48 protein-coding genes (2 of these 48 cut by a window edge) are annotated in these 57671 nt (G+C 38.9%); 22 read left to right on the forward strand and 26 right to left on the reverse strand.

Annotated elements, in window-relative coordinates; translation table 11 throughout:
* From RM541_RS12810 to miaA, 7 genes are all read left to right on the forward strand, one after another.
* Nucleotides 1-332, forward strand: the 3' portion of a protein-coding gene (locus RM541_RS12810) for a Gfo/Idh/MocA family protein (protein ID WP_311500539.1). 628 nt of this gene lie to the left of the window's left edge; the window shows 332 of its 960 coding nt (coding positions 629-960); its start codon lies beyond the left edge, outside the window; it ends in the stop codon at nucleotides 330-332.
* Between the two features lie 147 nt (nucleotides 333-479).
* Entirely contained in the window at nucleotides 480-1370 is an 891-nt protein-coding gene (locus tag RM541_RS12815) for a 3-hydroxyacyl-CoA dehydrogenase family protein (RefSeq protein ID WP_311500540.1), read from the forward strand.
* Between the two features lie 296 nt (nucleotides 1371-1666).
* A complete protein-coding gene (locus RM541_RS12820; protein WP_311500541.1) occupies nucleotides 1667-2902 on the forward strand; it encodes a DUF1015 domain-containing protein in 1236 nt (411 codons plus the stop codon).
* Between the two features lie 2 nt (nucleotides 2903-2904).
* Complete coding sequence (locus RM541_RS12825) at nucleotides 2905-3564, forward strand: YggS family pyridoxal phosphate-dependent enzyme (protein WP_311500542.1); 660 nt, start codon at nucleotides 2905-2907, stop codon at nucleotides 3562-3564.
* A gap of 14 nt (nucleotides 3565-3578) precedes the next feature.
* Complete coding sequence (locus RM541_RS12830; RefSeq protein ID WP_311500543.1) at nucleotides 3579-4949, forward strand: exonuclease domain-containing protein; 1371 nt, start codon at nucleotides 3579-3581, stop codon at nucleotides 4947-4949.
* Nucleotides 4950-5668: 719 nt separating this feature from the next.
* Nucleotides 5669-6505: an ion transporter gene (locus tag RM541_RS12835; protein WP_311500544.1), complete on the forward strand. Its 837-nt coding sequence runs from the start codon at nucleotides 5669-5671 to the stop codon at nucleotides 6503-6505.
* A complete protein-coding gene (gene miaA / locus RM541_RS12840; protein ID WP_311500545.1) occupies nucleotides 6498-7406 on the forward strand; it encodes a tRNA (adenosine(37)-N6)-dimethylallyltransferase MiaA in 909 nt (302 codons plus the stop codon). The genes RM541_RS12835 and miaA overlap by 8 nt, the downstream gene beginning before the upstream one ends.
* On the opposite strand, the gene RM541_RS12845 is transcribed toward miaA, so the two are convergent.
* The 14 genes from RM541_RS12845 to RM541_RS12910 form a co-directional block, all read right to left on the reverse strand.
* On the reverse strand, nucleotides 7387-14115 hold the full coding sequence (locus RM541_RS12845) for an Ig-like domain-containing protein (protein ID WP_311500546.1): 6729 nt from the start codon (nucleotides 14113-14115) through the stop codon (nucleotides 7387-7389). The two genes, miaA and RM541_RS12845, sit on opposite strands and share 20 nt — an antisense overlap.
* Before the next feature lie 262 nt (nucleotides 14116-14377).
* A complete protein-coding gene (locus RM541_RS12850; RefSeq protein WP_311494238.1) occupies nucleotides 14378-15100 on the reverse strand; it encodes a response regulator transcription factor in 723 nt (240 codons plus the stop codon).
* A gap of 3 nt (nucleotides 15101-15103) precedes the next feature.
* A complete protein-coding gene (locus tag RM541_RS12855; protein WP_311500547.1) occupies nucleotides 15104-16669 on the reverse strand; it encodes a sensor histidine kinase in 1566 nt (521 codons plus the stop codon).
* Nucleotides 16670-16735: 66 nt separating this feature from the next.
* The gene (coaE, locus tag RM541_RS12860; protein ID WP_311500548.1) at nucleotides 16736-17326 is read right to left on the reverse strand and encodes a dephospho-CoA kinase; all 591 of its coding nucleotides are present in this window, start codon (nucleotides 17324-17326) and stop codon (nucleotides 16736-16738) included.
* 902 nt (nucleotides 17327-18228) lie between these two features.
* Nucleotides 18229-19101, reverse strand: a complete 873-nt coding sequence (locus RM541_RS12865) for a YbbR-like domain-containing protein (protein WP_311500549.1) — start codon at nucleotides 19099-19101, stop codon at nucleotides 18229-18231.
* Nucleotides 19102-19159: 58 nt separating this feature from the next.
* Nucleotides 19160-20182, reverse strand: a complete 1023-nt coding sequence (locus RM541_RS12870; protein WP_311500550.1) for a glycosyltransferase family 2 protein — start codon at nucleotides 20180-20182, stop codon at nucleotides 19160-19162.
* A 99-nt stretch (nucleotides 20183-20281) separates the two neighbouring features.
* Nucleotides 20282-21106: an enoyl-ACP reductase FabI gene (locus tag RM541_RS12875; protein WP_311500551.1), complete on the reverse strand. Its 825-nt coding sequence runs from the start codon at nucleotides 21104-21106 to the stop codon at nucleotides 20282-20284.
* A 421-nt stretch (nucleotides 21107-21527) separates the two neighbouring features.
* Nucleotides 21528-23183 (reverse strand): DNA repair protein RecN, encoded by a 1656-nt coding sequence (recN, locus tag RM541_RS12880; protein ID WP_311500552.1) that lies wholly within the window; start codon nucleotides 23181-23183, stop codon nucleotides 21528-21530.
* Nucleotides 23184-23243: 60 nt separating this feature from the next.
* The gene (gene porD, locus RM541_RS12885; RefSeq protein WP_311500553.1) at nucleotides 23244-24131 is read right to left on the reverse strand and encodes a type IX secretion system protein PorD; all 888 of its coding nucleotides are present in this window, start codon (nucleotides 24129-24131) and stop codon (nucleotides 23244-23246) included.
* Nucleotides 24124-25332, reverse strand: coding sequence for a bifunctional phosphopantothenoylcysteine decarboxylase/phosphopantothenate--cysteine ligase CoaBC (gene coaBC, locus RM541_RS12890; RefSeq protein WP_311500554.1), 1209 nt, complete (start codon nucleotides 25330-25332; stop codon nucleotides 24124-24126). The genes porD and coaBC overlap by 8 nt, the downstream gene beginning before the upstream one ends.
* 12 nt (nucleotides 25333-25344) lie before the next feature.
* Entirely contained in the window at nucleotides 25345-25671 is a 327-nt protein-coding gene (locus RM541_RS12895) for a DNA-directed RNA polymerase subunit omega (RefSeq protein ID WP_311494247.1), read from the reverse strand.
* Between the two features lie 13 nt (nucleotides 25672-25684).
* Nucleotides 25685-26494, reverse strand: coding sequence for an outer membrane protein assembly factor BamD (locus tag RM541_RS12900; RefSeq protein ID WP_311500555.1), 810 nt, complete (start codon nucleotides 26492-26494; stop codon nucleotides 25685-25687).
* Nucleotides 26495-26640: 146 nt separating this feature from the next.
* Entirely contained in the window at nucleotides 26641-27516 is an 876-nt protein-coding gene (gene dapA / locus RM541_RS12905) for a 4-hydroxy-tetrahydrodipicolinate synthase (protein ID WP_311500590.1), read from the reverse strand.
* 425 nt (nucleotides 27517-27941) lie between these two features.
* Nucleotides 27942-28640: a hypothetical protein gene (locus RM541_RS12910; protein WP_311500556.1), complete on the reverse strand. Its 699-nt coding sequence runs from the start codon at nucleotides 28638-28640 to the stop codon at nucleotides 27942-27944.
* Between the two features lie 143 nt (nucleotides 28641-28783).
* Here RM541_RS12910 and RM541_RS12915 point away from each other — a divergent pair, with 143 nt between their 5' ends.
* Nucleotides 28784-29545, forward strand: coding sequence for a 5'-nucleotidase C-terminal domain-containing protein (locus RM541_RS12915; protein WP_311500557.1), 762 nt, complete (start codon nucleotides 28784-28786; stop codon nucleotides 29543-29545).
* A gap of 55 nt (nucleotides 29546-29600) precedes the next feature.
* Nucleotides 29601-30509, forward strand: a complete 909-nt coding sequence (locus tag RM541_RS12920) for a bifunctional metallophosphatase/5'-nucleotidase (RefSeq protein ID WP_311500591.1) — start codon at nucleotides 29601-29603, stop codon at nucleotides 30507-30509.
* A gap of 116 nt (nucleotides 30510-30625) precedes the next feature.
* Here RM541_RS12920 and RM541_RS12925 read toward each other — a convergent pair whose 3' ends face one another.
* The 7 genes from RM541_RS12925 to RM541_RS12955 form a co-directional block, all read right to left on the reverse strand.
* Entirely contained in the window at nucleotides 30626-31063 is a 438-nt protein-coding gene (locus RM541_RS12925; protein ID WP_311500558.1) for a response regulator, read from the reverse strand.
* A gap of 18 nt (nucleotides 31064-31081) precedes the next feature.
* Nucleotides 31082-35206, reverse strand: coding sequence for a PAS domain S-box protein (locus tag RM541_RS12930; RefSeq protein WP_311500559.1), 4125 nt, complete (start codon nucleotides 35204-35206; stop codon nucleotides 31082-31084).
* 451 nt (nucleotides 35207-35657) lie between these two features.
* On the reverse strand, nucleotides 35658-37655 hold the full coding sequence (gene ligA / locus RM541_RS12935; RefSeq protein WP_311500560.1) for an NAD-dependent DNA ligase LigA: 1998 nt from the start codon (nucleotides 37653-37655) through the stop codon (nucleotides 35658-35660).
* Nucleotides 37656-37678: 23 nt separating this feature from the next.
* A complete protein-coding gene (locus RM541_RS12940) occupies nucleotides 37679-38344 on the reverse strand; it encodes a VOC family protein (RefSeq protein WP_311500561.1) in 666 nt (221 codons plus the stop codon).
* Nucleotides 38345-38354: 10 nt separating this feature from the next.
* Nucleotides 38355-38936, reverse strand: coding sequence for an LOG family protein (locus RM541_RS12945; RefSeq protein WP_311500562.1), 582 nt, complete (start codon nucleotides 38934-38936; stop codon nucleotides 38355-38357).
* 23 nt (nucleotides 38937-38959) lie between these two features.
* Entirely contained in the window at nucleotides 38960-39802 is an 843-nt protein-coding gene (gene prmC, locus RM541_RS12950; protein WP_311500563.1) for a peptide chain release factor N(5)-glutamine methyltransferase, read from the reverse strand.
* A gap of 111 nt (nucleotides 39803-39913) precedes the next feature.
* Complete coding sequence (locus tag RM541_RS12955; protein ID WP_311500564.1) at nucleotides 39914-40411, reverse strand: GNAT family N-acetyltransferase; 498 nt, start codon at nucleotides 40409-40411, stop codon at nucleotides 39914-39916.
* Nucleotides 40412-40440: 29 nt separating this feature from the next.
* Here RM541_RS12955 and ribD point away from each other — a divergent pair, with 29 nt between their 5' ends.
* Genes ribD through RM541_RS12975 form a run of 4 tightly spaced genes read left to right on the forward strand, consistent with a single transcriptional unit; the run spans nucleotide 40441 to nucleotide 43622 of the window.
* On the forward strand, nucleotides 40441-41511 hold the full coding sequence (gene ribD, locus RM541_RS12960; RefSeq protein ID WP_311500565.1) for a bifunctional diaminohydroxyphosphoribosylaminopyrimidine deaminase/5-amino-6-(5-phosphoribosylamino)uracil reductase RibD: 1071 nt from the start codon (nucleotides 40441-40443) through the stop codon (nucleotides 41509-41511).
* Nucleotides 41504-42112: an HAD family hydrolase gene (locus tag RM541_RS12965; protein WP_311500566.1), complete on the forward strand. Its 609-nt coding sequence runs from the start codon at nucleotides 41504-41506 to the stop codon at nucleotides 42110-42112. Before ribD ends, RM541_RS12965 begins: the two co-directional genes overlap by 8 nt.
* Complete coding sequence (locus tag RM541_RS12970; protein WP_311500567.1) at nucleotides 42109-42975, forward strand: EamA family transporter; 867 nt, start codon at nucleotides 42109-42111, stop codon at nucleotides 42973-42975. Before RM541_RS12965 ends, RM541_RS12970 begins: the two co-directional genes overlap by 4 nt.
* A gap of 38 nt (nucleotides 42976-43013) precedes the next feature.
* Nucleotides 43014-43622, forward strand: coding sequence for an IMPACT family protein (locus RM541_RS12975; RefSeq protein ID WP_311500568.1), 609 nt, complete (start codon nucleotides 43014-43016; stop codon nucleotides 43620-43622).
* On the opposite strand, the gene RM541_RS12980 is transcribed toward RM541_RS12975, so the two are convergent.
* Nucleotides 43619-44017, reverse strand: coding sequence for an acyl-CoA thioesterase (locus tag RM541_RS12980; protein WP_311500569.1), 399 nt, complete (start codon nucleotides 44015-44017; stop codon nucleotides 43619-43621). The genes RM541_RS12975 and RM541_RS12980 overlap by 4 nt on opposite strands.
* Before the next feature lie 208 nt (nucleotides 44018-44225).
* Here RM541_RS12980 and dnaA point away from each other — a divergent pair, with 208 nt between their 5' ends.
* From dnaA to RM541_RS12995, 3 genes are all read left to right on the forward strand, one after another.
* Entirely contained in the window at nucleotides 44226-45653 is a 1428-nt protein-coding gene (gene dnaA / locus RM541_RS12985) for a chromosomal replication initiator protein DnaA (protein WP_311500570.1), read from the forward strand.
* Nucleotides 45654-45718: 65 nt separating this feature from the next.
* Nucleotides 45719-46180, forward strand: a complete 462-nt coding sequence (locus tag RM541_RS12990; RefSeq protein ID WP_311500571.1) for a low molecular weight protein-tyrosine-phosphatase — start codon at nucleotides 45719-45721, stop codon at nucleotides 46178-46180.
* Nucleotide 46181: 1 nt separating this feature from the next.
* Nucleotides 46182-46913 (forward strand): SAM-dependent methyltransferase, encoded by a 732-nt coding sequence (locus RM541_RS12995; RefSeq protein WP_311500572.1) that lies wholly within the window; start codon nucleotides 46182-46184, stop codon nucleotides 46911-46913.
* Here the strand turns inward: RM541_RS12995 and RM541_RS13000 are convergent.
* From RM541_RS13000 to dapF, 4 genes are all read right to left on the reverse strand, one after another.
* A complete protein-coding gene (locus RM541_RS13000) occupies nucleotides 46910-47578 on the reverse strand; it encodes a peptidoglycan-binding protein LysM (RefSeq protein ID WP_311500573.1) in 669 nt (222 codons plus the stop codon). The genes RM541_RS12995 and RM541_RS13000 overlap by 4 nt on opposite strands.
* Nucleotides 47579-47790: 212 nt before the next feature.
* Nucleotides 47791-48834: an endolytic transglycosylase MltG gene (gene mltG, locus RM541_RS13005; protein ID WP_311500574.1), complete on the reverse strand. Its 1044-nt coding sequence runs from the start codon at nucleotides 48832-48834 to the stop codon at nucleotides 47791-47793.
* Nucleotides 48827-49354 carry a GNAT family N-acetyltransferase gene (locus tag RM541_RS13010; protein ID WP_311500575.1) on the reverse strand — a complete coding sequence of 176 codons (528 nt, stop codon included), beginning with the start codon at nucleotides 49352-49354 and terminating at the stop codon, nucleotides 48827-48829. The genes mltG and RM541_RS13010 overlap by 8 nt, the downstream gene beginning before the upstream one ends.
* A complete protein-coding gene (dapF, locus tag RM541_RS13015; RefSeq protein WP_311500576.1) occupies nucleotides 49348-50139 on the reverse strand; it encodes a diaminopimelate epimerase in 792 nt (263 codons plus the stop codon). The genes RM541_RS13010 and dapF overlap by 7 nt, the downstream gene beginning before the upstream one ends.
* Before the next feature lie 137 nt (nucleotides 50140-50276).
* Here dapF and RM541_RS13020 point away from each other — a divergent pair, with 137 nt between their 5' ends.
* The 6 genes from RM541_RS13020 to RM541_RS13045 form a co-directional block, all read left to right on the forward strand.
* Nucleotides 50277-51686 carry a trypsin-like peptidase domain-containing protein gene (locus tag RM541_RS13020; protein WP_311500577.1) on the forward strand — a complete coding sequence of 470 codons (1410 nt, stop codon included), beginning with the start codon at nucleotides 50277-50279 and terminating at the stop codon, nucleotides 51684-51686.
* A 483-nt stretch (nucleotides 51687-52169) separates the two neighbouring features.
* On the forward strand, nucleotides 52170-52757 hold the full coding sequence (locus tag RM541_RS13025) for a hypothetical protein (RefSeq protein ID WP_311500578.1): 588 nt from the start codon (nucleotides 52170-52172) through the stop codon (nucleotides 52755-52757).
* A 60-nt stretch (nucleotides 52758-52817) separates the two neighbouring features.
* Nucleotides 52818-53504, forward strand: a complete 687-nt coding sequence (gene trmD, locus RM541_RS13030; RefSeq protein WP_311500579.1) for a tRNA (guanosine(37)-N1)-methyltransferase TrmD — start codon at nucleotides 52818-52820, stop codon at nucleotides 53502-53504.
* 113 nt (nucleotides 53505-53617) lie between these two features.
* A complete protein-coding gene (rplS, locus tag RM541_RS13035; protein ID WP_311496234.1) occupies nucleotides 53618-53971 on the forward strand; it encodes a 50S ribosomal protein L19 in 354 nt (117 codons plus the stop codon).
* Between the two features lie 214 nt (nucleotides 53972-54185).
* Nucleotides 54186-55583 carry a S8 family peptidase gene (locus RM541_RS13040; protein ID WP_311500580.1) on the forward strand — a complete coding sequence of 466 codons (1398 nt, stop codon included), beginning with the start codon at nucleotides 54186-54188 and terminating at the stop codon, nucleotides 55581-55583.
* A gap of 595 nt (nucleotides 55584-56178) precedes the next feature.
* Nucleotides 56179-57671, forward strand: the 5' portion of a protein-coding gene (locus RM541_RS13045; protein WP_311500581.1) for an NADP-dependent isocitrate dehydrogenase. The gene runs 730 nt beyond the window's last position; the window shows 1493 of its 2223 coding nt (coding positions 1-1493); the start codon lies at nucleotides 56179-56181; its stop codon lies beyond the right edge, outside the window.

Consider the following 57671-nt stretch of genomic DNA (forward strand, 5'->3'; position numbering starts at 1 on the left):
CAAGCAGAATTTCACTTAAAAACATGCGAAAATCCAGGTTCTTTCAGCGGGACGCTTATATCTCTGTAGATTTTCTGGAGAAGAAATGTGAGGTTGTAAAAATGAAAGATGTTCCGGAAAATCCCGATGATTACGCTATGATCCTTCAAAATGCTGAAGGAGTCAAAAAACAGATTTATTTTGATAACCCCTCTGTTTCGCCAAATAACGCCATTTTACAGGAACTGGAAACTTTTGCAGACGCGATAAATAATAATACAGAACCTATAGTAACACTGGAACAGGGCGCAAGGGCTTTAAAAGTGGCTAATCAGGTGATAGCAAATTTCTAGCAGTTCGTGGTTCAGAGTGAAGAGTGAAGAGTGAAGAGTACAAGTTCAAAACTGATTTGAGCATAATGCTCCCCTCCATTTTAAGGAGGGGTGGCCGTAGGTCGGGGTGGTTTTTTTCTTGCAGTACAAATTTTTAAAATATTTAATATGAAAAACATAGCAGTTATAGGTGCAGGGACAATGGGCAACGGAATTGCTCATACTTTTGCACAATTTGGATATAAAGTTCAGTTAATAGATGTTTCCAAGGAAAACCTTCAGCGGGGAATGGATACTATTAACAAAAACCTGGACAGAATGGTGGCGAAGGAAAAAATTTCCGAAGCACAAAAAGAGGAAACGCTTAGCAATATAACTCAGCAAATCGACATTCCTTCAGGAGTAAAAAATGTAGATTTAATAGTAGAGGCAGCGACAGAAAATCAGGAACTGAAACTGAAAATTTTCAAGCAACTGGACGGTATTTGTTCAAAGGATACTATTTTGGCATCGAACACCTCCTCCATTTCCATTACGCAAATTGCTTCCGTGGTATCTAATCCGGAAAGGGTAATTGGGATGCACTTTATGAACCCGGTGCCGGTGATGAAACTGGTAGAAATTATCCGCGGCTATAATACCAGCGATAACATCACCAAACAAGTAATGGAACTGTCTGAAAAGCTGAACAAAGTTCCTGTGGAAGTGAACGATTATCCCGGTTTTGTTGCAAACAGAATTTTGATGCCCATGATTAATGAAGCTATAGAAACGCTTTACAATAGAGTCGCCGGAGTTTACGAAATCGATACGGTTATGAAACTGGGAATGGCGCACCCAATGGGTCCGCTTCAGTTAGCAGATTTCATCGGGCTCGACGTATGTTTGTCTATTCTTGAAGTGATGCATGACGGTTTTAAAAATCCGAAGTACGCTCCTTGTCCGTTGTTGGTGAATATGGTGAGAGCAGGAAAATTTGGCGTGAAGTCCGGAGAAGGTTTTTATGACTATTCAGAAAATAAAAAAGCCGAAAAAGTTTCGCCGCAGTTCAGTTCGTAACGACATGCCGAAAATTGCCATTTTCGGCATACCGTCTAACGCCGGTGCCGCGGAGTTTCATGGAAAGGAATCAGAATCAGACCTTATAGGTTTTTAAAACCTTTGAGGTCTCCCTTAAAGAAGACAGTCCCAAAATGGCAATTATCGACGTCCTGTCTAAGAACTTAAGGCCGCAGGCATGGAGGAATATTTTCCTCCAAAAACGCTCCTCCCCTTTTTTCAAGGGGAGGTGGCCGAAGGTCGGAGGGGTCTTTTTCACTTTTAACTCATTAACTTTTTAACTCTACACACAAATCTTGGCAGAAATCCTTCCTTTTAAAGCAGTGCGACCGGCAAAAGCTAAAGCAGGACTTGTTGTTTCCCGCTCTTATCAGGATTATAGCAAAGCAGAAATTGCAGCTCAGCTGAAAAATAATCCCTATTCATTTTTGCACATTGTTAATCCCGAATATAGCCTTCAGGAGGAAAATGTAGGTGAAAGTCGGTTTAAAATGATTAGAGATCGCTATTTGCAGTACAAGGAAGATGGTACGTTTATCACAGACGAGGAACCATTTTACTATGTTTACAAAATTGAAACCCCGCAGAATAGCTGCTGCGGAATTATAGCTGCCGCCAGTGCCCGGGATTATGAGAAAAACATCATTAAAAGGCACGAAGATACCATAGTTCACCGCGAAATACTTTTTAAAGAATACCTGAAAACAGCTGGCTTTAACGCCGAACCTGTTTTACTTACTTTCCCGGATAACAGGAGGATCGACAACCTGATTTCAGAAACCACAAACACCACTGCGGAATATAATTTTACCACCGGCGATGGTGAAACACATCATTTGTGGAAGATTTCAAATCCTGAAGTAGCTGAAAGTCTAAGGTCAGAATTTGCAAATATCGGCAGCCTGTACATTGCCGACGGACATCACCGGTGCGCCTCCTCTGCCCTGTTTGCCAAAGAGAGTCAAATGAATAATCCGAATCATACCGGTAAAGAACCGTACAATTATTTTTTGAGTTACATTATTTCAGAAAGTAGTTTGAAAATTAAAGGCTTCAGCAGACTTGTATCCGATCTTAATTCCCATTCTAAAGAAAAATTTCTTGTTCTTTTGAAAAAAAACTTCAGTATAGAAAATTCCGAAAAAAAAGATCTCGTACCAACAGAAAAACATCAATTCAGCATGTATCTGGATGGCAGGTTCTATTCTCTTCACCTAAAGAAAACCGGGTACAGCCTGGATGATTCCCGCAGCAACCTGGATGCTGTAATTCTGGATGAACATATCCTGAAACCAATTCTTGGTATTCACGATCTGAGAAATGATAAAAGGATTGCTTATTTCCCCGAAAGGGACAATAATGCGGAAATTAAGCGGCAGGTGGACAGCGGAAAATTTGCCGTTGGCTTTGCAATGCTCCCTCCAGATATTGCTGAAATAAAACAAATTGCAGAGGAAAATTTGACGATGCCGCCAAAAAGTACTTATATTGAACCTAAACTGCGCAGCGGTTTAACAATTTACGAGTTTTGATTATGAATATCTCAGAGAATATAAAGAAATATAAAGCCAAATTACCCGAAAATATTAAGCTAGTAGCTATTTCCAAAACCAAGCCAAACGAAGATCTTCTGGAAGCTTATGAAGCCGGTCAACGGATTTTTGGCGAAAATAAAATCCAGGAAATGACCGATAAATGGGAAAGCCTGCCCAAAGATATCGAATGGCATATGGTTGGTCATGTTCAGCGGAATAAAGTAAAATATATGGCGCCGTTTGTTGGCCTGATTCATGCTGTGGATAGTTTGAAGCTGTTGAAGGAAATTAACAAAAGGGCGAAAAACGAAGAGCGCGTTATAAAATGCCTTCTTCAGATAAAAATTGCCGAAGAAGATTCCAAATTCGGAATTTCAAAAGAAGAGGCGACAGAGATCCTAAATTCCGAAGCCTATCAAAAAATGGAAAATACAGAAGTAGTCGGTCTTATGGGAATGGCAACTTTTAGTGAAGATGAAAATCAGGTAAAATCAGAATTTCTGAAATTAAAAGCTATTTTTGACGACTTTAAAGAAAAGTATCCTTCAATGAAAGAACTTTCCATGGGAATGAGCGGCGATTATAAGATCGCGGTAGAATGCGGATCTACGATGGTAAGGATTGGAAGCAGTATTTTTGGGGAACGGAATTATAATTAAACTAAAAGAATTTTTTGTACGCAGTTTTAGACATAGAAACAACAGGCGGGAAGTATAACGAAGAAGGTGTTACCGAAATCGCAGTTTACAAATTCGATGGCCACAAAGTAGTAGACCAGTTTATTAGTCTGGTTAACCCAGAGCAGCCTATACAGCCTTTTGTAGTAAACTTAACGGGCATTAATAACGATATGCTTCGCAGTGCCCCGAAGTTTTACGAAGTAGCCAAGCGCATTGTCGAAATCACTTCAGATTGTATCCTTGTGGCGCATAATGCAAAATTCGATTACCGGATTTTAAGAACGGAATTCCGCAGGCTTGGTTTTGAATATGAGCGCAAATCACTTTGTACAGTAGAACTTTCGAAAAAACTTATTCCGGGTCTTCCCTCCTACAGCCTTGGAAAGCTGGTGAGATCTTTAGGGATTCCCCTTAGTGACCGGCATCGGGCCAGTGGTGATGCACAGGCCACAGTAAAACTTTTTAAGATGTTACTGGCTAAAGATGTAGAAAAAGACGTTCTTAAAGAGCACGTGCGGCTGGAGCCAAAGCGTAATCTGGATACGAAACTCGTTTACCTTCTGGAGGAATTACCGGCTACAACAGGTGTTTACTACCTGCACAATGAGAACGGAGAAATTATCTATATTGGTAAAAGCAAAAACATCAGGAAACGGGTAAATCAGCATTTTACAAACGACCATCCTAAGGCGAAGGAAATTCAAAAAGAAGTTTCTTCGGTTTCTTACGAATCCTGCGGAAATGAACTTATTGCACTGCTCAAGGAAAATCAGGAAATTAAGCACAACAAACCGAAATATAATAAAGCCCTGAAAAAGAACATTTTTAGCCATGCTTTGTATCATCATACCGATGAAAACGGCTATATCAATTTTAAGATTGGGAGGGCAAACGGCCGTGAAAATATTACCACTTTTACCAATTTACGGCAGGCAAAAACTTTGCTGAACAATTGGGTAGAAGAACATCAATTGTGTGAGCGGCTTTCAGGACTGGAAAATGGTACCGGAAACTGTTTTAAGTACAGTATTAAAAACTGCTGGGGAGCTTGTGTTGAAGAGGAAGCTGCATCTGAATATAATCAGCGCGCAAGGGAACTTATCAAGAAATATTCTTATGAAAGCGAGAATATGATCATTATTGACCGCGGCCGTGAAGTAGATGAAAAAACCTTTTTGTTAATTGAAGATGGTGAATTTAAAGGAATTGGATATTTTAACCTGAACCACCAGATCAATAACATCGACATTGTAAAGTCCATTATCACTCCTATGAAAAACGACCGGGACACTCAGCATATTATTCAGAACTACCTGAGGAGAAATAAGAAGCTCAAGGTTGTGCATTTTTCTGAAGCTGAGTAATGTAATGATTTGAAAATTTGAAAATGTGCTGATTCCCTCAGATTACTTTTGTCACACCACCATTGCACTGTCTCTCTAACAGAGCCCGCAACTCCGCTCGCAGCGACATCCTGATTCCTAATTCAATTTAAGATGAAGTCTCTATAATAGCAAGTATTGACCTGAAACGAGCTGATAAAGGGTATTTTCTCCCGCAGATGGCGCAGATTTCCGCAGAGTTTTTCTTCAGAACAGTGAAGGCATTACAAAAATGGCAATTTTCTACCTTTGCCTTCATAACTTAAAATCAGAAATTTTTTTTAATTATTCGTGGATTAGTGGTGGCTAGTTACAGCAAAGAAACCGGGGGTGAGAAGACGAGACTGCTTAACCTCCGAACCAAAGAATTTCTCCAAAAATGGCAATTATCGACTATAAGTTTTGCCACGAATGCACGAAAAACTTTTAAATGCTTCCGCAGAACCCCTTCCCGTGATTCTCCTGGTTCTTGCCTCCTGATTCTTGCCTCCTGGTTCCTAATTCAATTTAAGATGAAGTCTCTAATATGGCAATTATGGACCTACAGTTTTTGCTTTGTCATCCCGAACTTACTTCAGCATCTCATTTCATTTAGTAAATTAATAACCTGAACCTTTTAACAATCTTCGTATTTCTTTACTTCGTCCCTCGTACTTCGGTTAAATTCTTTAAATTTGGAAGTCTTCTAACATAAATTGGCATTGAAAGAAAACAGACCCACTCCAAACTGGAAACTAAAGCTTCATGAAGTAATTTATGAAGCCGATACGCCGGCAGGAAAATTCTTTGATATTGCCCTTCTTGTGGTAATACTCATAAGTGTTGCCCTCGTGATGCTGGAAAGTGTTCCGGAATATTTTCAGAAATATTACTGGCAATTCTATGTTGCAGAATGGATAATCACTATCATTTTTACCATAGAATATATCCTGCGTATTATAAGTATCAGAAGGCCTAAGGCCTATATTTTCAGCTTCTATGGAATTGTAGATTTACTTTCTACGTTGCCAAGCTATATAGGCTTCTTTATTGGCGGGGCAAACCTTCTATTTGCCATTAGAGCATTAAGACTGCTCAGGATTTTTAGGATTTTGAAGATCAGCCGTTATATTGGCGAATCCAATAAACTAAAAGAAGCTCTTAGAAATAGCCGGCCTAAAATTATAGTTTTTCTTTTCGCGGTACTTATTGTGTGCATCATTGCAGGAACACTAATGCATCTTGTTGAAGGGGAGACCGGTGGATTTACCAATATCCCGCTAAGCATTTACTGGTGTATTGTCACCCTCACTACCGTAGGATTTGGCGATATTGCTCCTGTAACGCCTTTAGGAAGATTTATTGCTTCTTTTATTATGATCACTGGCTACGGAATTATAGCAGTGCCTACAGGAATTGTAACTTCGGAATATGGCAGAGCAAATTCTGCTGTTAAAAATACGATCAAAAACAGCCAGGTTTGTCCTGTTTGTAACGAACAGAATCACCTGGACAAAGCCGAATTTTGCCATAACTGCGGAAACAAACTCAATGCCTGAAAATTTCCTCATTAGCATTGTCGGGCCTACTGCTATTGGTAAAACTGCACTGGGGATAAAATTAGCACAACATTTTAATACGGAAATTATTTCTGCAGACTCCCGGCAGTTCTTTAAAGAAATGCAAATTGGTACCGCAGTTCCCGAAGAACAAGAACTGGCTGCGGCTCCGCATCATTTCATCCAGCATATTTCTGTAGAAGAGGAATATTCGGTGGGGGATTTTGAACGGGATGCCATTGCTAAACTAGATGAACTCTTTCAGCGTAAAAAGGTTGTGGTAATGGTTGGCGGGAGCGGACTTTACGTTAAAAGTGTTATTGAGGGCCTGGATTATTTTCCGGAAGTAGATCCACAGATTAGAGCAAATCTCAACAACGAGAGCCTGGAATATCTACAGCGAAAATTGGCAAATTTCGACCCTGACTACTACGCAAAAGTAGATACTGAGAATCCGCACCGGCTTATCCGTGCACTGGAAATTTGTATAGGAACCGGAAAACCTTATTCTTCATTTTTAAACAGAAAAAAAGAATCCCGAAATTTCCATAGTATACAAGTAGGCCTTGTTGCTGAAAGGGAAAAAATCTATGATCGTATTAATCTTCGCGTAGATAAAATGATGGAAGCAGGTTTATTTAAAGAAGCCTCAAATCTCTTTCCAAAACGGCATCTTAACGCTCTGAACACGGTGGGTTACAAAGAACTTTTCCTGCACCTTGAAGAAAAAATTCCGCAGGAAGAAGCAGTAGCCGAAATCAAGAAAAATACCCGGCGTTTTGCGAAAAGACAATTGACCTGGTTTCGAAAAGATGATGCTATAAAATGGTTTGAAAGCACTACGCCACCTGATGATATTATAGCTTACACAGAAGAACAAATTAAAGATTCCTTACAATAACCCTTCGGATTAGTTCCTCTTCCCTGCCGTTTCTTAAAATCATAAGCCGAAGCACATAAACAGCAGTTTCCACCTCTCCAAGGCTCATCGCATATTCGGTAACTGTTTCGTCATAATTAATGTGACCTATAAACCTGCCGCGCATATCGTACGCCCGTATGTTTGTAATCACCACATTGGACGGCGTATTGATTTTAAAGCTGCCATTGTTAGGGTTTGGATATACAAAAACGTAATCATCCTCATCCAGAGGGGTGCCGCAGGTTCCCAGTGGCGTATTTACAAAAACCGTAAAACTTGTGGTCGTGGCATTGTCACTCTCGTCTGTTACTGTTAAATTTACAAGGTTAGCGCCTTTATGTGAACAATTAAATTCATCCTGACTTACCTCATACCTGAGTTCATTTGAACAGTTATCTGTAGCTGTAACTATAGATTGCAAGTCTTCTTCTGTAAGAACAGCAATACCGTTCTGGTTAATATCTATTCCAATGTTATTTACAGTTACCTGCGGCTTAAAATTTTCTGCAACGGTTACAGAAAATTCGCAAAAGGTCTCTTCCCCATTTTCGGTATAGTAGAAACGCTCGCGATTAACCCCAACATCTTCGCAGGTAAAATAAGTTCTGCTAACAGAAAGTTCTCCGGAAGGATTCCCGGTGTAGACATCATCAATATTCAAATAGGCTTCTCCATTTACGTCAAGCTCCAGGGTAACACCATTTACGCAGCTTACGGGTCCATCGTCTTCTCCAATTACAGTTACAATAGTTTCACAAGTACTTGAATTTCCGGCGGCATCAGTCACCGTTAGAGTTACCATGTTATCGCCAAGATCTTCAGTCGTAAAAATATTTTGATCGATGCTCATTTCAACAATTCCGCAGTTATCGTTAGAATTAAAGTCAAGTTCTTCCGCAGTAAGACTGGCCATACCGTCTGTAAGACTCAGTAAATATCCATCAACACAATTAGCCACCGGGGTCACATTATCTTCTAAAAACAGGTTAAATGAGCACTCGTCAGACATTCCATTTAAGGTGGCGGTAAGAGTAACTACGGTATCTTCGGAAACCATTTCACCTTCCTGCGGACTCTGGGTCACTACCGCATTGGGATTACTTACTGTCGCCATCGCTGTATAATCGGGTACCTGAAAACTGCAATTTTCGAGCAAGGCTTCAGTCTGATCTTCAGGACACGATATTTCCACCACTTCTTCAGAAGTTAATATCAGCGGAAAACTGCAGGTAGTACTATTTGCGGAATTATCTGTTGCGGTAAGTGTAATTTCAACCTCATCCCCCGCAGAAACTGAAGTTCCCGGTGCAGGATCCTGAACGACAGTCGCTAAACCACAATTATCGGTTATCATTATTTCTTCAGCATAATCGGGTAAAATAAAAGTACCATCAGCATTTTGCTGTTCATATATTTCTTCGGGACATGCTAAGAAAGGGGCAGTTTGATCCTGCATTACCACCTGGAAGTAACATATCTGTGTCTCCTCTCCCGCAGTTGCAGTTAGCTGAATCTGCTGTGTCTCATAGATCATCGTTCCCGGTGCGGGAGATTGTGCAATTTCCGCCGTTGTGAGGTTCACTTCGGCTAATGACCTATAATCCGGAAGTAAAAACTGACAGTTTTCATCAAAAGCCTCCACCTGGTCAATTGGGCAGTTAATATCCAGAGATGGCGTGGTGGCGGAAACATTAATAGTAACAGTGGCAATTTCTGAAACATTTTCACCATCGTTTAACCGGTAAGTAAAGGAATCCTCCCCAGTAAAATTATCCAGCGGACTGTAAGTAAAAGAACCATCAGGATCCCTATCTACCGCACCCTGAGGAGGGCTAATAATTTCAATTTGAGGCAAATTTGCCTGATTAAAACTGTCGTTAACCAGAATTCCATTTTGTTCAGAAACATAAAACAGCTGGGAGTTGTCTTCAACAAAATACTCGTCATCTCTTGCCACCAGCCTGTCGGTGATTGCTTCTTCCTCTAAAGTAAGCTGGAAACTGCAGGAATTATCATTTCCAGAAACATCTTCTACGGTAAAAGAAATATCCTGACTTGCATAAATTATTTCTCCCGGAGCAGGAGTTTGTATGATAATAAGGTCTTCTTCTGAAGTACAATTATCTGAAACCGCTACTTCAGCACGATAATCTGTTACTATAAAACCAACTTCAGGGTCGAAATTTGCCGTTTTAGGGTCCGGACAAGTTTCGATTTCCGGAATTTCATTATCTATTATAGTAACTGTAAACGTACAGGTGGCGGTAAGTCCGTTTTCACCTGTAGCTGTAAAAGCAACTTCTGTAGGACCAAACGGGAAGTTATCTCCAGGACCTAAATCACTCATTAGTTGCACAGCAACAGGATTTCCTTCACTATCTGTAGCTTCCGGAACGGGAAAATGTACAACAGCTTCACATAATCCCGGAGCTGCTTCCTGTGTCATACCATTTGCACTTGGGCAATCCACAAAAGTTGGAGCAACTTCATCTGTAACTTCATTAAGTGTGAGCGTAAAAGAACATTCTTCCAGATTTCCTGAAGCATCTTCTACGGTAAAGGAGATCTGCTGGTTTCCATAAATCACTTCTCCCGGTGCAGGATCCTGAACAAGATTTTGTCGCAATTCTTCTTCATCTGTACAGGCATCTGAAACCGCTACTTCACTGCGATAGTCCAGAACTGTAAAACCGACTTCCGGATCAAAATTTGCCGTTTTTGGACCGGGACATGTAATTTGAGGTGCTACATCTTCGGTAACTATTACGCGTATATCACATTCCACAAAATTTCCCGCTTCATCTGTAGCTCTATAGGTGACCCTATGTTCCCCTACCGGAAAACGGTCTTCAAATCCCAAATCGCTGGTAGGTTCTACTGAAACTTCTCCGGAATTATCTGTAGCTTCAGGCATTTCAAAAGGCGCTGCCACATCACATTGGCCTGTAGCTGTTGTTACTGTAATATTTTCTTCAGGGCAGTTGGTAAAAACTGGTGCTTCCAAATCTGCATTTGGCTGAACTTCTATAATAAAACTACAGGAAGAAAAATTCCCAAATTCATCTGTTGCGGTATAAGTTACTACTGTTTCTCCTAATGGAAAAAATTCTCCCACCTCAGGACCTTCTATATCGATTGTAAGATCCTCATCGCAATTATCTGTAAATTCGGGAGCTTCATAGATCACATTCCGTCCGGACTCTCCAAAATCAACAGTAAAAATCCTTCTGTTTTCTGCACAGTTTATTCTCTGCGGAGGCTTGTTATCTTCAACTGTGATTTCAGCAATGCATTCAGAAGACAATCCTGTTTGATTATCTATTACGCGAAGTGTAACTGAAACAGTATTTCCCACATCGGAGCAATTAAAACTTCTCTGACTAAGATTAAGACGTACATTATCAAGATCCGGGTCTGAACCGTAAACTTCTTCTGCAGTAAGTTGTGCCTGCCCATTGTCATCCAGATAAACAGTTTGATCTATACAGTTGGGTTCAGGTGGCGCAATTACAGTTATCATTACCGTCGCAGGATCAGAGACTAACTCGCCATCATTAGCAATATACGTAAAAGTATCTTCTCCAAAATAGCCGGAATCCGGTGTGTAAATGAACGAGCCATCTGAATTTAAAGTTATCGTTCCATTTTCAGGTTGAGTTGCAATGGCTGCGGTTAATTCGTCACCTTCAGGATCACTGTCGTTTCCTAAAACTCCCGGAGCAGGAATTGTAAGTGATTCATCCTGATTCGTGTCATACTCATCATCATTGGCAAAAGGAGCTGTGTTGGGTGGAGTTACTTCATTTACAGTAATAGTTACCGTGGCTTCATTGGAATCTAAATTTCCATCATTAGCGACGTACGTAAAAGTATCTTCTCCAAAATAGCCGGAATCCGGTGTGTAAATGAACGAGCCATCTGAATTTAAAGTTACCGTTCCATTTTCAGGTTGAGTTGCAATGGCTGCGGTTAGTTCGTCACCTTCAGGATCACTGTCATTTCCTAAAACACCGGGTGCTGGAATGGTAAGTGCTTCATCCTGGTTAGTACTGTATTCGTCATCATTATTCGCTAAAGGAGCTGTGTTGGGTGGAGTTATTTCATTTACAGTAATAGTTACCGTGGCTTCATTGGAATCTAAATTTCCATCATTAGCGACATAAGTAAAAGTGTCTTCCCCGAAAAACCCTGAATCCGGAGTGTAAGTAAAAGAGCCATCTGAATTTAAAGTTACCGTTCCATTTTCAGGTTGAGTTGCAATGGCTGCGGTTAATTCGTCACCTTCAGGATCACTGTCGTTTCCTAAAACTCCCGGAGCAGGAATTGTAAGTGATTCATCCTGGTTAGTACTGTATTCGTCATCATTATTCGCTAAAGGAGCTGTGTTGGGTGGAGTTACTTCATTTACAGTAATAGTCACCGTAGCTTCATTGGAATCCAGATTTCCATCATTAGCAATATACGTAAAAGTATCTTCTCCAAAATAGCCGGAATCCGGTGTGTAAATGAACGAGCCATCTGAATTTAAAGTTATCGTTCCATTTTCAGGTTGAGTTGCAATGGCTGCGGTTAATTCGTCACCTTCAGGATCACTGTCGTTTCCTAAAACTCCCGGAGCAGGAATTGTAAGTGATTCATCCTGATTCGTGTCATACTCATCATCATTGGCAAAAGGAGCTGTGTTGGGTGGAGTTACTTCATTTACAGTAATAGTTACCGTGGCTTCATTGGAATCTAAATTTCCATCATTAGCGACGTACGTAAAAGTATCTTCTCCAAAATAGCCGGAATCCGGTGTGTAAATGAACGAGCCATCTGAATTTAAAGTTACCGTTCCATTTTCAGGTTGAGTTGCAATGGCTGCGGTTAGTTCGTCACCTTCAGGATCAGTGTCGTTTCCTAAAACACCGGGTGCTGGAATAGTAAGTGCTTCATCCTGGTTAGTACTGTATTCGTCATCAATATTCGCTAAAGGAGCTGTGTTGGGTGGAGTTATTTCATTTACAGTAATAATTACCGTGGCTTCATTGGAATCTAAATTTCCATCATTAGCGACATAAGTAAAAGTGTCTTCCCCGAAAAACCCTGAATCCGGAGTGTAAGTAAAAGAGCCATCAGGATTTAAAATTACCGTTCCATTTTCAGGTTGAGTTGCAATGGCTGCTGTTAGATCATCACCTTCAGTATCAGTGTCGTTTCCTAAGACACCGGGTGCTGGAATGGTAAGTGCTTCATCCTGGTTAGTACTGTATCCGTCATCATTATTCGCTAAAGGAGCTGTGTTTTCATCTTCTTCAGAAGGCTCGACTGTTATTGTGAAGGTACAAATATCAGTAAGACCAAAATTATCTGTAGCCGTGAATTCAATGGTATGAGTTCCAACTGGAAATTCGGTTCCGGAGGGATACCCGCCTGTTTGTTCTACTTCAGCCTCGCAATTATCTGTAGCCTCTGGATCATTAAATTCTACTTCAGCAAAAGCAGTACCTGATTGTGCGGTAACCGTAATGTTTTCTGGGCACGTAGTAATTACCGGCCCCTCAAAACTGTCAAAGGAGGGAGTTCTTTCATATATCTCAAGGTCCGATTCTAATGAATTTGGAATGAACCTATGACCAAAGAAATTATCAATATGTAGTAATGGTATAACATTTGAATTAAGCAGGTACATTTTATCACAATTGTTAAAAGCTATATCAATCGGGAATTCAATTTTTTCTTGGTAAAAATCTACTAAGGATTGATTTGGATCAAATATTTTAATTCCGAAAGCATTGTCTTCTATCCCATGATAAACCTGATGGCTAAATTCAATAGCCTCAGTAAGACCAGTATTTGAAAAATCAAGTAACTCGCCAAAGTTAATCTCTCCGGCATATTCGACGACATGGAGGTAATCAAAATCATCAAATATTAAACTACCCGGAGATTGTACATTCCCAAGTCTTCCTTCATAGTTAAGGTTTCCATTAAAAATTAATACAGCTGGATCGTCATCTCCCGCCTGACTCACAAAAATTTTTCCCTGAGAATTGACAGCAATACGATAAGGCACTTTTACATCGACACTGTTCACTTCATCACGATTTTCCGTTTGCTTATCATAAACAGATATCCGGCTAAACTCACTTCCCTGATCAGGTCCCTGCTCACCGTCATAGTATTCGGCTATGTAAATATTCTCGGAATCCACATCTATACCCATTGGCCTATAAAAGCCAATATAAATTATCCTATCTGGATTTCCCTCAGGATCAAAAACCCTTATTTTTCCATGTCTGCTAAAATTCGAGTCGTTATCGGAGTAATCGGCAATATAAAGGAATCCCTCATCATCAATAGCAATATCTAATGGACTCTCCAAATAACTCGGATCAATAAAGTTATTCTCTCCAATTTGTCCATCAGCATTCCGTTTATCGACACCACTTCCAAAAGACAAGGTGTAGACATTATCCTGGGAATCAGTTGCAACAGCAATAGTTAAATTGTCTGGATTCAGATTAGATAAACCAACCGGTGGTAAACCCACTACAGCATCCCACATATATTCAGGAACTACATCAGCAGGGTCCTGCCCCACAACATCCTGAGGCACAAAAAAGAAGAAAAATATAAGCACAAAAAGTCCTAACGGAGAGATTCCAGTTAAGATTTTCTTTGTAGGGTAGAAAGAAGAACTTATCATCTAAGGCTAAGCGTCATGGTCATACTTCAGCCGCAAAGATAAGTATAGTTTAAAGAAGTCTGTAGGGCTATTTGTTAAGTTTTGCCCCTACTTTTAACACAATAAAAATTCCAGGAAAGTCTTAAATAGTTAAAGATCAGCTGTCAATAACTGCCAGTTTAAGAGACTGGCTATACCGTTTCAAGGTTTAGGAAAAACTTCCATTTCAAAAATCTGTGTTCCTGAAATGGAAGCTTCACTAAGAAACTGAAATTTTAAATATTTAATCTTCGTCCTTCTCCTCGTTCTTTACTACGAGACGGAATCCTTCCCCGTGAATGTTCAGGATCTCTACGTTTTCGTCTACTTTAAGGTATTTACGCAGTTTTGCAATGTATACGTCCATACTCCTGGAAGTAAAATAGTTGTCGTCTCTCCAGATCTTGGTAAGTGCAAGTTCCCTTGGCATCAAATCGTTTTCATGAAGTGCAAGAAGACGCAGTAACTCGTTCTCTTTAGGAGAAAGTTTTTGTGGTTCACCGTTGTCATAGGTTAAAAACCTCAGTTTTGAATTTAAGTGAAATTTCCCAATCTCAAATTCAAACTGCTTGCTATCGGCGACACTGTCGGTAGCCTTACGTTGCATAATCGCCTTAATCTTCATCAACAGTACTTCACTGTCAAATGGTTTATTAAGATAATCATCTGCCCCAACTTTATAGCCTTTAAGCACATCCTCCTTCATCGCTTTGGCGGTTAGGAAAATAATCGGGATTTCTTCGTTCTTGTCACGTATTTCTTTGGCAAGCGTGAAACCGTCTTTATAAGGCATCATCACATCCAGGATACAAAGGTCGAAATCGTCTTTTTTAAACTTTTCAAAACCTTCCATTCCGTTTTTGGCATGAGTAACTTCATAATCGTTCATGGCCAGATAATCTTTTAAGACCGTTCCGAAATTCGGATCGTCTTCTACTAATAAAATTTTCTTTTCTTCAGTTTCCATATATTAAGATATTAGTGGTAATTTAATTATAAATGTTGTTCCTTTTCCTTTTTCGCTTTCCACATAGATTTCCCCGTGATGGTCTTCAATAATCTGCTTTGCATATGCCAGACCCAAACCATGGCCTTTTACATTGTGGATATTGCCTGTGTGTTCGCGATAAAACTTATCAAATATTTTCTTCTGGACCGCTCTTGTCATCCCGGCTCCCTGGTCCCTTATTTTCAGGATGATCATATTTTTTACATTCTCTGTATAAAGGTCAATTTTAGGCTGATTTGGACTGTACTTAATTGCATTGTCGAGTATGTTGACGATCACATTAGTAAAATGGTCCTCATTAGCCAAAATTGATGATTTTAGAGCTGCAAAGTGGGTCTGGACATATCCGCCACGATCTTCCACAATTAATTCCACATGCGTGATAGCGTCTTTAATAATCTCGTGCAGCCTGTGTCTTTCTTTCTTTAGGTCGAGCTCGTTTTTTTCCAGTTTTGATATACGCAGCACGTTCTCTACCTGTGCATGCATCCTTTTATTTTCGTCTCTTATCATCCCAAGATAGCGATTCACCTTTTCCTTATCGTTTATAATCTTCGGATTTTTTATCGCATCTAAGGCCAGGTTAATAGTTGCTATAGGTGTCTTAAACTCATGCGTCATATTATTAATAAAATCGGTCTTGATCTGTGAAATCTGCCGTTGCTTTATAAGTTGCGAGAGCGCACTGGAATAAGCAATCACTATTATTAAAGTAAGTACGATTGACAATACAGCCATAAGAACAACAGACGACAGTACCACTTCCTTCTTGCCCATGAAATTCACGATAAGCCTGTAATTACTGTTTCCATTAGTATCCCCAAATAACGGAACTCCATAAGTTGCCGGGTGATCCAGGGAAAAATTATCTGAATGCAAATTCGTTGCAATAGAATTATTAAAAACAGCAAATTCAAATTCACTCTTTACATCCCGCCGCTCAAGCTCTGTTCTTAGAAGGTTCTCAATAGTCTCCTCGCTCACCCTGCTGTGCACGGGTAATTTTTCTGTAACTCCCGCAATTAGACGGCGCAGTGATTCTTTTTCCACATCCTTCATGCGTACCATTCGCTCTATCTGCTCCTGCGCACTTACATCCTGACCATCAATCTTTTTAGTGATTATATTGGTGACTCGTTTATTGATGAGCTTCGTAAATTGAATACTATCCTGATCTGCATCTAAAAACCCGGACGATATCTTATAATCTTCCTCTAAAAAAGACTCTGACTGGAAGAAATCTTCATTCCGCAATTTGTCCCTGTCCAGGCTAAAATATTCGGTAAGGGTAACGCCCTGCAGCGAACTGTTGTTTTTATCTATCGAATCAAACCTGAACCAGTAACTTTCGAGTTCTCTATTCTGAATTTCTTCAGAAACACTTAAAAGCACCTGTTTGGCATCATAAGAAAACTGCGCTTCCCTGTCGTCTATTGTTGTCTTAATCCAATATCCCTGGACGAAAATAATGCCGATAAGAGAGAGGCTCATTAGGACAACGAGAAGGAAAAAAATCTTCTTATTCATGCCTCAAAAGTAAGATTTTAACATTTAGAGGTCTGAGGGTTTAACCAAATGTTAACAGAACTTAGGCTAATTTTTACGCGCTTTTAAGAGAATCATGTGAAGACTTTCTACATCCCGGCGGGTTTGCTCCAGCTGAAGATTCTGGATCTGGAAATCGGCCAGTTTTGCCTTACGTTCATCATCCCATTGATTGTTCATTCTTGCCTCGATATCTTCTCCAGAACTATTATCGCGCGCCTTAATACGTTTAATTTTTTCTTCGTGTGGCGCAGTGACCAGGATGGTGTAATCGCATTTATTGTTTCCGCCTTTTTCAAATAAAATGGCAGCTTCGTAAATAACATAAGGCGCGTCCTGCTGTAATTTCCAGTTCTCGAAATCTGCAGCCACGGCAGGATGAATAATATTATTAAGAAGGTTCAATTTTTCCTGGTCATTAAAAACCCTGGAAGCAATAAATTTTCTGTCGGGAAGATTGTCACGGTAGGAATCTGAACCAAAAAGAGAGGTGATTTCTCTTTTTAGATTTTCAGAAGTATTCATTAGCTGTTTTGCAGCGTCGTCTGCAATGTAAACCGGAATTCCCAGTTCCTTAAAAAAATTAGCCACGGTAGTTTTTCCGCTTCCAATCCCGCCGGTAAGGCCTACAACTTTCATCTTATTATTATTTCTAATTGTTTATTTTACAGGAGACTAGAAGCAATAAACCCCTCGACTCTACTCTGAGAGACATTTGTTTTCATTGCTACTTAGTCATCCTCTTTCTTGCCTCCTGTTTCCTGTTTCAGTTTAAAGATAAAGTCTCTAAAATGACAATTATTGACCTCCTTATCTGCCACGAATCCACGAATAAAGTTTTATTCACTTTGTACTTTGAAATTCGCTCCTTGCCCTTCTGAATGCTCTGGTATAAAGGAGAAAATTTTCTGTAACCAATCGACCTCTCGACTCCGCTCGAGGTGACATCCGCCATTTCATTGCTAGTTAGCCATCCTCGTTCTTGCCTCCTGCCTCCTGTTTCCTGTTTCCTGTTTCAGTTTAAAGATGAAGTCTCTAAAATGACAATTATACCTCCTTATCTGCCACGAATCCACGAATAAAGTTTTATTCACTTCGTACTTTGAAATTCGCCACTTGCCCTTCTGAATGCTCTGGCATAAAGGAGAAAATTTTCTGTAACCAATCGACCTCTCGACTCCGCTCGAGGTGACATCCGCCTTTTCATTGCTACTTAGTCATCCTCGTTCTTGCCTCCTGTTTCCTGCTTCAGTTCAAAGATGAAGTCTCTAAAATGACAATTATACCTCTTTATCTGCCACGAATCCACGAATAAAGTTTTATTCACTTCGTACTTTAAAATTCGCCCCTTGCCCTTCTGAATGCTCTGGTATAAAGGAGAAAATTTTCTGTAAACAATCGACCTCTCGACTCCGCTCGAGGTGACATCCGCTTTTTCATTGCTACTTAGTCATCCTCGTTCTTGCCTCCTGTTTCCTGTTTCAGTTTAAAGATGATGCTCTAAAATGACAATTATTGACTTCTTTATTTCGTACTTCTATTTATTTCTTGATCACAAACTGGATCTTTCGCTCACTCAGCCTAACCTGGGTCACAAAATCCGGTTTTTCCACAACTTCAGCTATAAAGTAGTCTTCGCCCTCGTTCACCTTACTATAATCACACACCACCTTGAAATCTGAAGCCTCTACTTTATCATAATCTTCCAGGTTCACCTGGTAATACAGCAAAATCCGTTTTGGAAAATAAGAGAGGTTCAGGTTATCGGGCACGTTAATTACATCAACCAGGATCTGCACACTACCTTCAGTGAATTTCTCTACCTCGAGTGCGTATTTTACTTCAGTTTTATAAAAATTAAGCATTCCCAGGTTTGTAGTATCAATTGGAACTGTTCCAGAGATATCGCGGTTAACGTCGTTTCTTTTGAGGTTCACCGTCTGCACCCTGCTAATCGTATCGATAATATTCTCAGGCCCACTCACTGTAATTGAATCTGGCTCCAACCTCACATTTTCTCCCGCGGAATAGCCTACAGCGTAACTTACATTTATATTTGGAATAACGGCGACCCGGGTTTCCTTTTTCGGCTGAAAAGGGATTACAATTTCATCTTCAAGAAAAGTGGAATTTTCAAAATCCATCTGCAGTTCCTCTGAAATTTCATTAAGGTTACTTTCGATTTTGTAAACAAGATTTCCCTCTTGGACTTCAGCATCTACAAGATCTATATTCAGTTCCGGCTTAAAAAGCTGATAGTAAATAATAAAAAAACCCTGGTCCTGGATACGCATAGGCACGCTCTCTGGTTTCTCATTGGAAATACTTTTGTCCAGCGGAGCATTGGAATAGTGTAAAGGAATCTGAATTATCTGAGTATACTCTTTAGAAAGTTGCACCAAAAGCCAGGTCAATGCCGAAAAAAATAAAAAGACAGAGAATGTCTTGACGCTCGATCTTTTAAAACTCGGCCTACCTATTTTGAATGTGCGCATCTTTAAAAAATAATTGAGGAAACGCTTCTTCCTCGTTTCTATTTAAAATTTGAATTTGGTAATATGATTTTAGAAATCCATAGCCATAACCCGAAAATTGTATAAAAACTGCCGGCATTGCCAAAATGCCAATTTTCAGACTTCTATTTCTCACGGCAGCATCTATGCCAATGACACCGAAATATAAGATATATATCGCAACAAAAATAGTAATGCCGAAAATTGCCAAAATAAGGGATATACCTAAACCTACTATAAAAATTGAAGGAAACCAATACGTGATTTTTGCAGATCCCGGGTGCCATTTGTTCAAAATGGGCCTTACCAGTCCAAATTTCTTTACCTGGAGATAGAATTTACTCCAGTCAATTCGGCGTTTATGAAAAACTTTAGCTTCGGGAATAAGGCAGGTGCTAAAATTGGCAATTATCAACCTTAACGATAAATCTGGATCTTCGCCGGGATGGATTCTTCCGAAGCCACCGGTTTTCTCAAAAGCTTCTTTAGAAATTCCCATATTAAAGCTACGGGGCTGAAACTTATTTATCGAAGATTTCTTCCCGCGGATTCCGCCGGTGGTTAAAACCGAAGTCATGCTGTAATCTATCGCTTTTTGAAGATCGCTGAAGGATTTATGTGCTGTATCTGGCCCTCCAAAACAATCGCAGTAGTTATACTTCAGAAAAAGATCGACCTGATTTAAATAATCTGGAGGAAGTATTACATCGGAATCCAGGATCAGGAAATAATTGCCTTTTGCCCGTTCCATTCCGTAGTTTCGGGAACTTCCGGGACCGGAATTCGGTTTAAAATAATAGCTTATTTCAAGTTGATCTCGAAATTCTGAAACAACTTCTTCAGAAGAAATTGTTGAGCCATCTTCTATAATCACCACTTCAAAAGGAGCTTCAAAATTAAGCTGAAGCATACTTTGCAGCAATTCCCTGGTTTCTTCCGGACGGTTAAAAACAGGAATTATAAAAGAATAATTCAAAGTCATCTCATATACTGATAATAAAAAAGGATGTTCAAAAAGCCAATTCGTCTAATTGACGACATTACTTCCTTAACAGCCTTTCCCTATTTTATGCGGAAGTAATTACTCTTCCTGGTCTTTTACAAAAGCATCCATCACCTGCTGGCTCACTCCCATGTTTGAGAATCCGCCGTCGTTGTATAAATTCTGAAGTGTCACCCTTTTTGTCAAATCTGAAAACAGGGAAACCGTATAATCTGCGCAATCCTGGGCGGTTGCATTGCCCAGCGGCGACATTTTATCTGCATAAGCAATAAATCCGTCAAAACCTTTCACGCCCTGCCCTGCCGTAGTAGGTGTTGGCGATTGTGAAATGGTATTTACCCGAACTTTTTTCTCTTTTCCGAAGAAATATCCGAAGCTACGTGCGATAGATTCCAGATAGGCTTTGTTATCTGCCATGTCATTATAATCTGGAAAAACCTTTTGAGCAGCGATATAAGAAAGGGCAACGATACTTCCCCACTCGTTCATCGCGTCTTTTTTGTACAACGCCTGCATGGTTTTATGAAAAGAAACCGCGGAAACATCCCATCCCTTAGTGGTATAATCATAATTCATATCTGTATAATGATTGCCTTTACGCACGTTTACAGACATCCCGATAGAGTGCAGTACAAAATCCAGTTTTCCTCCTAAAATCTCCTGTGCTTTCTCCACAAGGTTTTCAAGATCTTCAACTTTAGTGGCATCTGCAGGGATAATTTCGGCACCGGTTTTCTCTCCAAGGTTCTTGATACTTCCCATCCTCATTGCTATAGGCGCATTGGTGAGTACAAACTGTCCACCTTCTTCGTGTACACGTTCAGCAGTTTTCCATGCGATAGAATTCTCATCCAGCGCACCAAATATGATCCCTTTTTTTCCTTTTAGCAGGTTATATGACATTTTTTATTCTTTTTTGGTTGATAGCGGGTAAAGATAACAAAGATGTTTGAATTCTATTCGTCGTGAGAGGTTTTTCGTTTTTTGAGTAATGAGTAGTGAGTAGTGAGTAGTGAGTAGTGAGTAGTGAGTAGTGAGTAGTGAGTAGTGAGTAGTGAGTATAAATTTCACAATTCGTCGTTGCCTCACAAATCTGAATCAAGAAATTTGTTCACAATATCTCAAAGTTTTGTCTCTCTTCTTTCTCCCCTTTTTACTGTTTAACTCCTTCACTCTATCATTTGTCATTATTACATCAGCACATTTCCACATTAGCAGATTTCCACATCAGCACATTTTCAGATCACTCTTCACTTTTCACTTTGTCATTTTCAAATTTTCAAATCCACACATTTTCAAATTGCTTTTTCACCCTCCACTAAAATCACTCACTCAACAACTCCTTAGCGTGTGCGCGTGCCGATTCGCTAATGTTGTTACCTCCCAGCATCATGGCCAGCTCTTCTACCCTATCTGGAGTTTCAAGCGGCTTTATTTTTGTGGTGGTGGTCTCTGCTGTGTCTTCCTTGAATATTTTGAAATGACTATTCCCTTTTCCTGCAATTTGCGGAAGATGTGTAATGGCAATTACCTGCATATTGTTACCCATTCGCTGAAGGATCTCCCCCATTTTTTGAGCAATATCACCCGAAACTCCGGTATCAATCTCATCAAAAATAATAGTAGGTAAATTACTTTGCGCAGCAAGTATGCTCTTTACCGCCAGCATGATCCTGGAAAGTTCCCCGCCGGAAGCTGCTTTTTTCATTTCCTTAAATTCCCCTCCTTTATTTGCTGCCAGGTACCACGATAACTGATCCTGTCCATTTGGTAAAAAGGTTTTTTGCTTCTCAAGATCAATTTTCAGCCTTGCATTTGGCATGCCAAGTGACGCAAGGGTTTCTTCAGCTTCGAGGATAAACGGCGGAATAATTTTTTTCCGGTTTGCGTGGAGTTTATTTGCAACTTTTTTTAATTCGGCTTCTTTATCGGCAATGGCTTTGTTTAAATCAGAAAGATCGCTTTCTGCGTTTTCACTCGCCAAAACTTTCTTCTGAAGTTCTTCCTGGATTTCCTGTAATTCTTCTATACTGCCCGCAGCATGTTTCTTCTGAAGGTTGTAAATAAGCTGAAGTTTTGTATTGGTAGCTTCCAGTTCTTCAGGGTTTGCCTCTACTTTTTCCAGCGCTCCGGCTATTTCTTCAGCAATATCATCGAGCTCAATAATAACGCTCTGCACCCGCTCATGCATGCTGCCATAGTTTGCCGAAAATGTTGAAATTTTGGCAAGGTTTGTCCTAACTTCTTTTAAGGTTTCAAGACTTCCGATTTCCTCCTGGGTAACATTAATAAGGGCTGCACTTAACTGCTCGGTTAATTCTTCTACATTATTCAGCTCTTCATAACGTTCTTCCAGCTCTTCCTGCATTCCGGGTTTAAGCTTGGCTTCCTGGAGCTCATTCAGTAAAAATAAATTGTAATCGTATTCTTTTGCGGCCTGCGCCTGCTCTTCTTTTAGGTCGACCGCTCTTTTTTGCAGTTTTCGATATTCTTTTAGATGCTGTTTATATTCTATAGTTACGCCTTCATTTTTAGCAATGGTATCAATTACCTGGAACTGATAATCTATATTCCCAAGACTCAGCGTTTCATGCTGACTATGAATATCGATTAAATAAGCGCCCAATGCATTTAAAGCATTCAGATTGACAGGAGTATCATTTACAAAAGCACGTGATTTACCCGAGGCAAGAATCTCTCTTCGGATAATAGTCGTTGACTCGTAATCCAGATCTTCCGCAGAGAAAAAATCCTTCAGCTTATAATTTGAAATATTAAAGCTGCCCTCTATAACGCATTTTTTATCTGAATTTCGGATTGCGCCATAGTCTGCCCTGTTGCCTAAAAGAAGGCCCAGCGCGCCAAGCATTATAGATTTTCCTGCACCGGTTTCCCCAGTAATTGTAGTAAAACCCGGCTGAAGATTAATATTAATATCTTCTATTAAAGCGTAATTTTTTATTGAAAGTGCTGTTAGCAATGTCGAGAATTTTGAGCCTAAAGATACCTAAGAAATAATTGCGAATCAAACTAATTGCACTTATTGAAGACTATTCCAGTTTCTGGAATATCGCGGTGCAATATTATTTAAAGTCTGAACTAATGGAGTTAGCGGAATTTCTGGTCCACCACCAAAAACACGTTCAATTTCATCTGCTTTTGAATCGAAAAAAGTACGCAACAGCAGGGAATTTGACCTGCGGCTATTCATTACTTCCAGCTTTTCCAGAGCTCCGGCAATTGCCATTTTTCCCGCCAAAAGGTCTGTATGCATTACATCCAGGCCAAGACGATGATATTCGTATAAAGCAGCACGATATTCTGCATAGGAGTTGGAAAGCAAATCTGTATTTAATCTATAGCGTGAACGTGAACCGTCTGCCCCTCTCCAGCCCTGGGAATTTCCCTGCTGCGAGGTAGTTACAATTCTGTTTGCTTCTTCATAATACTCAGAGCCGCCATTTAGCTGAAACGTATCGGCGTCCATACCTAAAATAGTAAAGACATAGAAGGAAACCACCGAGACAAGATTGGATACATACGAATTCTCTGTGTAATTTAATGGTTGATACTCCCTGTAATTAAAGCTGAATTGTTCATCATTAAAATTAAACACAGGAGAAATCATAGAAGTTCCGAAAACCGGACGGGAGGATTGTACCTGGATAGTCCCACTGAAGGATTCCCCTTCAAAACTGTTAATGGTAATAAACATACTACAGTTAATCCGTTCGTTATTTTCAAATTCCAGGTTCGTCCAGGTATTCTGGTTTACAAAATCTGAAAGCGACCGTTGCAAAGTGCTGAAAACTGAAAGATTGCTCTGCCCGGTTTGTTCTGCATTAATCACAATTTCGCAGTTAAGTTCCTGGGCGCTGCCTAAGCTGAAGCTAATGAAACACAGAAAAAATATGAGAAAACTACGCATCGAATAATTTTACAACTTCATTTAAAATATCCCGGGCCACTTCATTTTTAGGTTTTACCTGAAAATCAATTTTCCTGTCAGGATAGACAATAGTTATTTTGTTGGTATCCTTTTTAAAGCCTGCTCCTATGTCCTGCATAGAGTTTAGAACAATAAAATCCAGATTCTTTCTTTTTAGTTTTCCTTTGGCATTTTCCAGCTCGTTGTTAGTTTCCAAAGCAAAACCTATAAGTTTCTGAGTGGTTTTTTGTGACCCCAGTCCGGCAAGTATATCCTGCGTCCTGGTTAATTCTATGCTAAACTGCTCCTCAGACTTTTTGATCTTTTGATCTGCCACTACTTTAGGTTTATAATCTGAAACCGCAGCGGCCGCGATCACTACATCTACATGCTGAAAACTGGCATTTACAGCATCATACATATCCTGCGTGCTTACCACTCTTATTAACTCTATCTCTTTATTTTTAACATGGAGATGTGTGGGTCCTGAAATCAGGATCACCTTAGCACCGAGTGCTGCAGCAGCTTCTGCAAGTTCAAACCCCATTTTTCCGCTGGAGTGGTTTCCTATAAAACGCACAGGATCTATAGCTTCGTATGTGGGCCCCGCAGTTATTAAAATTGTTCTGTTCTTAAGCGGTAAACCCTCAGAAAGAACTTCTTCAAGAAAATGAATGATTTCTTCCGGCTCTGCCATTCTGCCTTCACCAGTCAATCCGCTGGCAAGTTCGCCTGTACCTGCGGGTATCATAATATTTCCATAGTTCTCCAGCGTTCGGAAACTATTTTTTGTGGACGGATGCTTGTACATATCCAGATCCATGGCCGGGGCAAAAAACACCGGACATTTGGCCGAAAGATAAGTGGCAAGTAAAAAATTATTGCTGTTTCCTGTGGCCATTTTGGAAAGTGTATTGGCCGTTGCCGGGGCAATAAGCATAAAATCTGCCCAAAGACCCAGCTCTACATGGCTGTTCCAGACCTGATTTTTTTCTTCTTCTTTAGTAAAAGAAGACAAAACTTCATTTTTGGAAAGCGTAGATAAGGTAAGCGGAGTTATAAAATCCTTAGAAGCCGGTGTCATGATAACTTTTACATGAGCACCGGCTTTAATAAATAATCTTACTAAAGAGGCTGTTTTATATGCAGCAATTCCGGCAGTGATGCCTAAAAGAACCTTCTTGCCTCTTAGTACAGACATGTTTTAATTTTACTAAGCTTCTGAATCCAGTGTATTGCGGTAATAGATTTTTTCATCTAACCACTCCTGTACTGCCAATGCATGCGGCTTAGGTAATTTTTCGTAAAATTTAGAAACTTCTATCTGTTCCTTATTTTCGAAAATTTCGTCCAGACTGTCGTTATAAGTTGCGAATTCATCAAGCTTCTCAAGCAATTCTTTTTTTATTTCAGAATTAATTTGGGTTGCTCTTTTGGAGATGATAGAAATAGCCTCATAAATATTACCAGTTGGGGCATCTACTGCATTCCTGTTATAAGTTACACTGTTTACCGGTGCATCTGTTTTCTTTATATCCATCTTACTTGTATTATTAAAAGTTTTGTAATCTCGCATCTATGTCATCAAGGGATGCTTCTATTGCATCACCATATTCACCTTCAGGATAATACTTCCTGTAAGCTGTATAATATTCCTTTGCTTCCACCAACCGCTCCTCCATGAGTTGCAGGTAACTGTTAATTGCCAATTCATAAGCCGAATCAAATTTATAGTAAAAAGCAGCTTCCCTAAAAGGTGAACCAGGATAGGTAGTAATAAAATTATCAAAAGATACCACCGCAGCTTTATAATCCATAGTCTTATGATACTGCTTGGCAATTTCGTAAGCTTTTCTCTCAAGCTTTATCCGTAGTTCAGTAGCCATATCATTAGCCTGCTCTACATATTCCCCTTCCGGGTAAGTATCCAGGTAAGTTTGTAGTAAAACTATAGCTTTATCTGTTTCGGTTTGATCAAGAAAATATCTGGGTGACTCGTAATAGTTACTGGCTGCCATTTTAAACATGGCTTCTTCGGCTTTCTCACTCTCTGGATAAGTTTGCAGGAAACGTTCAAATTCAAAAGATGCCAAAAGATAATCTCCAACCTGATAATACGCATCGGCAACCAGGTAGCTTATTCTTTGCCCCTGTGGCTTCCCTCTTAGCTGAGGCATAAGTTGTTCGAACAGGCGTAAAGCTTTTCTCAGCTTTCTATTGCTATCTTCCTCAACGCCTTCATTATATAAATTTTCAGCGTAAGCATATTTTTCCCCGGTATCTTCGCTCTTCAGCATCTTTTGATATTCACCGCAGGACACTATAAGTAATACACAAAGAAGTAAGATTCCTTTTTTCATCATTTGTAAAAACATCTGGCAAAAGTACATTTTTCTGCACTATAAAAAAAACTTTCTACAGCTACAGGAATAACCCTTAAATCGACAAATTATTATATAAATTACCGGAGTTTTTAAAACCGTATGGATCTTTCTATGTGCCAGTAAGATTAAAAAGTATCTACAAAATCTTCAATTTTCTTCTGAAGAGAATCTGTAGCTTTCACGAGTGGCAATCGCAGATTATTCTTGCAGAGATCTTTTTTAGCCAGCAGTGCTTTAATTCCGGAAGGATTACCTTCAGCAAAAATAAGGCTTATAGAAGGTGCTATTTTATAATGAAGTTTGTACGCTTCTTTTGATTTTCCTTCCAGCCCTAATTTTACCATTTCCGAAAATTCTGCAGGAAACCCCTGCCCGATTACAGAAATCACTCCTTTACCCCCGGCAAGGATCATAGGCAAAGTTATCATATCGTCTCCCGAAATTACCAGAAAATCCTCGGGAACAAGGCTTATAAGATGCATGGCCTGGACCATATCACCCGCGGCCTCTTTTATACCAATTACATTAGGAATGTTACGGGCTATACGATTTACCGTCTCCGGAAGTATATTAGAGGACGTTCTTCCCGGTACATTATACAAAATGACCGGTTTTGGAGAGGCATCTGCTATTGCGCGAAAATGCTGATAAATACCTTCCTGTGTTGGCTTATTATAAAATGGCGAAACAGACAATACAGCTGCAAAATCCTCAAGATCTGACTCGCCAAGCTCTTCTACAAGCGCCATAGTATTATTTCCGCCAATCCCCAGTACCAACGGAAGCCGGCCGTTGTTTTTGGCAATTATCGTCGCAATAATTAACTCCTTTTCCTCTGAAGTAAGTGTAGCACTTTCTGCAGTAGTACCAAGTACTACCAGGTAATCTACCCCATTCTGGATTTGATCTTCTACAAGTTTTTCAAGTGCTGAAACGTCTACAGAGAAATCGTTATTAAAAGGAGTTATTAAAGCAACTCCTGTTCCCACCAAAGCATTCATCCTAATCAATTTATTCAATTCTTTTTAATAATGTTTAAAAACTCCTTTCTATTACAAAAAGTTTAGTTTTCTTACTGAAACTTTAAATCTGCAAAAATACAATTCCATCTTAGGGAGGCAATAAAAAATTCTATTCCCGCTATTCCCTACATTTTCAACAAATCTGAAAGTTTAAAACAACGTTTATATGAAAAGCCTTAGGAAAGAGGCTAATGCAAGACGCCGCTCCTTTTTGACCATTTTCATATCTTAATGGTAAATATTTTATTTACTGATTAAGGGGTACAAATGTAATTAAAATATAGAAAGACTAAAGTCTGCAATAGTTCTCAGCAGTACTTGTATGGCATTATTTAACACCTTTTCAATTTTTGTGAAATGCTGTACAGATATTTCCTCCAATAAACGGAAACAGAAAAGAATGTTTATAGAAACTGGTGGAGATCGATCCTCCTTTCTTTTGTGGTAAAAAAGAAAAAGATAAGCACCGCTGTAGCAAAATGTAAAATATTCTGCACAAGACTTAGCCCCAGGTCCAATAGATAAATTTGCTGCATATTTTCAAAAATACTGGCGAAAATTATAGCCAGTACGAGAGCTATAAAAAATACTGACTTTTTCGAATAAGAATTAATGTAATAGATAAGAGCTACTATAGCCAGAACAAGAAGGCTAAGGTAGTAGAACGCATAAATACTAAGTTCTGCCATGCTACCAGGATGCTCCTTTATCTTAAGAAAATGAAGTGCGAAAAAGTATCCGTTGATAAGAAAAAGAAAACCTCCAAAAAATAATATAAAATTATTTGATTGTACTTTTTTCGTAAAGCGTAAAGCCTCCCTACTTAACAGAAGATGAGCAGTGATTAATAGCAACAGTCTAAAAATAGTAAAATACCAAAAATCAGGGAAAAGAATTATTACTTCTGAGAAAAAAAATACGACGAGAAAACTTATTAAGTTATTATTCAAAAATCTTAAATCCTGAAAATACAGCCAAAGGGGAATTAAAAAGAATAAAAGACGGGAAGTCTCTTCCAGCAACTTCACCTGAAAAATAATGGCAAAAATATTTATCGTGAGGACAATAAAGGTTAGGGGCAGGAAAAGCTTTTTGATCTTCATAAATAGTCTTCGGGTGTGGCAATTTAAGAAAATATTATGAATTGTTTCAGTTATTAAAAAGTTAAGAATACAGGAATTACTTTTATAAGAAGGTTTCGGATTAAAGGCAGCAAACTCTATCTTTACATTTTTAATCAGAAATAATGAAGTCAATCCAAAAAGCAGCATACATTCTGGGGCTCATCGCCCTTGTTTCCTGTAATAACAAAGCTTACAGAAATTCTGAAATTTCAGGAAAAAGAATTCCGGTAGATCAGCAAATAAAAGAAGATACGGCTATTACAAATATCATACAGCCGTACAAAAAGCACATTAATACTACACTGGACAGTATACTGGCTTTTAATCCAACATCCCTATCTAAAACTGAAGGAAATTTAAATACAGCCATTGGAAATTTACTAGCAGATATTGTAATGGAACAGGCTAGCCCGGTTTTTAAAAACAGAACCGGCGAAGATATTGACATGGTAATGCTGAACCATGGAGGGATTCGCTCTACCTTAAACAAAGGAAATATTACAGCCAGATCTGCCTATGCCCTCATGCCGTTTGAAAACGAAATTGTAGTTGCCGAGCTGAAGGGTTCCAGGATTCAGGAAATGCTTCGCTACCTGGAGGATGCAGGAACTCCCCACCCTGTTAGCGGTATCAAAATACAGGTTGATAATAATTATAAATTAACTATGGCAAAAATCGATGGCCGGGAAATAGACAACAACAGGAATTATTTCGTAGCCACTTCAGATTATTTACAACAGGGCGGGGATAATATGAACTTTTTTAAGAATCCTGTAGCTCTCTACAATTTGGATTATAAATTACGGAATGCTATTATTGATTATTTTGGAAAGGTAGATACTTTGGATGCCAAAATCGACGATCGTTATATTATGATTGAATAGATCCAGATTTTCTCTATTTGCACTTAATCGCAGTGCTAAGTAAAATTAAGTTATGATGAAAAGAAGAAACTTTATCTGGCAGGCCTCTGCAGCCACAACTCTTGTTGGAATTGGCGGATTATCCGCTCTCTCGTTTAAACCTGATGACAGGAAACATATTACAATTCTCCATACTAACGACGTTCACAGCCACATTGAACCTTTTGGACCAGACGCACCCCGAAATGCTAATATGTGTGGAGTGGCACGAAGAGCAACTTTAGTAGAGCAGATAAGGCAGGAAAATCCTAACACACTTCTTCTTGATGCCGGAGATATATTCCAGGGGACACCTTATTTCAATTTTTATGGAGGAGAACTTGAGTTTAAGCTAATGAGCAAAATGAAATATGATGCAGCTACGATAGGAAATCATGATTTTGATAACGGTATTGATGGTCTTTATGCTCAACTTCCGCACGCCGATTTTAGTTTTATTTCTTCAAATTATGATTTTAGCAACACTATCCTGGACGGGCATGTTTCTCCAAAGCAAACTTTTGTAAAGGATGGGGTGAAAATTGGCATTTTTGGCCTTGGTATAGAATTGGAGGGACTGGTAAATAGTAAGCTTTATAAAGAGACAAAATACCTGGATCCCATAGAAATTGCTCAGGAAATGACACGCAGGTTAAAAGAAGATGAACAATGTGATCTAATTATTTGCCTGTCACACCTGGGATACGAATACAACGGAAGTAAAATTTCTGATCTTAAACTTGCCCGGACCACAGAAAATATCGACCTTATTATTGGCGGACATACGCACACCTTCCTGGAGAAACCCACAATTGAAACAAACAAAGTGGGGAAAAAAGTGGTTGTTAATCAGGTGGGCTGCTATGGTCTCTATTTGGGCCGAATAGACTTCTATCTGGACAATAAAAATAACATAGAAGCCGACGGAGTGAAAATTTCAGTTTAAGAAATATTTCTATAAAAGAACATGCAGACCAGAATCTTCAAAAATATATAAGGGGCGCATTTTTATAGTCACAATTCCGAAGCTACCCTATTTTTTATCTTATCTGTATGGCAGAATTATCGACTATTGGTAGTTGGATTTTCTCCGGTTGTTTCTTTTCCATTTTCAGAAAATATCTCCTCTAGCTTCTCTTTTCTTAACGGCTTGGAGATAAAACCAGAGACAAAAGGATAAAGCTCTTTTTGTCGTGAAAAATTCTCTATGGAAGAGGTTAATATATAAATCTTGAACTGATTTTTTATTTGGTCCTTGAAATTTTTGAAAGTATCCAAAAAGTCCCACCCAGTCATAGTTGGCATATTAACATCCAGAAATAAAATGGTTTCCGTCCTATCATAGTTAAGATGCCTTTCTTCTATAGCCAGCAGAGCTTCCTCAGGGTGAAGAAACGACTCAAATTCAGCGGTATCGTCGCTTCCTTTGATAATGTATTCACAAATGAGGTTATTAGTAGGATCATCATCAACAACCATGTAATGATGCGGTTTTTTCATTATCTATAAATCTTCTTCTTAAAATCCGTCAAATTCAAGTTCAAATACAGTGCCTTTATTCACCTCACTATCAATTGTAATCTTGCCTCCCAGCATTTCCACCTGGGTCTTAACCATAAACAAGCCCATTCCTTTTCCTTCTACATGCTGATGAAAGCGTTTATATAAACCAAAAATCTGGTCTCTTTTCGTTGTAAGATCTATACCAAGACCGTTATCCATAAAAGTAATAACCACGTGACTCCCTTTTTTCTCTGACTTTATTCTGATTTCCGGCGGTAGTTCGGCCTGTCTGTATTTTATACTATTTGCAATGAGATTATAAAATATGCTATAAAGATAACTTTGAATGGTTTTCACTTCCGGCACATAGAATTCTGTTTCAATTTGAACCTTTTCCAGCTGCATCAGGTTCTTGATACTCGCTTCCACTGAACTTACCATCGATTGTAAATTAACAGATTCTTTTTTTGCATCAAAGCTGACTTTTACCTGTAGAATATCATTTAAATCTTTTATTACGTGATCCAGCCGCTCCACATTATTAAGAAGTTCATTTAGAAAATTCTGTTTTACGTGCTGGCCATATTCCTCATCACTAAGTAAATCTGCTAATCCAAGAATATTGGCCAAAGGAGCTCTTAAATTATGGGATACGATATAAGAAAATTGCTCCAGGCCTTTATTGGCAGAGACAAGTTCTTCAGTATAACTTTTAAGACTCCTATTTAGCTCCATTAACTGTAGATTCGCCTCCTTACGATCTGTAACATCTTTAAGGTAAACAGACAATCCCTTTTTGGGAGCAGGATATGCGTTTACTTCAAACCAGCTCCTGATATCTTCAAAAAAAGCCTCAAAATGCTGCGTAGTGCTTTCTGCTACCGCTCTTTCAAAATACTCCTTAAATTGAGAAAATTTATCGCCAAAAACCTCTGAAAGATTTTTGCCCACAACTTCGTCCTTAGAACGTCTCAACAGTCTTTCTGCCTCCAGGTTCCAGTAAGTTACCTCTCTGTTTTGATCTAGTGCAAAAAAAGCATCTCCAATACTTTCCAGGATCATTTCTTTTTCCTCCGAAGCTTTTAGAACTTCAATTTCTGCTCTTTTCATCTTATCTATATCCTGAAAACTTCCGTTAACACAAATACAGACGCCATTTTCAAATTCTGGTTTTCCAATAATCCTTATCCAGCGCTCATTATTTTTAGCAGTGATTATCTGGAGATCGAGCTCAAAAGAATCATTTTTGTCTACAGCCCTGCCTAATGTTTTTACAAAAGTACTTCGATCTTTTCCGGGTTTTATAAAACGTACTGCATCGTTAAAGTCCGGAGTAAAGTCCTTTGGTAAATCGTGAATTTCCTTGATTATAGAAGACCAATAAAGAGAATTCTCTTTTAAATTAATTTCATAGCTACCAATTTTTGCCAATCGTGATGCGCTGTCCAGGAGATCACGTAACTTCTTTTTTTCAGTTATATCCTGTATGGCACCTACCATGCGAATCGCTTTTTTTGCTTTATTCCTAATAATAAATCCGCGGTCAATTACACAAGCATAATCCCCATCTGACTTTCGGAATCTATATTCTTCCTGCCAGTTGGTTTCTCCCCCTTTTTGTGCAGCATATATAGATCCTATGACACGTAAAGCATCCTCTGGATGAATCCTGTCTTTCCAAAAATCTACATCTGGAAACACAGCATCCCTGGAATACCCAAAAAGTATCTGAAAACTTTCTCCCCAAAGCATGTATCCTGTTTCTAAATTCCAATCCCAGATGGCATCAGAAGTTGCTCTGGTAACCAGCTCATACCTTATATTGCTCTCCTTAAGTGAACGCTCTGCCTTTACCCTGTCTGTAATATCAATCCCTACACATTGTACTTCTATTGGCTCACCATCAGCACCGGTAAGACACACAAAATCCCACAATGTGGTTTTTAATCTTCCATTCTCCTGAAGCTTATCAATCTCTACCTGAAATACTTCATTGGGATTTTGTATAGCAGCCTTAAAACCTTCGGTTACCCGTTCGTGATGTTCTTTATAAACGGAAGTAAGAGCGCTTTTTCCTACCGGATCTTCAGAATGAATCCATTTAAAATCATTCTGAAATTTCTCGTTAACATAGGTAAAGTAGCCTTCCAGATCTGTCCTTATCAAGTAATTTGTTTGCGACTTAAGTATCCCGTGATGGCGGGCTTCGCTTCGCATTAATCTGTTCAAATTCTCCTTACGTTCTGTAATGTCTTGTATAGAACCTTTAAACATGAAATTTTCCCCATTTTCATCTTTTATAGTTTTACCTTTCTCGTGAATCCATTTCACATTACCATCTGGTAAAATGATACGATGTTCATAATCCAAATCTTTTGATCCGGAAATTGCCTCCAGCTGATGCTGTTTAAACTCTTCTATATCCTCGGGATGAATAGTTTTTAGAAACTCCTCCTGCCCAACCTGGAAATTTTCCTTTTTTCTGCCCCATATATTATAAACCTCATCACTCCAATAAAAGGTATTATTCTGAAAATTCACTTCCCAATAACCTATCTTCCCTATTTCCTGGGCGAGACGGAGTTTGGATTCCTCCTCCTTAAGTCTTTCAAAAACCTCCTCTCTTTCTGTAACATCCTGTAAAACCGAAAGGATACATTTTCTCTTCTTAAACATCAGGCTGTAGGCCCAAACAGCGACTTTTATACGTGTTTGATCTTTTTTAAGATGAACAGAAGACTTAGACCCCATAACCTCCTCTTTGGTAAGCTCCTTTTTCAAGAACGATAGAAAAGCCGGAACATGCTCTTGTGGCCGTAAATCCAAAATGCTCATGCTTATAAATTCATCTCTGTTGTATCCATAGTGCTTAATTGCAGCCTGATTCACATCTAAAATTGCCAGCGATTCCTGATCATAAATTAAGCTTGGCAATGGGCTAAACTGAAACAAAAGTCTATAATTTTCTTTTGAAGCTTTTATTTCCTCTTCAGTCTTTTTCCTATCTGAAATGTCCCTTATGATAACCGACATTTTCTCCTCTCCAGATGCATCTGTAAAAACTGCAGAAGTAAGTTCTGCAGGAAATTTTATTCCTCCCTTCCTTAACATTGTGATCTCGGAATGAGCACTTCCTGTTAATTCCCGCTCCTTGATAGCTGCTGCAAGCCTGGGATCAGTGCCATCTGTAACACCAGAGCGCCCCGCCTTGCAAATTTCCTCTTCGGTCATTTTAAAAATCCTGCAGGCTGCGGGATTTGCGGCATGGATTTTTCCGCTGGGCTCTGTAAGCAATATTCCGTCCGCAGTGGTTTTAAAAAAAGCCCGGTACTTTTCCTCGCTCTCTTTTATGGAATTATTAGCTTCTTTTCGTTGTGAAATATCCCTAAAATTATTAACAATCCCTTTTACAGCAGGATTGTCCAGCATATTTGTAAGTGTTGCTTCTAACCAATGCCAGCTTCCGTCCTTATGCTTAATCCTTACCACAGCAGCTTTTACAGGCCGTCCGGGATTTTCGAGACATGCTCTCATATTTCGCACAGCATCCTCTTTATCATCTTCATGTGAAATATCCAGAGTTCTAATTTGCATAGCTTCTTCTATGGTGTAACCTAAAATACTCTCTATTGAAGGAGACGCGTAGGTTGTTTCTCCCTGTGGAGTTAAAATCAAGACTCCATCAGCCCCGTTTTCTATCAGGCTCTTGAATTTATTTTGATTGTACTCTAATTCCCTTATATATTTCTCTCTCTCTTCTTCGCATCTAAATTTCTCCAGCACGGTTTCCACGGCCCCGGGAAGTCTTTGTACCCGATCCTTAAGTATATAATCATCGGCACCATTCTTTAGTAGATCCACAGCACATTCATCTGAAACTCCGTGAGTCACCAGGAGAAAGGGTACAATAATATTAGAATCTTGAAGAAGTTTAATAGCCGTTTTAGCGTGAAATGAAGGCGTCGAATATTCTGACAAAATAATGTCTGGTTTGCAGGTTTCTAGAACAGGCAAAAATTCCTCTGCTGTCTGGACTATAGATATGTCGGGATCAAAACCTCCTGCCTTTAAAGCCTCGGCAACAAGCTCTGCATCCCCGGATGAGTTCTCGAGATGAATAATCTTTAATTTTTTATCCATACCTATAATTTCCCTTTTCCCCCATTCTCCAATATACATCCAAGAAAACTCCGGCTTTTAACTACAGGACTAATTGTTAAATTATCGATATAGTGCAGATTTATACGATGAAAAACGCAATGAAGATCGGAAAAATAAATTGTTTCAATGAAAAGATAAGCTATTATTTCTCTTCTAACTTATAACAGAAGTTAAAATTATATAGAATCATCAACTGATAATCAACACTTTAAGTGCTTGATAAACTATTTAAGGTAATATGTCAAAAATTCACATTTTTCTATTTTACAGAAAATTTCTTGAGGACATATATAAAAAAGGCAATTATCGACTATTGTTATTATCGCGATATGCAATAAAAAGCACCTTTAATAAAGCTGTATTCAAACTTTTAACTTAGCTGCTACCAAACTGTAAAACCAGAAGCTTTAGGATAAGAAATATGGTTTAATTACTCGCCTAACATTTTCAGAAACTTATCTTCATTTATGATATTTGTACCCAATTTTTCTGCTTTTGCAAGTTTGCTGGGCCCCATGTTTTCTCCTGCAACGAGATAATTCGTTTTGGAAGAAATAGAACCAGAGACTTTTCCGCCGTTATCCTCTATCAGCTTTTTAAGTTCATTACGGGAAACTTTTTCAAAAACTCCGGAAATCACAAAGATATTTCCTTCCAGCTTATTTGTTTGGTTTGCCAGTTTCTCTGCAGAAATTTCCATCTGAACCCCATAATCCTTCAGGCGCTCAACAATTCTCCTGTTTTCTTCGGAAGCAAAGAAATCTGCAACACTCCAGGCAATACGTTCTCCAATTTCATCAATTGCGACAAGATCTTCTTCTGTAGCAGCCTCCAAAGCATCAATGTTCTTGTAATGTTTAGCCAGCTTCTTTGCGACGGTCTCTCCCACATAACGGATTCCCAGCGCAAACAACGCTCTTTCAAACGCAATTTTCTTTGAATTTTCTATTCCGTTGATAAGATTCTCAGCAGATTTATCGGCCATACGCTCCAGAGGCAGAATATTTTCTTTTTTGAGCGTGTAAAGATCTGCATAATTGGCAATAAGTTTTTCATTTACCAACAGGTTCACGGTTTCCCCGCCAAGGCCTTCTATATCCATTGCTTTCCTGGAAATATAATGCTGAATACGTCCCGTAATTTGTGGCGGACAGCCATTATAATTGGGGCAATAATGTGCGGCCTCACCTTCATTTCTGATTAATTCCGTATCACATTCGGGACAAGTCTGCGCATATTTTGTCGGCTCAGAATCTGGATCTCTTTTGGTGAAATCCACGCCCACAATTTTCGGAATTATTTCTCCTCCTTTTTCCACAAAAACCGTATCTCCCTCGCGAATATCCAGTTTTTCAATCTGATCGGCATTATGCAGAGAAGCTCTTTTTACCACAGTTCCCGCAAGTTGCACTGGCTTTAGGTTTGCCACGGGAGTGATTGCCCCGGTTCGTCCTACCTGGTACGTGATTTTATTCAGTTTTGTGCTTTCCTGCTCTGCCTTAAATTTATAAGCCATCGCCCAACGTGGAGATTTTGCGGTATATCCCAACTCATCCTGTTGATAAAAATTGTTCACCTTTACCACCACACCATCAGTTTCATAAGGCAGATCGTGACGGTGTATATCCCAGTAATTAACATAATCCATCACTGCAGTAGTACTGCTTTTTAATTCTGATTCTTCCGGCACTTTAAAGCCCCATTCCCTCGCTTTCTGAAGGCTTTCATATTGGGATTTTATACTCAGGTTTTCACCTGTGATATTGTACAAAAGGCAATCCAGCGGCCGCTTTGCAACTTCAGCACTGTCCTGAAGTTTCAGACTTCCCGAAGCCGTATTCCGCGGATTTGCATAAGGTTCTTCCCCGGCTTCCACCCGCTCTGCATTCATCTTCGCAAAACCTTCGTAGGGCAGCACAATCTCTCCTCTAATATGAAATTTCTCCGGAAAATCGCCCTTCAGCTTTAAAGGAACAGATCGTATAGTCTTAACATTATTAGTCACATCATCTCCCTGGATCCCATCGCCACGGGTGACCGCTCTTACCAACTGGCCATTTTCATAAGTAAGGCTGATGGATGCGCCGTCGTATTTAAGTTCGCACACATATTCCACTTTCCCGTCTACCAGTTTTTTAACCCTTTTTTCCCAATCTTCCAGTTCCTCTTTTGAATAAGAATTAGACAAAGAATACATTCTGAAATCGTGCGCAACAGTCGCGAAACTTTTGGTCACTGCCCCGCCAACTCTTTGTGTAGGTGAATTTTCATCAGCAAATTCAGGATGTTTTTCTTCCAGTTCCTGAAGCTCTTTCAGCTTCATATCAAAATCGTAGTCGCTTATTTGAGGCTTGTCCAGCACGTAATAATTGTAGTTATGCTGCTGCAATTCTTCGCGAAGCTGGTTTATTTTTTTTTCAATGTTCATTTCTAAAATGAAATAATTAAAGATTAAAGTATTTTTAGCTGTTCGTCCTGGTAAACGATTTTGCACTTCTGATTTTCATGCGTGAAATCTAAAGCAAATTCCGAACTAAAAGCTTTATCATCCACAGGAAACCAGTCTTTCAGGTTCTTTTTGATCGTAATAATCAATCCTTCAGGATCACCAACAGCGCAGAATTTCTCGAGATTACCGTCAAAAATTTCGAGACAGCATTCCCGGTGAAGAAAAAAGAATTTTTCCTCAATATTTGTAGTTGCCAAGCCTATTTCAGCTATTCCCGCTATGCTTTCTGCAGAAAAATACGCCAGTTGCTTGGGGTTTAAATTGCGCCTGGAAATAAACTCCAGAATGTTCTTATCGGCATCATAAAAATAAATCGACTTTGCATTCCAGTTACTAAAATCAACAATTTCATCATCACCACTTTTTTGAATTGCAACTTTCTTTTTTAACCACTTCAGAGCCTCCTTTTCCTCATTATCGGGAATATGAAAAGCGATATGATAAGGTGTGGCACCTTCTTTTTTTTCAAACCTCAACACCGTATAGCCTAAAGTAAGCTCAAAGCTATTCTTATCTTCATTCTGGATTTCCAGTTCCATAACATTCCGGTAAAAAGCAATTTGCGCTTCGAGATTGGAAGTAAAAATTTGCAGTTTTTCAATCTTCATTTCAGGAGTTTTACGTCTGACTTTTATTCAGCCATTTCGCCACGGGAATTGGTTTAAAATTAGCCATTTTCTCCAGCAGTTCATCAATATCTTCAGCAATAAGCAGCAGGTCGAGATTTGCCTTTTTAAGCAGTCCTTTGCGCACCATGGTTTTTAGCATTGCGATAAGATCGTCATAGTAGCCATTGCTGTTTAATATTCCAATAGGATTTTGATGCAGCCCCAGTTGTGCCCAGGTTACAATTTCAAAAAGCTCCTCAAAAGTCCCGAAACCACCGGGCAAAGCGATAAAACCCTCACTTAATTCGTGCATTTTCAGCTTTCGCTCATGCATATCTTTTGTAACCACCAGTTCTGGTAAACTTGGATGCACCACTTCTTTAGTTTGTAAAAAATCTGGGATCACACCGGTCACATCGCCTCCATTTTCAAGCACTCCGTTGGCAACCTGTCCCATAAGGCCCAGCTGACTGCCACCATAAATTAATTTTATCTTATTTTTTGCCAGGACTTCCCCTAATCGGTAAGCTTCCTGCAAAATTATATCATCATTTCCGTCGCTGCTGCCACAAAAAACCGCTATACTTTTCATTTAAACTGAAATTTTCTTAGTTGTTATTTTTTATTGCCTCTCAGCATTCTGTAATTGCCGAAAATGTCCTTTTTCAGGCATGCTTCAAAACCGAAGTTTTTTACCAGAAATTCGGTTTCTTCAGCTAAATATTGATTAATTTCAAAATACAATTTTCCGTTTTTATTCAGGCCATTTTTTGCCAGTTTTGTTATTTTTTTATAGAAAATCAACGGATTCTGATCCTCTACATAAAGTGCAAGTTCAGGCTCGTAATCCAGCACGTTCCGCTGCATCTCGTTTTTCTCCAATTCCCGCACATAAGGCGGATTGGAGACGATAATATCGAAATTATCAAGATTTTTAAGCTCAAGAACATCCTGCTGAATAAAATTTACATGTACAGAGTTAGATTCAGCATTCTTTTGGGCTATTTTTAATGCTTTTTCTGAAATATCCATTGCAAAAACTTCAGCATTTGGCAAATTTTTGGCCAGACTTACTGCAATGCAGCCACTACCCGTCCCGATATCCAGAATTCTAATCTTTTCTTCGGAAGAAACCTCATCAAGGATCCATTGTACCAACTCTTCGGTCTCCGGCCGCGGAATAAGCACCCCTTCAGCAACTTTAAATTTTAACCCGAAGAATTCCGTTGCCCCGATGATGTACTGGATCGGCTGATAATTTTTCAGTTTTTTAATGACACCCTCAAAAAGGCAATTATCGGACTCAGATATTTCCCGGTCTGGCTGCAATGCCATTTCCAGCCTGCTCATCCCGAGATATTCTTCAGCTAATAAATTAAAAAAAGATTTTATCTCCTCCTGCGGATACTCTCCCTTCAATTCTTTTTTAAATCCTATTTTAAGGTCTTTTAGCCGCAAACTGTTTTAATATTTTGAATGAAAATTTTCTTTTTTTCCCGCAGATATCGCAGATCCACGCAGAAAAAAGAATTTTCTGAAGTGATTTTTAAACTTTTTACTTTTCACTACTCACCCTTCACCTTTCAACTCTTTAATCAACCAAACCGTACAATTATAATGTCCGGTATTTCCCAACGGACCCTCCAGGTTTGTAAATCCGGTTTTCCTGTAAAGTTTTCGGGCATCTTCCATGTAAGGTAAAGTTTCGATATAGCATTTTTGAAAGCCTTCGTTTTTGGCAAATATCAGGCAGGTGTCCATCATTTGAGTACCAAGACCTTTACCCCTGGCTTCCGGAAGAAAATACATTTTTTGAAGTTCACATACTTCCGCTTCAAAACCTTTTAGAGGAGCAATCCCGGCACATCCAATAATTTTCCCTTCATTTTCTATAACAAAATATTCCATTCGAGGAGAATCATAAGCAGCATACATATCATCCAGCGCCTTATCTTCATAAGCAGTGCCCACCTTAGGCACACCCATTTCAACTAAAACTTCTCTTATCACTTTAGCAACTTCCTGATTGTCTTTTGGTTGAATTTTACGAATTTTCAAAGCTGTCATTCTTACTTATTAATCTTATTTTTGGGTTTGTGAAGATACATGAAAAATATATAAAAAGGTGTATAAGCCTTGCCCGCAATGGCTTTGGGAGTACCTATCCAAATCCCATGGTAGGCAGTGTGGTTGTTCATAAAAACAAGATAATTGGCGAAGGCTGGCATCAAAAAGCAGGCCTGCCCCATGCCGAGGTAAATGCCATTAATGCTGTTGCAGATGAATCCCTTTTACCGCAAAGCACCATTTATGTGAGCCTGGAACCCTGCAGTCATTTTGGTAAAACTCCACCCTGCAGTGATTTAATTATCGCCAAAGGAATTAAGAAAGTAGTGATTGGCACAGTAGATCCTTTCGCCAAAGTAGCCGGAAGAGGCATTAAAAAGCTGATGGACGCCGGCTGCGAAGTTGCAGTAGGTATTTTGGAAAAAGAGTGCCGGGAACTTAACAAACGCTTTTTTACTTTTCACCAGGAAAGACGACCTTATATTATCCTGAAATGGGCGCAGACCAGCGACGGATTTATTGCTCCCGAAAGCAAAGACAACCGGGAACCGGTATGGATTACCGGCTCTACTTCCAGGCAACTGGTGCACAAATGGAGAGCAGAAGAACAGGCTATCCTTGTAGGAACAAATACTGTAATTGCAGACAACCCGAAATTGAATACACGGCTGTGGAAGGGCCCCGATCCTGTACGAGTTGTCCTTGATCGCAGCGGCAGGATTCCCAAAAAATCTGCCGTACTTGATGGTAGTGTGAAAACCATTGTTTTCACGGAAAAGCCAAATTCTTATTCTTCAGAAATTGACCCGGGTTCCCTTCAAAATCATGAAAATCTTATTTTGAAAGAGCTGGATTTCGGGAAAGAGATTGCACCGCAAATTTGTGAGGTACTTTATCAAAATGAATTACAATCTGTTATTATTGAAGGTGGCGCGCGAACAATTCAGAGTTTTATAGATGCTGGGTTGTGGGATGAAGCAAGGGTTTTTACGGGTAAAGCAACATTTAATTCAGGAATAGATAGTCCGAAACTAAAGGGAAAGTTGATACACGAACAGGAAATTGGTGACGATAATTTAAAATTTTACATTAATGATTAAAACTATAATATTTGATTTTGGGGATGTATTTATTAACCTGGATAAAGCCGCCACTGCAAAGGAGCTCGAAAATTGCCAAATTTCGGCATTGAGTGAAAATGTACTTGCAAAAAACCTTCAGTATGAGAAAGGATTAATTTCTTCTGATGATTTTGTTTCCGCTTATTGTTCAGAATATAAAGCGCTTAGTAAAGAGCAAATGCTGAAATCCTGGAATGCAATCCTGGTGGATTTCCCACGGTACCGCTTCGATTTTATTAAAAAAGTTTCCGAAGAAAAAGATTTTCAGCTTATCCTGTTAAGCAACACTAATGAAATTCACATTGATTGGGTGGAGAAGAATGTTCCGTTTTTTACGGAATTCAGAAAATGTTTTGATGCGTTTTACCTCTCTCATGAGATCAATTTCAGAAAACCGGACGCAGAGATTTATGAATTTGTACTGAAAAAACACCAGCTAAAACCTGAAGAATGTCTTTTTATAGATGACACTAAGGAAAATACCGATGCTGCAAAGGCATTAGGAATCCATACCTGGAATATTGAACCTACCCGCGAGGATGTAATTGATCTCTTTACCACTAAGCAGGAATTGTTTTGATCTACCTCCTGCTAAGTATTTTATCCTCCAGCGTTATTTTTGTAGTGTTTAAACTCTACACCAAATTCGGGATAAATACACTACAGGCAATTATTGTTAATTACTACATCGCCTGCACCGTTGGATTTTTTGGCTATATTAAAAACTTTGATATTTCGAGGGTGTCTTCGGAATTGTGGTTTCCGGGAACTTTGTTACTGGGGGCGATGTTCATTGGAGTTTTTTACCTGGCGGCAGTTACCACTCAAAAGAGCGGACTTTCAGTGGTTTCTGTAGCCACAAAAATGTCGGTGGCAATACCGGTTTTGTTTGGCATCTTCCTCTACAACGAAAGCACCGGAATTTTAAAAATCATTGGTATATTTCTGGCTTTAATTTCGGTTTATCTAACCTCTATTAAGAAAAAAGATGGCATAAGTATAGAAAAGAAAAACCTGATCTTTCCGCTTTTGGTTTTTTTTGGAAGCGGAATAATAGATGCGACTATAAAATTTCTGGAAACCAATTATGTTGCAGAAACTGATGTTGGCCTCTTCTCCTCCACAATTTTTGCTATTGCAGGAATAATTGGAACATGTATTTTACTTTTTCAGGCCATTACAGGCGGCTTAAAAATCACATTTAAGAACATCTTAGGCGGAATTGCATTGGGAATCCCTAATTTCTTTTCAATTTACTTCCTGGTAATGGCGCTGCGCAGCCCGGGATTTGACAGTTCTTCCATTTTCACCATGAACAACGTAGGGATAGTAAGTATTTCTACTTTACTGGGAATTGTATTTTTCCATGAAAAACTTATAAAGAAAAACTGGGTTGGGATTGGACTGGCGGTGCTTAGTATAATTTTGGTTTCCCAAAGCTGAAGCCTTAAATTGGCAATTATCGGCATTAACTATTAAAAATGAAAGACACCTATAAAAGCATTACAAAACCTTCTGAAGAAGTGTTGTTTAAAGACCGGAATTCAAAATTCTTCGGCTATGCTTTTCCGGTGAAAACTGAAGAGGAGATAAGCACACACCTGGAAGAATTAAAAACAAAGCACCATAAAGCCCGTCACTGGTGCTATGCATGGCAGTTGGGGAAGGAAGATATCCACTACCGTGCAAACGACGACGGGGAACCTTCAAACTCTGCCGGGATGCCTATTTACGGACAAATCCAGTCTTTTGAGGTGACCAATATCCTGATTGTGGTGGTTCGTTATTTTGGCGGAGTAAAATTGGGCGTGGGCGGACTTATTAATGCCTACAAAACCGCTGCACAACTAGCTCTGGAAGCTTCAGAAATGATTACCCGAAGTATAGACCGTGTTTTTGTGGTAAAATTCGATTATCCCGAAATGAATACGGTAATGAGAATTATTAAAGAAAACAATCTAAATGTCATTGATCAAAAACTTGAACTGGATTGTAAGATATTTCTTTCGGTTAGGAAAAACGAAGCCGAAGAAATTTTCCAAAAATTTAATTCTACATACAAAGTTGAGATCAAAGAACTTAATCTTTAAAAACCTAATTTTTCAAGAATATTTTCCGGACATTTTATAGGTCTTTTTGTGATTGTATCCATAAAAACGAGAACAGTGTTTGCAGTTGTAATCAGCTCTTGCCTCTCATTAAAAATGGAATAGTCAAAAGCGATTTTTACGCCGGGTTTTTCCTTCAGACGGATTTCAATTTTTAAATTTTCATCAAAGGTGGCAGACTTAAGAAATTTGAAAGAAATTTCGTAAACAGGCAGCATAATTCCGTTAGCTTCCATGCTTTTATAAGAGATGCCAAGCTCTGAAAGCCAATCTATACGGGCTATTTCGAGATATTGTGCATAATTACCATGATGAACCACACCCATCTGGTCGGTTTCTGCATAGCGAACTTTAACATGAGTGATGTGGGATTTCATAGCTTAAAATATAGTGTAATTGGATGAGGTTTTGTACTTTCAAACTTGAAAGGAAGTATGCGTAAATTTTACTTAAAATTCAACCCTAAAAGGATTTTTTTTTCAGGTAATTTGTTCACATATTTGTTCTGCCTAAGTACGGAAAGCGACGCTTCCCTGTACCACGAATTTGAACTTTCTACTAACCTATTAATAAGTCAAAATAAGCATGTCGGAAACTGCGCAATCAGTTTGGAATAGCTGTCTAGCTTTTATCAAGGATAACATTACACCTCAGGCTTATAAAACCTGGTTTGAACCGATACAAGCTGTAAAACTTACCGATTGTGCTCTTAGCATTCAGGTACCTTCCAAATTTTTCTATGAATGGCTGGAAGAACATTACGTAAAATTATTAAAAGTTTCCCTTACACGGGAATTGGGTGAAAAAGCAAAACTGGTGTATGTTATCAAGATGGAAAATACCTATGGTAACAAATTGCCTTTTACTGAAAAGATACCGAGTAGTCAAAGAAGCCAGATGTCTTCACAGGAAGTAGATGTTCCTATCAAAAACAGGAATCCCGAACTCAAAAATCCGTTTATAATTCCGGGAATAAGAAACGTAAAAATTGAATCTCAGCTTAATCCAAGCTATAGTTTCGACAATTTTCTGGAAGGCGATTCTAACAGGCTTGCGCGTTCTGCTGGAATGGCTGTTGCCAATAAGCCTGGAGGCACTTCTTTTAATCCGCTGTTGATCTTTGGAGGTGTTGGTTTGGGAAAAACACACCTGGCACACGCTATTGGGGTGGAAATAAAAGATAAATATCCGGAAAAAACCGTTTTATATATTTCTGCAGAAAAATTTACGCAGCAGTACATTGAGTCTGTAAAAAAGAATAACAGGAATGATTTTATTCATTTCTACCAGATCATAGATGTGCTAATCGTCGATGATATCCAGCTTCTCTCCGGAAAAGCAGGAACTCAGGATGTATTTTTCCACATCTTTAACCATCTGCACCAAAATGGAAAGCAGGTGATTTTGACAAGTGATAAAGCGCCTGTGGATATGCAGGATATTGAACAACGACTTTTATCCCGGTTTAAGTGGGGACTGTCCGCAGAACTTCAAAATCCAGATTTTGAAACCAGGGTTTCTATTATAAAAAATAAGCTTTATCGCGACGGCGTAGAAATGCCCGAAGATATTGTTGAATTTCTTGCGAATAATATTAAAACTAACATTCGTGAATTAGAAGGTGCGATAATTTCCCTTATTGCCCACTCTTCTTTTAACAAGAAAGATATTACGCTAGATCTTGCTAAAAAGATCGTGGACAATTACGTAAAAAACACAAAGCGCGAAGTTTCTATAGATTACATTCAAAAAGTAGTGAGTGATTACTTCCAGATGGATGTGGATACCCTACAGTCAAAAACCCGAAAAAGACACATCGTACAGGCGAGGCAAATAGCCATGTTCTTTGCTAAAAAGTTTACTAAAGCTTCTCTTGCCAGCATAGGATCCCAAATTGGAAGCAGAGATCATGCAACAGTACTTCACGCCTGCAAAACAGTAGATAACCTTGCAGCAACCGATAAGCAATTCAAGAAATTTGTTGAAGATTTAAATAAGAAGTTAACTATATAAGCTTCTCCTAAAGCATAAACCGGATTTTTTTGGCTTTTGAAGAGATCTGAAAAAGAAAAACACAAATGAAAACCAAAATTTTAATGGTTTGCCTCGGCAATATTTGCAGATCACCTTTGGCCGAAGGAATATTAAAATCTAAAACAGATCCTAAAAAGGTTTTTATAGATTCCGCAGGAACCGGAAGTTATCACGTAGGCGGCGCGCCTGATGACCGATCTATTGCTGTAGGAAGGAAGTACAGGATCGATATTACCGACCAGAAGTGCAGGCAGTTTGATGTTTCAAATTTTGAAGAATTTGATCATATTTTCGTAATGGATAATGCCAATTATCGGGATATCCTTTCTCTTACTGAAAACAAGGACGATGAAGAAAAGGTACAGCTTATTCTAAATGAAATTTTTCCCGGAGAAAATGTAGACGTACCTGACCCTTACCACGGAGGTGACGAAGGTTTTGAAAACGTTTATAAAATGCTGGAAGAAGCTTGTGAAGCTATAGCCCGGCGCCTGGATTTAAAATAATATGCCTGACTCTTCATTTAAATATCACGGGAAACTATATATGATCCCGACAACCCTTGGAGATTCCAATCCTTTGGAAGTGCTTCCTCTTCATATTAAAAAGATTATTGAAGAAACAGACGAGTATATTGTAGAAAATGAAAAGACAGCCAGAAGGGCAATTAAAAAAATAGTTGCTGGTAAGAGTCAGCAGTCTTTGAAACTACATGTACTTAATAAATTTACAGAAGCATCTGCACTCCCGTCTTACCTGAAAGCCTGTAAAGAAGGACAAAATGTTGGTTTAATGAGTGAAGCCGGGTGTCCCGGCGTAGCAGATCCTGGAGCTGAAATTGTAAAGCTGGCACACCAGGAAAATATACAGGTGGTACCACTGGTAGGACCATCTTCTATTTTACTTGCATTGATGGGGAGTGGAATGAACGGCCAGGGCTTCACTTTTCACGGATATCTACCTATCGATAAAAAAGAACGCAAGCACGAACTGAAAAACCTCGAAAGGATTTCTGCAGAAAGGAATCAGGCGCAAATTTTTATTGAAACTCCTTATCGCAATAATAAGCTGCTGGAAGATATGCAGCAAAACCTGCATCCCGGCACACGATTATGCATTGCCTGTGATCTCACGCTTCATTCCGAATATATTATTACTAAATCTATTAGTGATTGGTCTAAAACAAAAGTGGACCTTCATAAAAGGCCCACTATATTTATTATTCAAAAAGATTTCTAGGCGGTTGGTAAAACTGCCTTTGCTCTCTTTTCCGGATGGATAAAAGAAGTATCGTATCCTCCGAATTTTTTCATATAATTTTTAATACTTGTACCAAAGGCATCGCTAAAAGCGTGAGCTCCCCAGCTTCTAAGGTATTTTTTCACGCTGCCTGGACCAGCCAGATGCGCGGCCGCAAGGATTCCAGATTCGGTTACCTCTACACCATTAATAGTTTTACCTTCAAATCTCTTAATATCACGAATTAAGATCCACTTATTTCTGGAAGCATTTGCGTAAAAAGCAGCCTCCTGAAGTGCAGGGGAATTCATAAACTCCTGAGTGTTATAAATACCAATAAGATCTAGAGTTCCTTTTCCAAACTGGTACTTGCCCATATAGCCGTATTCATTAACGGACTTATAATTGCTTCGGGATTCTTTAAATCCCAATGCTTCTTTAAATCCCAAATAAGATTTTCCTAGTTTTGGCAGGTTTGCCAAATGAACCTCTTCAAATGCTTCGTCTTCCAGCAATGGCTCAACTGTGTAATCCAGTTCCAGGTTTGCAGTGGAAAAACTTTCCAGGTCCAGCTTAGCTGCATCCTTTGTAGAAAAACTGAAAAACATAGTACCTGCAATTGCCGGTAAAATTGAAATTTTCGCGATTTTCTTTCTTTTTTGCATAATATTTTATTTCTGAAGAGTTAACGGCTTTAAGCTAAAAAGAACCCAATATGCCCCCTTCAATTTTGCGACGCAAATGTACAACTTTTTTTACTAATTTGATATACAACTAGTTAACGTAAGATTAAATACGCCGGGAGTTTAACAAACAAATAGCTTTGTAGAAGAGTAAGCCTTATAGGTATGTTAAAGACATCCAGCCAAAATCCAGATTATCTTCTAATTCCCTGCTTGTTAATCCACCTTACATAATCCCTTTTATTGCGATTATGCTGTGCTAATGTCTCTGCAAATTTATGGTAGCCGAAGTTTTCCACATCTGCCACAAAAAAGAAGTAGTCATGATCCTGATAATTCAGAACAGCATCTATAGATGAAATATCGGGCATTGTTATCGGCCCAGGAGGAAGTTCTTTGTAGAGATATGTATTGTAAGGAGAATCCAGCTCCAGGTCTTTATACAAAACTCGCTTTATAATGGTATCAAACTTCTGTGTGACGTCTTTTATTGCATAAATAACTGTAGGATCTGCATCCAGTTTCCAGCCGTTTTTGTAACGATTCATATAAACCCCTGCTACTTTCGGTCGTTCGTCTACCTTTGCCGTTTCTTTCTGAACTATGGAAGCTAATACCATCACCTGGGATGGGGTGAGATTTATTTTCTCAGCTTTTTTCAACCTTTCCTCTGTCCAAAATCTGTTGTACTCCTGCAGCATTCTTTGTCTAAATTCTTCAGCTGAAGTATTCCAATAAAATTCATATTGATTCGGAATATATAAAGAAAGGGCCTCTCTTTCAGACAACTCATTTTCAGCTAAAAACTCCTGATCCTTCATGGCCTGAAGTAATTCTAAACTATCCGCTTCTATTTGCTTTGCAACCCTTCCCGCCAGATTTTCCAGTCGCTCCTGATTGTTAAACCGTACTTTAACCGGCGTATTCCCACTGCGCAGCACATTCACAATTTCATTATTGTTCATGTTCCTTTTCAGAATATAGCGGCCTGGACGGATATTTAATTTATATCCTTTCTTGTCGGCTACCATTTCAAAAGATTCTGTATTCTTCAGCAAAGGCTGGATACTATCCAATACGGTGTTGTAGCCGACTCCTGTGGGAATATACACCACAGCCTGTTCTTCAGAAAAATTTGTATTTGAAGAAAACACGCTAGTGTAGGCATAGTAGCCAATACCTGAAAGAACAACTACAAGTGCTATAGCTAAGACCAGTATTATAGATTTTTTAGACATTGTTTATAAGTTGATACAAGATTTCATCTTTAAAGCTGCCGTTAAGAAAATTCCATTCCTTTTTAACTCCTACTTTTCTAAAGCCTTTTTTTTCAAAAAGTTTAAGGCTGGCGAGATTTCCGTCGGTAACATTAGCATAAACCTGGTGCAGTGCAAGGTGCTTAAAGCAGTAGTTACATATTAAAGAAAGACTCTCTGCTCCATACCCCTTCCCGCGATCGGTAGCTTCAGAAATTAGAATTCCTATAGCTGCCCTACGGTCTTTTGGCTCCAGATCAAAAATATCTATTAAGCCTATAGCTTTATGCTGAATGGTGCAAATTACCAGACGTAATTGCCTGTAATCGTAAATATCGCGGTGTGCATTTTCCAGGTATTTTTTTATCATAAACCTGGAATAAGGAACTTGCGTAGCACTAATTTCCCAAAAATCCTCAGTGTTTTCGAGTTGATGAACAAAGTCCAGATCTTCCGGCTCCAGCGCTCGTAGATAAACTTTATCCCCCTCTAATGTTAGCATTCGATTTCCCCTTTAAAAACTTGTTCTGCCGGTCCGGTCAGCCAGATATTTTTATAATCATCGTCCCCTCCTTTTTCAAAAGAAACAGAAAGTTCTCCACCGGGAACAATAAGCTTTACTGTACTACCTGTGGTTCTGCCAGTAGCATTCGCAGCTATAGCTACAGCAGTAACTCCCGTTCCACAAGACAAAGTCTCATCTTCTACTCCCCGCTCATAGGTACGCACCAGGAAAGTATCGTCTTCCTGAGCTTCAACAAAATTTACATTTGTCCCGCCACTGGCGACATAGACATCGGAAAATCTTATTGCGGCACCTTCCTCCTTAACCTTAAGGTCTTTTACGTTTTTGGTAAAGACAATATGGTGTGGCGAACCTGTATCTAAAAAGGAAACGTTTCCAAACTTCCTGATTTCGTTTACATTTTGCATCTGAAGGCTCACTTCACCATCCTTGACCGTAGCTTTATGCGGACCATCTATTGCGGTAAAAACAGCCTCATTTTCTATAACACCAAGAAATCTGGCAAAAGCTACGAGGCACCTCCCGCCATTACCACACATACTACTTTCGTTACCATCGGAATTAAAGTAAACCATTTTAAAGTCATCACCTTTCACATCAGGATTTTCAAGAAGAATTAATCCGTCAGCTCCTATGCCAAATTTACGATCGCAAAGCTTCTTTATAAGTTTGGTATCTTTTTTGAAAAGTACTTTCTGACGATTATCAATCATCACAAAATCATTACCGGTGCCTTGATATTTATAAAACTGGATTTTCATAATCTTATTTTAAAACGGGCACAAATATACAATAAACCGTAAGATTTCATGTGGCGTTAAAGGATCGTTAAAGCTGAAAATCAAGCACACTAAAAATTTTATTTTAATCGTTTAATTACAAATACATGATCAGAAATATGAAAAAATTAGCAAGTTTACTCATTGTTTCTGTTTTAGGAGGAGCCCTTACCTTAGGCAGTTACAAATTATTTCTTGAAGAAGAAGAAATTTCATCTAACCTTCCACTTCCTTCTACAGAAGAGACCAGTAACTTTATTCCGGCAAATTATGCAGAAAACAGAAGTTATGGAACTAATGCCGACTTCACCGAAGCAGCAGAAAAAACAGTTCATGCAGTAGTCCATGTGAAAAACGTGGCAGTTTTTAACGGAGCAAGAAATCCGTTTGAATTTTATTACGGAGGAGGCAGAAGTGAAGGAAAGGCCGTTCAGGGAGCAGGATCTGGAGTTATCATTACTCCTGACGGATATATCGTTACAAACAATCATGTTATTGAAGGGGCAAGCGAACTTGAAGTTACCCTTAATAATAACCAGACTTATACAGCAGAAGTTATAGGAACAGACAAGGCATCAGATATTGCGCTATTGAAAGTTGATGCTGAAGGTCTGGAATACATTCCCTTTGGTAACTCTAATAATGTAAAACTGGGAGAATGGGTACTGGCAGTAGGAAACCCCTTTAATTTGAAGTCCACTGTGACTGCCGGGATTGTGAGCGCAAAAGCAAGAGATCTTAATCCTGCAGATGCCATTCCTCAATCATTTATACAAACAGATGCCGCAATAAATCCCGGAAACAGCGGTGGTGCATTAGTGAATATAAACGGCGAATTAATAGGTATTAATACCGCAATCACCTCCAAAACCGGAAGCTATGTTGGGTACGCCTTTGCTGTTCCTTCTAATAATGCCCGAAAGATCGTTGAAGATATTATGGAATATGGCGATGTTCAACAAGGAATATTAGGTATTAAGGGAGGAAGCGTTACCCCGCGTGCCGTTAAAGAGTTAGGTCTTAATACTACTCAGGGAGTGTACGTAGCAGTAGTGAGTCCGGGAAGTGGTGCTGAAAACGCAGGAATAAAAGAAAATGATATTATACGGAAGATAGATAACATTCAGATCAATAAATTCTCTGACCTTACCGGGTATATTAATTCCAAGCGTCCCAATGACCAGGTAGAAGTGACCTTTTTGAGAGATGGCCGGGAGCGGGAAGTAACTGTAACCCTCACAAAATATGAATCCTATAGGATTAAGTCCATTGGCCTTGAAGTAGCTAACGCATCCAAAGAAGAGTTGCGCGGGTACAATACTGAGCATGGAGTGAAAATAAACCAGATCTTAAGGAATGATATTCCCGCAGATGAATTGGCGGGTAAAATTATAACCGAAATCAATAATAAAAAAGTCCATAACATTAAGGACGTTGAAAGAGTGATTGAAGATAAAAGAAGTTCAGATCCCATCGTGGTGACATTTATTGATGAAAGTGGTGAAAAACAAAGAATTGTCTGGAGATAATTACTTATTAGATAGAATATTTACAGCTCCCTTTTTTAAGGGAGCTTTTTTTTATAATCATTCTAAAGCGCCCCAAAAGATCATGACTTAATTAAAAGGAACATTTAGATCTCGTTTGAATTTGAATTATAGACAGATATTTCTCACTCTTTTCAAAAGAAATTTGCGCAACAGAAATTTTAACATTGACCGGCCCGGTAGTCAGGTTAAAGACTCTATCATACCATTCTTGGTTGAGCTTTCAATTACTAATTGCTCTCGTATTAAAAAACCTTCAAACAGACGTTCCCCGGCAAATTCTTGGAAAAGGTGCACATCCATTCAAGTAAATCTGCTACTAAAGAAGAATGAACTATATTAAAGATTATACCTGTTTGCAAATCCATTCTTTTTCAGGAAATTTGCACCCGGGAAAATTTATCGGCAATAACTTTTTTGAGGGAGCGTTGTGTGATAGAACCAAAAAATGAAACCTCTAGAAAAATGAACAAAAATTTTTTAACTTTTTTGCTTTTTCTTGCCCTTGTAACGCAAGTGAAAGCTCAGGACAGTCTTCAGAATAATCAGCCAATCAGAGCAGAGTTTGATGAACTTATCGAAACCTCTAATAATTATCAGGGATATAAAGTGGTAGAATATGATCAGTTAATAGAACTGCGAAACACTACTTCTGAATATATCGATGAGCTTAGAAATGAAATTACAACTCAGGAAAATACAATTGACAGACAAAATCAGGAGTTGGAAGAATTTGAAATCCAGCTGCAGGACACTGAAGCTGATCTGGAAAGAGTAAATAATGAAAAGGATGCTATCACCTTTTTAGGAATACCCTTCAGTAAGGCAGGTTATAAAACTGTCATGTGGAGTGTTGTAGGTCTTCTTATTCTTGCGCTTTTATTTTTTATCTATAGATATAAAAGCTCCCACACCACCACGAAGGAAGCAAGGCAAAGACTTAAAGAAACTGAGAATGAATTTGATGCATACCGCGCCAAAGCTCTTGAAAAGGAACAGCGACTGGGAAGGTTACTGCAGGATGAGCGCAATAAATCATCTTCTAGTACTTAAGAGGTTATCAACATCTGATTAATCCTCTAGTCTTCACTTTTTTTTTAAAAAACATTAGCTATGCGCATTGACATTATTACGGTGGTTCCCGATATTTTAAAAAGTCCATTTGAAGCATCTATTTTAAAACGCGCCATAGACAAAGGTCATGTAGAACTTCATCTTCACAATTTGCGGGATTATGTCACAGATAATTATAAGCAAATTGATGATTACCAGTTTGGTGGAGGCGCAGGAATGGTTATGATGGTGGAGCCTATAGATAAATGTATTTCCGGACTAAAATCAGAAAGGGAATATGATGAAGTAATTTATATGACTCCCGATGGGGAAAGGCTAAATCAAAAATTGGCAAATAAACTTTCTTTATTTGATAATATCATTATACTCTGTGGACACTATAAGGGTGTGGATCAGAGAGTCCGGGATCACTTTATTACCAAAGAAATTTCTATAGGTGATTATGTTCTTTCAGGTGGTGAGCTGGGTGCAGCAGTTTTATGTGACGCTCTAATAAGACTTATCCCTGGAGTTTTGGGAAATGAAACTTCTGCCCTAACCGATTCATTTCAGGATAATTTACTGGCCCCGCCAGTTTACACGAGACCTGCAGATTACAATGGCTGGCAGGTACCCGAAATATTAACATCAGGTAACTTTTCTAAGATTGAAGAATGGCGCGAAGAACAGGCTTATCTACGCACCAGGAATTTACGTCCGGACTTACTTGATGAGTATGAAAAATAACGAACTCCAGTACTTGTATTTAAAATTAAAATATTTACTTTTGCACTCATTCTAAAATAACCTCTGGCGAAAATCGTGAATGTTATTTCAGAAAACACTTTAAACCAGGAAACATGGAATCGTTAATTAAGTACGTTCAGGACGAATTCGTTACAAAGAAAGATCTACCTGAATTTTCAGCAGGGGACACAATTACAGTTTATTACGAAATTAAGGAAGGGCAAAAAACCCGTACTCAGTTCTTTAGAGGAGTTGTAATCCAAAAAAGAGGAACTGGAGCATCTCAAACTTTCACCATTAGAAAAATGAGTGGTACTGTTGGGGTTGAGCGTATTTTTCCTCTAAACTTACCAGCAATCCAGAAGATTGAAGTTAATAAAAGAGGTAAAGTTAGAAGGGCAAGAATCTATTACTTTAGAGAACTTACCGGTAAAAAAGCCCGTATTAAAGAACAAAAGAGAAAGTAATTTCTTTTATATTTTACAAAGCCTCCGAAATTTCGGGGGCTTTTTTGTTTAACTGCCTTTTATTGCAATTCTGCTTCCATTAATTGCTGTTTTTAAAATAATTCTTGCTCCAAATGAACCTTTCTTAAGAATCCAGTATTAAAAAATCTAAAACAACCAGTTATTTTTCTACATTCGGCTTTATTCAATAATAATATTCTAAAAATCATTTTTTATGAGAAAGAAATTTAAAGGATTGAAAGTGGCACTTGCTGTTTGTTTACTGGGCCTGTTTGGGGTTTCTTGTGAGTCTGAAAGCGTAGAGACAGAGCTTGATGAGGATTTTTCTCAACTATCTGAAGCTCCGTTTAAAAACTACATCGTGATTTCGGAAAGTAATGAAGTTACTAAAAGCTTTGAAAATGAAGTAAAAAAAGGCGCGAATGAAATAATTTATACTATTCCTGAAATTGGAGCAGTTATAGTTAATTCCAAAGATGCTGATTTTGTAAAAAATGCAATGAAGAAAAAGGGAGTAGTCTCAGTTATACCAGACTATGAAATAAAATGGATCCCTTCAAATATAGGTGTAGAAGCAAATCCACCGAGTATTGGAGATTCTGAGCCATACTATTTTTACGATTACCTTTGGGGATTAGATGCTATAGATGCACCTGAAGCATGGAATGCGGGCTTCACAGGGCAGGGAGCAAATGTGTTTGTTCTGGATTCAGGAATAGATGCAGATCATGTTGAAATTGCTGCAAATCTTAATACCAGCCTTTCTGCTTCTTTTGTACCGGAAGAGGACTGGAATATAAGACCAGGACAATATTTTAATCATGGTACACACGTAGCAGGAACTATTGCTGCAGTTCGAAATGGAGTGGGATTAATTGGAGTGGCCCCCGATGCAGAATTGGTTGCCGTTAAGGTTCTTTCCGAATATTCCGGAAGCGGGGCTTTCAGTTGGATTAATGCCGGAATCATTTATGCTGCAAATAATGATGCTGATGTTATAAATATGAGTTTAGGTGCTAATTTTTATAAGAATGGAAAATTAGTAGACGCTGATGGTAATGCATATCGTGTTTCACCAAAATACATACAGGAAATTATTCATCTTCAGCAAAGAGCTATAGACTATGCTTATAAAAGCGGAGTAACCTTAGTGGCTTCTGCAGGAAATGATGCTCACAATGCTGACGGGGATGGATCATGGATTAATATTCCCGGAGGTCTTAACAATGTTATTACAGTATCGGCAACAGCACCGGAAGGCTATGATTATCTTGCAGAGTATACAGACTACGACGTACCTGCAAGTTATACAAATCATGGAAGATCATTAATAGATGTAGCAGCACCGGGAGGTGACGGTGATGTCTCTGTTTATGATAACATCCTAAGCGCAGGTAGTGGTGGCGCTCTTTACTGGAGTGCAGGCACGAGTATGGCTGCGCCTCATGTATCTGGAATTGCTGCTCTTGTTATTGGTGGAAATGGCGGGGAAATGGATCCTCATGAAATCACTAAACAAATCTATAAGACCGCAGATAATATCGTTAGTAATGGACAAAGTGTTTACTACGGACACGGAAGAGTGAATGCTTACAGGGCAGTTACTGAATAATTCCTATCTAAAGTCCAAAGCCTCCGAAATTTCGGAGGCTTTTTTTTTGAACAAATGTAAATAAACCGCGTCTATAACTGGTTGACAACAAATTGGTTAAGGAAAAGCTAAAATTCTTTTTAGAGAAGAAGTTTTGTATTACTTTTAGATTAAGGAATTCAACTTCAAGGGAATGACAAAAGGATTTTCTGAGATATCCTGAATCCTGTGTAAAGGATTAAAGTCTTTACATCCGGTTTTTATCTTCTATATAACGTTCATTTTTTGCAATGCCAAAAATAGTTTGAAAGATAAAAACCCTTACCGGAGCATTTTTACTTTATAAGCTAAAACACTGTTCCGGATGAAATAATTTCCACCTATGTTGCTTCAAGCTTCTAAGGAAAATCCGGGTGATAAGAAATTATTTCAGTAGAAGCCATTTCATTTTAGCTACTAAGATGAAATGGCTTTTTTATTTCCTCTAATTTAGGAAGCTTTTAGCCTTTCCACGCTATGAAAAAAGCCTTAAATATGTTATATTGCGGGGGTTGAGGACGCTCTGGTGAAAACCGGGGCGTTTGCTAAATAATCTCATTATAAAAAACACATAAAAATGGCACAACAAACAAAAATTATTTATACCAAAACAGATGAGGCTCCCGCACTGGCCACTTATTCTTTTCTTCCAATTGTGCAAAAATTTACAAAAACAGCTAATATAGATCTTGAAACAAAAGATATTTCCCTTGCAGGAAGAATTCTTTCTCAGTTTCCGGAATATTTAAAAGACGACCAAAAAGTTTCCGATGCCCTCGCAGAACTAGGCGAACTTGCAAAAAAACCTGAAGCAAATATCATAAAGCTTCCAAACATAAGTGCTTCTATTCCTCAGTTAAAAGCAGCTATAAAGGAACTTCAGGAAAATGGTTACAATATTCCCAACTATCCTGATGAACTTTCTTCAGAGGAAGAAACAAAAATCAGGTTTAAATATGATAAGGTAAAAGGTAGTGCCGTAAATCCTGTGTTGCGAGAAGGAAATTCTGACAGACGTGCCCCTAAAGCTGTCAAGAATTTCGCAAAGAAGAATCCTCACAAAATGGGGGAATGGAGTTCAGATTCCAAGACTCATGTTGCCACAATGGACGCGGGTGATTTCAGACATACTGAAAAGTCTGTTACCATAGCCAAAGAAGGAAATGTTTCCATAGAATTCACTTCAGATTCTGGCGAGAAAAAATTACTAAAAGACAATATTAATTTACTGACAGGCGAAATTATTGATGCTGCTGTAATGAGCAGAAAAGCGCTTGTTGAATTTCTAAAAAAACAGGTTCAGGACGCTAAAGATAAAGATGTGCTTTTCTCTCTGCATATGAAAGCTACCATGATGAAGGTTTCTGATCCTATTATTTTTGGCCATGCAGTGAAAGTATTTTTTCAGGATATATTTCAGAAGTATGGGGACGATCTTAAAGGAGCAGGTGCCGATCCCAATAGTGGTTTAGGAGATATCCTGAGCGCGCTGGACAAACTCCCTGCAGACAAAAAAGAGAAAATTGAAGCGGATATCCAGTCAGATTTAAAAGACGGTCCAGACCTTGCCATGGTTAATTCTGATAAAGGAATTACAAACCTTCACGTACCAAGTGATGTAATTATTGATGCCTCTATGCCCGCTATGATTAGAACATCGGGCCAGATGTGGAATGCAGAAGGGAAACAACAGGATACGAAAGCGGTTATTCCTGATAGTAGCTATGCCGGAGTATACTCGGCTACTATAGATTTCTGTAAAAAGAATGGAGCTTTTGATCCTTCCACAATGGGAACTGTTCCTAATGTTGGTTTAATGGCACAAAAGGCTGAAGAATACGGTTCTCATGACAAAACTTTTGAAATTCCCGGAAAAGGAACAGTAAGGGTTGTCAATAATGCAGGAGAAGTTCTTCTCGAGCATGACGTTGAAGAAGGAGATATCTGGAGAATGTGCCAGGTAAAAGATGCTCCTGTACGGGATTGGGTAAAACTTGCCGTAAACCGTGCACGGGCTACGGGTGATCCTACAGTCTTTTGGCTTGATAATGAAAGAGCTCATGACGCACA

This window comes from Autumnicola psychrophila, assembly GCF_031846645.1.
Taxonomy (GTDB): Bacteria; Bacteroidota; Bacteroidia; order Flavobacteriales; family Flavobacteriaceae; genus Autumnicola; species Autumnicola psychrophila.

What these genes read in the sequence shown, in the direction of transcription:
- RM541_RS12815 (WP_311500540.1), top strand. Translation starts at nt 480, where the DNA reads ATGAAAAACATAGCAGTTATAGGTGCAGGGACAATGGGCAACGGAATT.
- RM541_RS12825 (WP_311500542.1), top strand. Translation starts at nt 2,905, where the DNA reads ATGAATATCTCAGAGAATATAAAGAAATATAAAGCCAAATTACCCGAA.
- miaA (WP_311500545.1), top strand. Translation starts at nt 6,498, where the DNA reads ATGCCTGAAAATTTCCTCATTAGCATTGTCGGGCCTACTGCTATTGGT.
- RM541_RS12845 (WP_311500546.1), bottom strand. Translation starts at nt 14,115, where the DNA reads ATGATAAGTTCTTCTTTCTACCCTACAAAGAAAATCTTAACTGGAATC.
- RM541_RS12850 (WP_311494238.1), bottom strand. Translation starts at nt 15,100, where the DNA reads ATGGAAACTGAAGAAAAGAAAATTTTATTAGTAGAAGACGATCCGAAT.
- RM541_RS12855 (WP_311500547.1), bottom strand. Translation starts at nt 16,669, where the DNA reads ATGAATAAGAAGATTTTTTTCCTTCTCGTTGTCCTAATGAGCCTCTCT.
- coaE (WP_311500548.1), bottom strand. Translation starts at nt 17,326, where the DNA reads ATGAAAGTTGTAGGCCTTACCGGCGGGATTGGAAGCGGAAAAACTACC.
- RM541_RS12870 (WP_311500550.1), bottom strand. Translation starts at nt 20,182, where the DNA reads ATGACTTTGAATTATTCTTTTATAATTCCTGTTTTTAACCGTCCGGAA.
- RM541_RS12875 (WP_311500551.1), bottom strand. Translation starts at nt 21,106, where the DNA reads ATGTCATATAACCTGCTAAAAGGAAAAAAAGGGATCATATTTGGTGCG.
- porD (WP_311500553.1), bottom strand. Translation starts at nt 24,131, where the DNA reads ATGCGTAGTTTTCTCATATTTTTTCTGTGTTTCATTAGCTTCAGCTTA.
- coaBC (WP_311500554.1), bottom strand. Translation starts at nt 25,332, where the DNA reads ATGTCTGTACTAAGAGGCAAGAAGGTTCTTTTAGGCATCACTGCCGGA.
- RM541_RS12895 (WP_311494247.1), bottom strand. Translation starts at nt 25,671, where the DNA reads ATGGATATAAAGAAAACAGATGCACCGGTAAACAGTGTAACTTATAAC.
- RM541_RS12900 (WP_311500555.1), bottom strand. Translation starts at nt 26,494, where the DNA reads ATGATGAAAAAAGGAATCTTACTTCTTTGTGTATTACTTATAGTGTCC.
- dapA (WP_311500590.1), bottom strand. Translation starts at nt 27,516, where the DNA reads ATGAATGCTTTGGTGGGAACAGGAGTTGCTTTAATAACTCCTTTTAAT.
- RM541_RS12910 (WP_311500556.1), bottom strand. Translation starts at nt 28,640, where the DNA reads ATGAAGATCAAAAAGCTTTTCCTGCCCCTAACCTTTATTGTCCTCACG.
- RM541_RS12915 (WP_311500557.1), top strand. Translation starts at nt 28,784, where the DNA reads ATGAAGTCAATCCAAAAAGCAGCATACATTCTGGGGCTCATCGCCCTT.
- RM541_RS12920 (WP_311500591.1), top strand. Translation starts at nt 29,601, where the DNA reads ATGAAAAGAAGAAACTTTATCTGGCAGGCCTCTGCAGCCACAACTCTT.
- RM541_RS12925 (WP_311500558.1), bottom strand. Translation starts at nt 31,063, where the DNA reads ATGAAAAAACCGCATCATTACATGGTTGTTGATGATGATCCTACTAAT.
- RM541_RS12930 (WP_311500559.1), bottom strand. Translation starts at nt 35,206, where the DNA reads ATGGATAAAAAATTAAAGATTATTCATCTCGAGAACTCATCCGGGGAT.
- ligA (WP_311500560.1), bottom strand. Translation starts at nt 37,655, where the DNA reads ATGAACATTGAAAAAAAAATAAACCAGCTTCGCGAAGAATTGCAGCAG.
- RM541_RS12940 (WP_311500561.1), bottom strand. Translation starts at nt 38,344, where the DNA reads ATGAAGATTGAAAAACTGCAAATTTTTACTTCCAATCTCGAAGCGCAA.
- RM541_RS12945 (WP_311500562.1), bottom strand. Translation starts at nt 38,936, where the DNA reads ATGAAAAGTATAGCGGTTTTTTGTGGCAGCAGCGACGGAAATGATGAT.
- RM541_RS12955 (WP_311500564.1), bottom strand. Translation starts at nt 40,411, where the DNA reads ATGACAGCTTTGAAAATTCGTAAAATTCAACCAAAAGACAATCAGGAA.
- RM541_RS12965 (WP_311500566.1), top strand. Translation starts at nt 41,504, where the DNA reads ATGATTAAAACTATAATATTTGATTTTGGGGATGTATTTATTAACCTG.
- RM541_RS12975 (WP_311500568.1), top strand. Translation starts at nt 43,014, where the DNA reads ATGAAAGACACCTATAAAAGCATTACAAAACCTTCTGAAGAAGTGTTG.
- RM541_RS12980 (WP_311500569.1), bottom strand. Translation starts at nt 44,017, where the DNA reads ATGAAATCCCACATCACTCATGTTAAAGTTCGCTATGCAGAAACCGAC.
- dnaA (WP_311500570.1), top strand. Translation starts at nt 44,226, where the DNA reads ATGTCGGAAACTGCGCAATCAGTTTGGAATAGCTGTCTAGCTTTTATC.
- RM541_RS12990 (WP_311500571.1), top strand. Translation starts at nt 45,719, where the DNA reads ATGAAAACCAAAATTTTAATGGTTTGCCTCGGCAATATTTGCAGATCA.
- RM541_RS12995 (WP_311500572.1), top strand. Translation starts at nt 46,182, where the DNA reads ATGCCTGACTCTTCATTTAAATATCACGGGAAACTATATATGATCCCG.
- RM541_RS13000 (WP_311500573.1), bottom strand. Translation starts at nt 47,578, where the DNA reads ATGCAAAAAAGAAAGAAAATCGCGAAAATTTCAATTTTACCGGCAATT.
- mltG (WP_311500574.1), bottom strand. Translation starts at nt 48,834, where the DNA reads ATGTCTAAAAAATCTATAATACTGGTCTTAGCTATAGCACTTGTAGTT.
- RM541_RS13010 (WP_311500575.1), bottom strand. Translation starts at nt 49,354, where the DNA reads ATGCTAACATTAGAGGGGGATAAAGTTTATCTACGAGCGCTGGAGCCG.
- dapF (WP_311500576.1), bottom strand. Translation starts at nt 50,139, where the DNA reads ATGAAAATCCAGTTTTATAAATATCAAGGCACCGGTAATGATTTTGTG.
- RM541_RS13020 (WP_311500577.1), top strand. Translation starts at nt 50,277, where the DNA reads ATGAAAAAATTAGCAAGTTTACTCATTGTTTCTGTTTTAGGAGGAGCC.
- RM541_RS13025 (WP_311500578.1), top strand. Translation starts at nt 52,170, where the DNA reads ATGAACAAAAATTTTTTAACTTTTTTGCTTTTTCTTGCCCTTGTAACG.
- trmD (WP_311500579.1), top strand. Translation starts at nt 52,818, where the DNA reads ATGCGCATTGACATTATTACGGTGGTTCCCGATATTTTAAAAAGTCCA.
- rplS (WP_311496234.1), top strand. Translation starts at nt 53,618, where the DNA reads ATGGAATCGTTAATTAAGTACGTTCAGGACGAATTCGTTACAAAGAAA.
- RM541_RS13040 (WP_311500580.1), top strand. Translation starts at nt 54,186, where the DNA reads ATGAGAAAGAAATTTAAAGGATTGAAAGTGGCACTTGCTGTTTGTTTA.